Source organism: Bradyrhizobium jicamae, assembly GCF_018130215.1.
In the GTDB taxonomy this organism is placed as follows: Bacteria; Pseudomonadota; Alphaproteobacteria; order Rhizobiales; family Xanthobacteraceae; genus Bradyrhizobium; species Bradyrhizobium jicamae_A.
The window spans coordinates 55949-113619 of the sequence record NZ_JAFCKQ010000011.1; the positions used below are offsets into that span (position 1 = coordinate 55949).

General features: G+C 65.0%; 49 protein-coding genes (2 of these 49 running past the window's edge). 25 read left to right on the forward strand and 24 right to left on the reverse strand.

All coding sequences use genetic code 11. The annotated features are described in order from the left end of the window. From JQ586_RS15155 to JQ586_RS15185, 7 genes are all read right to left on the reverse strand, one after another. Positions 1–1249, reverse strand: partial view of a PQQ-dependent sugar dehydrogenase gene (locus tag JQ586_RS15155; RefSeq protein ID WP_409410990.1) — the 5' portion only. It extends 92 nt beyond the left edge of the window; 1249 of the gene's 1341 nt are visible here — the first part of the coding sequence; it begins with the start codon at positions 1247–1249; its stop codon lies beyond the left edge, outside the window. A 73-nt stretch (positions 1250–1322) separates the two neighbouring features. Next, positions 1323–2936 (reverse strand): DHA2 family efflux MFS transporter permease subunit, encoded by a 1614-nt coding sequence (locus JQ586_RS15160; RefSeq protein ID WP_212395384.1) that lies wholly within the window; start codon positions 2934–2936, stop codon positions 1323–1325. Further along, the gene (locus JQ586_RS15165; protein WP_212395385.1) at positions 2933–4081 is read right to left on the reverse strand and encodes an HlyD family secretion protein; all 1149 of its coding nucleotides are present in this window, start codon (positions 4079–4081) and stop codon (positions 2933–2935) included. Before JQ586_RS15165 ends, JQ586_RS15160 begins: the two co-directional genes overlap by 4 nt. Before the next feature lie 85 nt (positions 4082–4166). Continuing rightward, complete coding sequence (locus JQ586_RS15170) at positions 4167–5657, reverse strand: sensor histidine kinase (protein WP_212395471.1); 1491 nt, start codon at positions 5655–5657, stop codon at positions 4167–4169. 16 nt (positions 5658–5673) lie between these two features. Further along, positions 5674–11952, reverse strand: coding sequence for a HAMP domain-containing protein (locus JQ586_RS15175; protein WP_212395386.1), 6279 nt, complete (start codon positions 11950–11952; stop codon positions 5674–5676). A 182-nt stretch (positions 11953–12134) separates the two neighbouring features. Then, positions 12135–12446, reverse strand: coding sequence for a hypothetical protein (locus tag JQ586_RS15180; RefSeq protein WP_249147621.1), 312 nt, complete (start codon positions 12444–12446; stop codon positions 12135–12137). 43 nt (positions 12447–12489) lie between these two features. Next, positions 12490–12810 (reverse strand): hypothetical protein, encoded by a 321-nt coding sequence (locus JQ586_RS15185; protein ID WP_212395387.1) that lies wholly within the window; start codon positions 12808–12810, stop codon positions 12490–12492. A gap of 61 nt (positions 12811–12871) precedes the next feature. Between JQ586_RS15185 and JQ586_RS15190 the strand changes: the two genes are divergently transcribed. Continuing rightward, a complete protein-coding gene (locus JQ586_RS15190) occupies positions 12872–13072 on the forward strand; it encodes a DUF3072 domain-containing protein (protein WP_249147622.1) in 201 nt (66 codons plus the stop codon). Between the two features lie 115 nt (positions 13073–13187). Beyond that, the gene (locus JQ586_RS15195) at positions 13188–13442 is read left to right on the forward strand and encodes a hypothetical protein (RefSeq protein ID WP_212395388.1); all 255 of its coding nucleotides are present in this window, start codon (positions 13188–13190) and stop codon (positions 13440–13442) included. Positions 13443–13613: 171 nt separating this feature from the next. On the opposite strand, the gene JQ586_RS15200 is transcribed toward JQ586_RS15195, so the two are convergent. Then, positions 13614–13871: a hypothetical protein gene (locus JQ586_RS15200; RefSeq protein WP_212395389.1), complete on the reverse strand. Its 258-nt coding sequence runs from the start codon at positions 13869–13871 to the stop codon at positions 13614–13616. A gap of 108 nt (positions 13872–13979) precedes the next feature. Between JQ586_RS15200 and JQ586_RS15205 the strand changes: the two genes are divergently transcribed. Next, the gene (locus JQ586_RS15205) at positions 13980–16052 is read left to right on the forward strand and encodes an ATP-dependent helicase (protein ID WP_212395390.1); all 2073 of its coding nucleotides are present in this window, start codon (positions 13980–13982) and stop codon (positions 16050–16052) included. 150 nt (positions 16053–16202) lie between these two features. Here JQ586_RS15205 and JQ586_RS15210 read toward each other — a convergent pair whose 3' ends face one another. Further along, positions 16203–16934 carry an adenylate/guanylate cyclase domain-containing protein gene (locus tag JQ586_RS15210; RefSeq protein WP_212395391.1) on the reverse strand — a complete coding sequence of 244 codons (732 nt, stop codon included), beginning with the start codon at positions 16932–16934 and terminating at the stop codon, positions 16203–16205. Between the two features lie 86 nt (positions 16935–17020). Then, on the reverse strand, positions 17021–17266 hold the full coding sequence (locus tag JQ586_RS15215; protein WP_212395392.1) for a PilZ domain-containing protein: 246 nt from the start codon (positions 17264–17266) through the stop codon (positions 17021–17023). A gap of 261 nt (positions 17267–17527) precedes the next feature. Between JQ586_RS15215 and JQ586_RS15220 the strand changes: the two genes are divergently transcribed. Then, on the forward strand, positions 17528–18934 hold the full coding sequence (locus JQ586_RS15220) for an MFS transporter (protein ID WP_212395393.1): 1407 nt from the start codon (positions 17528–17530) through the stop codon (positions 18932–18934). A 311-nt stretch (positions 18935–19245) separates the two neighbouring features. Here JQ586_RS15220 and JQ586_RS15225 read toward each other — a convergent pair whose 3' ends face one another. Next, positions 19246–20073 carry a Spy/CpxP family protein refolding chaperone gene (locus tag JQ586_RS15225; protein WP_212395394.1) on the reverse strand — a complete coding sequence of 276 codons (828 nt, stop codon included), beginning with the start codon at positions 20071–20073 and terminating at the stop codon, positions 19246–19248. Positions 20074–20501: 428 nt separating this feature from the next. Between JQ586_RS15225 and JQ586_RS15230 the strand changes: the two genes are divergently transcribed. The 9 genes from JQ586_RS15230 to JQ586_RS15270 all read left to right on the forward strand — a co-directional run bounded on the left by JQ586_RS15230 (position 20502) and on the right by JQ586_RS15270 (position 29904). Next, the gene (locus JQ586_RS15230; protein ID WP_212395395.1) at positions 20502–21842 is read left to right on the forward strand and encodes an ABC transporter substrate-binding protein; all 1341 of its coding nucleotides are present in this window, start codon (positions 20502–20504) and stop codon (positions 21840–21842) included. 122 nt (positions 21843–21964) lie between these two features. Beyond that, entirely contained in the window at positions 21965–22903 is a 939-nt protein-coding gene (locus JQ586_RS15235; RefSeq protein ID WP_212395396.1) for a carbohydrate ABC transporter permease, read from the forward strand. Beyond that, on the forward strand, positions 22903–23814 hold the full coding sequence (locus JQ586_RS15240; protein ID WP_212395397.1) for a carbohydrate ABC transporter permease: 912 nt from the start codon (positions 22903–22905) through the stop codon (positions 23812–23814). Before JQ586_RS15235 ends, JQ586_RS15240 begins: the two co-directional genes overlap by 1 nt. A 19-nt stretch (positions 23815–23833) precedes the next feature. Beyond that, complete coding sequence (locus JQ586_RS15245) at positions 23834–24934, forward strand: ABC transporter ATP-binding protein (protein ID WP_212395398.1); 1101 nt, start codon at positions 23834–23836, stop codon at positions 24932–24934. Positions 24935–24963: 29 nt separating this feature from the next. Continuing rightward, complete coding sequence (locus JQ586_RS15250) at positions 24964–25953, forward strand: hydroxyacid dehydrogenase (RefSeq protein ID WP_212395399.1); 990 nt, start codon at positions 24964–24966, stop codon at positions 25951–25953. 67 nt (positions 25954–26020) lie between these two features. Then, on the forward strand, positions 26021–27445 hold the full coding sequence (locus JQ586_RS15255; protein WP_212395400.1) for an amidase: 1425 nt from the start codon (positions 26021–26023) through the stop codon (positions 27443–27445). 78 nt (positions 27446–27523) lie between these two features. After that, positions 27524–28000, forward strand: a complete 477-nt coding sequence (locus JQ586_RS15260) for a hypothetical protein (protein ID WP_212395401.1) — start codon at positions 27524–27526, stop codon at positions 27998–28000. Between the two features lie 73 nt (positions 28001–28073). Then, the gene (locus JQ586_RS15265) at positions 28074–28868 is read left to right on the forward strand and encodes a transporter substrate-binding domain-containing protein (RefSeq protein ID WP_212395402.1); all 795 of its coding nucleotides are present in this window, start codon (positions 28074–28076) and stop codon (positions 28866–28868) included. 187 nt (positions 28869–29055) lie between these two features. After that, entirely contained in the window at positions 29056–29904 is an 849-nt protein-coding gene (locus JQ586_RS15270) for a DUF2147 domain-containing protein (protein ID WP_212395403.1), read from the forward strand. 131 nt (positions 29905–30035) lie between these two features. On the opposite strand, the gene JQ586_RS15275 is transcribed toward JQ586_RS15270, so the two are convergent. Beyond that, positions 30036–30440 (reverse strand): cupin domain-containing protein, encoded by a 405-nt coding sequence (locus tag JQ586_RS15275; RefSeq protein ID WP_212395404.1) that lies wholly within the window; start codon positions 30438–30440, stop codon positions 30036–30038. 23 nt (positions 30441–30463) lie between these two features. Then, positions 30464–31162, reverse strand: coding sequence for a ribonuclease activity regulator RraA (locus tag JQ586_RS15280; protein WP_212395405.1), 699 nt, complete (start codon positions 31160–31162; stop codon positions 30464–30466). A 211-nt stretch (positions 31163–31373) separates the two neighbouring features. Between JQ586_RS15280 and pxpB the strand changes: the two genes are divergently transcribed. The 4 genes from pxpB (at position 31374) to JQ586_RS15300 (ending at position 34492) form a co-directional block, all read left to right on the forward strand. After that, positions 31374–32105 (forward strand): 5-oxoprolinase subunit PxpB, encoded by a 732-nt coding sequence (gene pxpB / locus JQ586_RS15285; protein WP_212395474.1) that lies wholly within the window; start codon positions 31374–31376, stop codon positions 32103–32105. Beyond that, positions 32102–33136, forward strand: coding sequence for a biotin-dependent carboxyltransferase family protein (locus JQ586_RS15290; RefSeq protein ID WP_212395406.1), 1035 nt, complete (start codon positions 32102–32104; stop codon positions 33134–33136). The genes pxpB and JQ586_RS15290 overlap by 4 nt, the downstream gene beginning before the upstream one ends. Before the next feature lie 26 nt (positions 33137–33162). Then, entirely contained in the window at positions 33163–33933 is a 771-nt protein-coding gene (locus tag JQ586_RS15295; RefSeq protein WP_212395407.1) for a LamB/YcsF family protein, read from the forward strand. A 145-nt stretch (positions 33934–34078) separates the two neighbouring features. Further along, positions 34079–34492 (forward strand): hypothetical protein, encoded by a 414-nt coding sequence (locus JQ586_RS15300; RefSeq protein WP_212395408.1) that lies wholly within the window; start codon positions 34079–34081, stop codon positions 34490–34492. Positions 34493–34569: 77 nt separating this feature from the next. Here the strand turns inward: JQ586_RS15300 and JQ586_RS15305 are convergent, their stop codons facing one another. The 3 genes from JQ586_RS15305 to JQ586_RS15315 all read right to left on the reverse strand — a co-directional run bounded on the left by JQ586_RS15305 (position 34570) and on the right by JQ586_RS15315 (position 36665). Next, positions 34570–34722: a hypothetical protein gene (locus tag JQ586_RS15305; protein ID WP_212395409.1), complete on the reverse strand. Its 153-nt coding sequence runs from the start codon at positions 34720–34722 to the stop codon at positions 34570–34572. 198 nt (positions 34723–34920) lie between these two features. Beyond that, the gene (locus tag JQ586_RS15310; RefSeq protein ID WP_212395410.1) at positions 34921–36078 is read right to left on the reverse strand and encodes a CmpA/NrtA family ABC transporter substrate-binding protein; all 1158 of its coding nucleotides are present in this window, start codon (positions 36076–36078) and stop codon (positions 34921–34923) included. Beyond that, on the reverse strand, positions 36075–36665 hold the full coding sequence (locus JQ586_RS15315; protein WP_212395411.1) for an ANTAR domain-containing response regulator: 591 nt from the start codon (positions 36663–36665) through the stop codon (positions 36075–36077). The genes JQ586_RS15310 and JQ586_RS15315 overlap by 4 nt, the downstream gene beginning before the upstream one ends. A 217-nt stretch (positions 36666–36882) precedes the next feature. Here JQ586_RS15315 and rimO point away from each other — a divergent pair, with 217 nt between their 5' ends. Further along, positions 36883–38208: a 30S ribosomal protein S12 methylthiotransferase RimO gene (gene rimO / locus JQ586_RS15320; protein WP_212395412.1), complete on the forward strand. Its 1326-nt coding sequence runs from the start codon at positions 36883–36885 to the stop codon at positions 38206–38208. On the opposite strand, the gene JQ586_RS15325 is transcribed toward rimO, so the two are convergent. After that, complete coding sequence (locus JQ586_RS15325) at positions 38205–38495, reverse strand: hypothetical protein (protein WP_212395413.1); 291 nt, start codon at positions 38493–38495, stop codon at positions 38205–38207. The genes rimO and JQ586_RS15325 overlap by 4 nt on opposite strands. 314 nt (positions 38496–38809) lie before the next feature. On the opposite strand from JQ586_RS15325, the gene JQ586_RS15330 reads away from it, so the two are divergent. Beyond that, a complete protein-coding gene (locus JQ586_RS15330; RefSeq protein ID WP_212395414.1) occupies positions 38810–40006 on the forward strand; it encodes an acetylornithine transaminase in 1197 nt (398 codons plus the stop codon). Positions 40007–40125: 119 nt separating this feature from the next. On the opposite strand, the gene JQ586_RS15335 is transcribed toward JQ586_RS15330, so the two are convergent. The 3 genes from JQ586_RS15335 to pcsA all read right to left on the reverse strand — a co-directional run bounded on the left by JQ586_RS15335 (position 40126) and on the right by pcsA (position 42636). Continuing rightward, positions 40126–41100: a quinone oxidoreductase gene (locus tag JQ586_RS15335; protein ID WP_212395415.1), complete on the reverse strand. Its 975-nt coding sequence runs from the start codon at positions 41098–41100 to the stop codon at positions 40126–40128. Between the two features lie 85 nt (positions 41101–41185). Next, the gene (locus JQ586_RS15340; protein WP_212395416.1) at positions 41186–41911 is read right to left on the reverse strand and encodes a TerC family protein; all 726 of its coding nucleotides are present in this window, start codon (positions 41909–41911) and stop codon (positions 41186–41188) included. Then, positions 41908–42636 carry a phosphatidylcholine synthase gene (pcsA, locus tag JQ586_RS15345; protein ID WP_212395417.1) on the reverse strand — a complete coding sequence of 243 codons (729 nt, stop codon included), beginning with the start codon at positions 42634–42636 and terminating at the stop codon, positions 41908–41910. The genes JQ586_RS15340 and pcsA overlap by 4 nt, the downstream gene beginning before the upstream one ends. Before the next feature lie 116 nt (positions 42637–42752). On the opposite strand from pcsA, the gene JQ586_RS15350 reads away from it, so the two are divergent. Together JQ586_RS15350 and hspQ are read left to right on the forward strand one after the other, a co-directional pair. Continuing rightward, positions 42753–43952, forward strand: coding sequence for a UbiH/UbiF family hydroxylase (locus JQ586_RS15350; RefSeq protein ID WP_249147625.1), 1200 nt, complete (start codon positions 42753–42755; stop codon positions 43950–43952). Between the two features lie 382 nt (positions 43953–44334). Next, the gene (gene hspQ / locus JQ586_RS15355) at positions 44335–44667 is read left to right on the forward strand and encodes a heat shock protein HspQ (RefSeq protein WP_212395418.1); all 333 of its coding nucleotides are present in this window, start codon (positions 44335–44337) and stop codon (positions 44665–44667) included. A gap of 52 nt (positions 44668–44719) precedes the next feature. Here hspQ and JQ586_RS15360 read toward each other — a convergent pair whose 3' ends face one another. Both JQ586_RS15360 and JQ586_RS15365 read right to left on the reverse strand, forming a co-directional pair. Further along, positions 44720–45994, reverse strand: a complete 1275-nt coding sequence (locus JQ586_RS15360; RefSeq protein WP_212395419.1) for an MFS transporter — start codon at positions 45992–45994, stop codon at positions 44720–44722. A 422-nt stretch (positions 45995–46416) separates the two neighbouring features. Beyond that, positions 46417–47244: an invasion associated locus B family protein gene (locus JQ586_RS15365; RefSeq protein ID WP_212395420.1), complete on the reverse strand. Its 828-nt coding sequence runs from the start codon at positions 47242–47244 to the stop codon at positions 46417–46419. Between the two features lie 324 nt (positions 47245–47568). On the opposite strand from JQ586_RS15365, the gene JQ586_RS15370 reads away from it, so the two are divergent. The 3 genes from JQ586_RS15370 (at position 47569) to JQ586_RS15380 (ending at position 52257) form a co-directional block, all read left to right on the forward strand. Further along, positions 47569–49356 carry an extracellular solute-binding protein gene (locus tag JQ586_RS15370; protein WP_212395476.1) on the forward strand — a complete coding sequence of 596 codons (1788 nt, stop codon included), beginning with the start codon at positions 47569–47571 and terminating at the stop codon, positions 49354–49356. A gap of 75 nt (positions 49357–49431) precedes the next feature. Then, entirely contained in the window at positions 49432–50943 is a 1512-nt protein-coding gene (locus JQ586_RS15375; protein WP_212395421.1) for an AMP-binding protein, read from the forward strand. An 87-nt stretch (positions 50944–51030) separates the two neighbouring features. After that, positions 51031–52257 carry a GGDEF domain-containing protein gene (locus JQ586_RS15380; protein WP_212395422.1) on the forward strand — a complete coding sequence of 409 codons (1227 nt, stop codon included), beginning with the start codon at positions 51031–51033 and terminating at the stop codon, positions 52255–52257. A gap of 19 nt (positions 52258–52276) precedes the next feature. Here the strand turns inward: JQ586_RS15380 and mfd are convergent, their stop codons facing one another. Both mfd and JQ586_RS15390 read right to left on the reverse strand, forming a co-directional pair. Continuing rightward, positions 52277–55798 (reverse strand): transcription-repair coupling factor, encoded by a 3522-nt coding sequence (gene mfd / locus JQ586_RS15385; RefSeq protein WP_212395423.1) that lies wholly within the window; start codon positions 55796–55798, stop codon positions 52277–52279. Then, the gene (locus tag JQ586_RS15390; RefSeq protein WP_212395477.1) at positions 55795–56082 is read right to left on the reverse strand and encodes a succinate dehydrogenase assembly factor 2; all 288 of its coding nucleotides are present in this window, start codon (positions 56080–56082) and stop codon (positions 55795–55797) included. The genes mfd and JQ586_RS15390 overlap by 4 nt, the downstream gene beginning before the upstream one ends. Positions 56083–56283: 201 nt before the next feature. Between JQ586_RS15390 and recG the strand changes: the two genes are divergently transcribed. Continuing rightward, positions 56284–57671, forward strand: partial view of an ATP-dependent DNA helicase RecG gene (gene recG, locus JQ586_RS15395; RefSeq protein ID WP_212395424.1) — the 5' portion only. Its footprint extends 721 nt past the window's final position; 1388 of the gene's 2109 nt are visible here — the first part of the coding sequence; its start codon is at positions 56284–56286; its stop codon lies off the right edge, out of view.

The window sequence follows — 57671 nt, forward strand, 5'->3', positions numbered from 1 at the left end:
CCCAGACCTCGTTGTCGCTGACCACGAAACCCGTGACGAAATCCTGATATTCACCGGTTGGCACGCCGCCCTTCAGGCGGATGCGAATGACCTTGTAGCCGGTCCGCCTGGACCGATTCCATGAGCCATGCTCGGCGGCAAAAACATCACCGCGATAGTCGGGTGGAAATTTGCTCCCGGTGTAGAAGGCAAGGCCCAGCGAGGCCGAATGCGCCTGCAGAAGGACATCCGGGATCGTCACCCTGTTCCTGAGGTCGGGGCGTTCGCGGAGATGCGCCGGATCCTCGTTCGCTCCGATGTAGTACCACGGCCATCCGTAGAAGGCGCCTTCGCGGACCCGGGTGACATAGTCGGGCACGAGGTCGTCGCCGCGTCCGTCGCGCTCATTGGTCGAGCACCACGGCGTGCCACTTTCCGGCTGGATCGCCAGCCCCACGCAGTTACGGATTCCGGTGGCGAACAGCGCTTGATTCCTGCCGTCGGGATCGAAGGCGAGCACGGCGGCGCGATTGGTCTCAGCTCCCCAGGCGGCGCCGAGCGCGTGGCCTCGGCTCCAGGCTTCGATGCCTTCGGCCGGCCGGCCGAGCCCCTCGCCCGCATTGCCGGCGGAGCCGACCGAGACCAGCATCCGCTTGTTGTCAGGCGTGAACACGATATCGCGCGTGGAATGGCCATAGCCGTGCGGAAGACTGGCGACGATCACCTCCGGCTTGCCGGACGCCTTGAGGTCGCCGTTGTGATAGGCGAAGCGAACCACGCTATCCGTGTTGCCGACATACAGCCATTGGGGATTGTCTCCGCTCGGGTAGAACGCGATGCCGAACGGCCTGTTCAGGCCGCTGGCATAGACTTCGTTGGTTGCCGGTTTCTTGGCGCCGTCGGCGCTCCGCAGAATGCGGATGCGGCCGGGGCCGGTTTCGGCGACGAAGATGTCACCGTTGGGTGCGGTCCGCAGGGTCCGCGGGCCACTCAGTCCGTCGGTGAACAACTCGGCCTTGAATCCGGGAGGCACCTGCGGCACTGCAGACGCAGGTCTCGGCACGATGCGGGGCGCATTGCTTCTCGAGGCCGTCGCGCCAGGGTCTGGCAGGTCCTGCGGCGTGATCAGCCTGATCGTCCCGGGCTTGTCACGCTCCCAGTCGCCGAATGCCTCCGTGCCCTTGAGCACCGGCTCTGCGCTTGATCGCGCCACGGTCAACACGCCGGCGGCAGTGACGACAATGATTAGGCGGGCGAATCTCATTGGCATCACATTCCTCGCGTGATCGGCATGGTCGTCAATAGCGCAGAATGGCCGCCGGCTCCGTTCACAATGGCGCGCATCAATGGCCTTTCGGAGGTGCCGCCAGGTCGATGGGCTTGATGATCAATGCGAGCGGGATCATGACGAGACCGATGATCGACAGAATCCAGAACACGTCGATATAGGCGAGGAAATCGACCTGGCTCTGCAACGTCTGCCCGACCCAGGCGATCGCCTGGGACGCGGCATCGGATGCGTTCGAGCCCTGGGCCTGGAAATAACGCGTCATGGCATCAATGGTTTGCTGGTAACCGATGCCGGATGGGACGGCGTGCTCGATCAACCGGCTCTGATGGAACTGCTGGCGCTGGGCGAGCATGGTTTGCGCCAGCGCAACACCTATCGAACCTCCGACGTTGCGCGCGACATTGATCAGCGCTGACGCCTGGTTGGTCTTGCCCGGCGGCACGCCGTCATACGAGGCGGTCGTGACGGGGAGGAACAGGAAGGGAAGTGCGACGGCCAGGAAAATCCGCGCCAGCGCGGCGTAGCCATAGGTGATGTCGGGCGTCAGGCCCGTCAGATGCCACATCGAGAGGGCGGTGACGCAGGCGCCAAATGCGATCAGATATTTCGGCTGGACACGACCGATGAGGTTTCCGACCACCGGCATCAAAAGCAGTGTGACGACCCCGGCGGGAGACAGCGCGAGGCCCGCAAGCAGCGCAGTATAGCCCAACTCGGTCTGGAGTAGTTGCGGCAGCAGCTGTGTCGTCGAGATCAGGACGGCGCCGGTGCACAGCATCACCAGAAAGCAGGCGCCGAACTGGCGGCGCCCCAGGAGGCGCAGATCGACGATCGGATCGTTCCGCATCAATTCCCAGGGGACCAACGCAAGCAGGCAGAATGCGGAAACCAGCGCGAAACCAGCGATCATGTTGGACCCGAACCAGTCGTTGCGCTGTCCCTCATCCAGCACGAATTCGAGCGAGCCGAGCCCGATCGCAACCAGCATGAAGCCGATATAGTCGACCCGAATCCCGTCCTTGAGCAGTTCTTCCCGCTCCTGCTCCGCACCGGACGGCTCCTTGACCAGCGTGCCGACCAGGAAGAGCGAGAGCAATCCCATCGGCACGTTGATGAGAAAGATCCAGTGCCAGGAATAGGTGTCGGTAATCCAGCCCCCGAGCGTCGGACCGATCACCGGCGCTACCACCACGGCGACGCCGTAGATTGCGAATGCCTGTCCACGCCTGGCCGGCGGAAAAGAGTCGGCCAGGATCGCCTGCTCGCTCGTCGCCATCCCGCCTCCGCCGAGGCCCTGGATGATGCGGAAAAGAACGAGCGTCTCGAGGCTCCAGGCAATGCCGCACAACAGCGAGGCGAACGCGAACGTCCCCACGCAGATCATGTAAAAACGCTTGCGGCCGATCACCGTCGACAGCCAGCCCGAGATCGAGAGCACGATCGCGTTGGCGACCAGATAGCTGGTGACGATGTAGGTGCTTTCGTCGATGCCGACGGCGAGGCCACCAGCGATATGGCGCAAGGCCACATTGGCGATCGTGGTGTCGAGCACCTCCATGAAGGTGGCGATCGAGACGACGAACGCGATCAGGTAGGGATTGTGTCCGCCGGCCGCCGAACGTTCGGGCGACCAGGCTGTGCCCGCGCCTTCTGCGATGTCGCTCATCGCACCCTGGTCCAGGGTACGACCGACATGCCGGGCCCGACCGTCAGGTCACTCGGCCAGTTGTCGACCACGATCTTCACGGGAACGCGCTGCACCACCTTGACGTAATTGCCGGTGGCGTTCTCGGCCGGCAACAGGCTGAACGCCGTGCCGGAGCCCGGCTGCACCGAAGCGACGTGACCGGTCAGCTTGCGGCCGGGATAGGCGTCGATCCTGATCTCGACGGACTGGCCCGGATGCATGTCCGTCAGCTGCGTCTCCTTGTAGTTCGCGGTGATCCAGACCTCGTCAGGTACGAACATCATCAGGCTCTGGCCCGGGGTGACGAACGTGCCGACCGCCCCGCTGAGCTTGACGACACGTCCGGATTGGGCCGCCACGACATCGGTGTATCCAAGATTAAGCTTGGCCTGATCGAGCTGGGCCTGGGCCTGCTGAAGCGATGCCCGACTGCTCTTGAGCTGGGCCTGGAGCGTCTTGACGCCGAGCTCGGCGGCGGTCACCGCCGTCCTGGCCCGGCTGGTATTGGCCTGCTGGGCGTCGCGATCGGACCGGGTCTGTTGCTGCCGCTGCACGGTGCCCGCCCCTTTATCGACCAGGTCCTGCGCGCGGTCTGCCTCCTGCTGGGAGAATTGCAGTTGCGCTTCGGCCTGCTGCAACTGTGCCCTGGACTCCTTGATCTGCTCCTGCTGGCTGTCGATCTGCGCCTCGACATTGGCGATATTGGCCTCGGCGACGGCCACCTGCGCCGCGGCCTGATCGACGGCGATCTTGTAGTCGCGCTGGTCGATTTTCGCGAGCAACTGGCCGGCGTTCACATGCTGGTTGTCCGTCACCGGGACCTGGACGACATAACCGCCGACCTTGGATGCGACCGAGAAGCTGCGCGCTGCGACGAAAGCGTCATCAGTCGACTCGTAGTGCCGAATGTCGAGCCAGTAGGCCACGCCGCCGATCAATGCGATCAGCAGCAGGCAGGCGCCCGCCGTCGCAAGTATCCAGTGCTCGCGAAGACGCTCGCGCATCGACGCAGCCGGAACACCCGGTGGTTTCGATGCGCCGGATGCGGACTGCTGTTCGGGACTGCGCGTGGGCTGCCGCGGCTCATCAGCGGACGGCCCGCGCTCACTGGTTTGGGCATCCAAGGCAAGACCTCAAGCTCAGGAGACGGCAGCGATCGACCCCGGTTAACCGCAAGGTCGAGCGCTTGGTTCCTGCCTGGCGAGGATGCTATAGCGCCCTGGAACTCAGCGCATGCTGACGTTCCGACGCCGCCAGATCCCGATAGGTTGCCGTCTCGATCCCGGGCTTGAGTGGAACGGTCAGGCGGCAGATCAGTCCTTCGGACCGCCAGTCGAAATCGGCCTGCCCGCCAAGCTGGGTCTCGATGCTGGCGATGACGCTTCGCGTGCCGAACCCCTTTTGCTTCGGCTTGGTCACTTTGGGGCCGCCGGATTCGACCCAGGCCAGAATCAGCGTTTCGTCCTGCACTTCCCAGGTGATCGCGAGTCGGCCAGACAACGTCGACAGGCTGCCATATTTGGCCGAGTTTGTGACTAGCTCGTGCAGCGCCAACGCCAGCGTTTGCGCGGTCGCTGGCTGCAATTGCACCTCAGCACCCTCGATCTGGATCTGTCCTGCCTCCGAATAGGGTGCGATTTCCTCGGTCACCAGCCGCCGGATTTCGGCGCCCTGCCAGCTCGACAGCGACAGCACGGTATGCACGCGGGCGAGCGCCGTGATGCGCCCTTCGACCGCGCGCACATAGGCGTTCATGTTCTGCGCGCGCGTCAACCGCACGATCGATTGTGCCAATGCCAGCGCGTTCTTGGCGCGATGGTCGACTTCCCGAGTCAGCAGGCTCTGGCGCTCCTCGGCGCGCTTACGATCGGTGATGTCGACGGTGACGCCGCTCACCCGCACTACCCGGCCGTTCCTGTCACTGGTCGCCGCAGCGGTGCCGACGCACCAGCGGACCTCACCGTCCGGCCGCATCACCCGGAATTCGGCTTCGTAGGACGTGCGGCCGTTGCCGAAGCCGGCCCAGGCGTGCCGCAATTCGTCCACGTCCTCGGGATGGAACAGCGCCTCGATGTTCGCCGACGTCAACTCGAAGGACTCCGGGTCGACACCGAAGATCTTGTACTGTCCCTCGTCCCACATCCAGTCGCCGTTGATCCAATCCAAGTCCCACGATCCCATCTTGCCCGCCGCGATCGCCATGCTGCGGCGCTGCTCGCTCTCGACGAGGCGAGCGGTCGACTGCTCGAGCTCGGCGGTGCGCGCACGCACCCGATCCTCGAGCTCGGCATTGAGGCGTTCGAGCTGGCGCGTCTTGCGGTAGAGTTCGGCGAACACCCGGATCTTCGCGCGCAACACCTCGGGCACCACGGGCACCGGCACATAGTCGACGGCGCCCATCTCGTAGCCTCGCAGCCGGTCGATGTCACTGACCTGGATCGCCGAGATGAAGATCATCGCGGTCTTCTGGAAGCGCGGATGCTCGCGGATCATCGCCGCGAGCTCGAAACCGTCGAGCTCGGGCATGCACACATCGACCAGGATGACCGCGACTTCATTCTTGAGCAGGAATTCCAGCGCCTCACGGCCGGACGATGCGGCAACGAGGTTCTCGCCGAGCTCCTTCAGGATGACCTCGTAGGCCAGCAGCTTCGCCGGTTGATCATCGACCAGAAGAATGTTGATCTTTTCGTGGTCCATCATGTTCGATCGCCGATCAGCGGTGCAGCCACATGCGGATGGCGAGCAGCAGTTGCTCTGTGTTGACGGGTTTGGCCAGGTAATCCGAGGCACCTGCCTCGAGGCATTTCTCGCGGTCGCCTTTCATCGCTTTCGCCGTCAGCGCAATGATCGGCAGTCGCGCAAACGCGGAATTCTGCCTGATCGCGCCGATGGTCTGGTAGCCGTCCATCTGCGGCATCATGATGTCCATCAGGACGATCGCGATCTTCGGGTTGGACTCGACCAGCGAGATCGCCTCGTGGCCGGTTGTCGCAGTCAGCACCTTCATGCCGCGCCGCTCCAGCACGCTGGACAGCGCGAAGATGTTGCGGGCGTCGTCGTCGACCAGAAGCGCGGTCTTGCCAATCAGGTCCTCGTCGGAACTATTGAGCTTCTCCAGCATCCTCTGTTTTTCGGCCGGCAATTCCGTGATGACACGGTGCAGGAACAGTGACGTTTCATCGAGCAGCCGTTCCGGCGATTCCACACCCTTGACCACAATGCTTCGCGCCATGGTGTGGAGTTCCGCGTCTTCCTCCGCCGAAAGTTCCCGGCCCGTGAACACCACCACGGGAACATTGGAGAGCGTGTCGTCCTTGCGGATATGGTCGAGCACCTCGAAACCGCTCATGTCGGGCAATCGCAGGTCGAGCACGACACAATCGCAAGGCGCTGCGCGCAGGGTCGACAGCGCCCCAGCGCCGGTGTCGCTGGTAACGATCTCGATGTCCTCGTGTCCGAGCAGTTCCCTGATGCTGAGCTGCTCGGCCGCATTGTCCTCGACGATCAGAAGCCGCTTGCGGCGCGGCCTGGCGTATTCCCTGATCTGCGTCAACGCTGCGCTGACGCCTTCGGTGGTCGTCGGCTTGTTGACGAAGGAGAAGGCGCCGCGCGCGAGCGCATGTTGCCGGTCTTCGTCGAGGGTAATGATCTGGACCGGGATGTGGCGGGTCAGTGGATTGTGCTTGAGCTGGCTCAACACGGTCCAGCCGAGCATGTCGGGCAGGAACACGTCGAGCGAGACCGCACTCGGCTGGAATTGCTTGGCAAGGTCGAGCGCCTCGGTGCCACGGCTGGCGACCAGGACCTTGAAGCCCTTGTCACGCGCCAGATCGATCAGCACCCGCGCATAGTGCGGATCGTCCTCGACGATCAAAAGGATCGTGTCGCCGGGTTCGAGATCGAGCCGGTCGTCGGCAAGCTGCTCGATCGCGCGCTCCTGTGTCGACGACGCCTGCAGCGCAGGGACTGGCGCCTGCGACAGCGGCGCCGGCGGACGCGGCGAAACCGGGCCGGAATATTTCAGCGGCAGATAAAGCGTGAAGGTCGAGCCCTTGCCCGGGGCACTGCGCAGATGAATCTCGCCGCCGAGCAGGCCCGCGAGCTCGCGGCTGATGGCAAGGCCGAGACCGGTGCCGCCGTATTTCCGGCTGGTGCCGGCATCGGCCTGCTGGAACGCCTCGAAGATCAGCTTCTGCTTGTCCTGGGGAATGCCGATACCGGTATCGGACACCTCGAATGCGACGACGGCGGGCGCGGCGTTGAGGATCGGGTGCTCTGCGCTCCAGCCGCCGAGCGCGGCCGAGACCGTGAGCTGCACACCGCCCTCGGCGGTGAATTTGAACGCGTTCGACAGCAGGTTTTTCAGCACCTGCTGCAGCCGCTTGGAGTCGGTGACCATGCTGCGCGCGAGGTTGCCGTCGACGTCGATCGCGAAGGACAGATGGCGGTTCTCCGCTTCGTGGCGGAACGGACGTCCGACGGTTTCGAGCAGGCTCGAGGTCAGGATCTCCTCCGCCTCGACCGTGACCGTGCCGGACTCGATCTTGGACAGGTCGAGGATATCGCTGATCAGATTGAGCAGGTCGGTGCCGGCACCATGGATGGTGCGGGCGAACTCGACCTGCTTGGCCGTCAGGTTGCCGTCCGGATTTTCCGTGAGCTGCTGGCCGAGGATCAGGATCGAGTTCAGCGGCGTCCGCAGCTCGTGCGACATGTTGGCGAGGAATTCGGACTTGTACTTCGAGGTCAGCGACAGCTCGGTCGCCTTCTCCTCGAGCGCGCGCCGCGCCTGCTCGATTTCCTGGTTCTTGCGCTCGACGTCGACATTGCGCTCGGCAAGCTGCTGGGCCTTCTGCTCGAGCTGGTCGTTGGTCTGCTGCAACTCCTTCTGCTGGGTCTGAAGCTCGCCCGCGAGCTGTTGCGACTGCTTGAGCAGAGCCTCGGTCTGCATCGTCGCCTCGATGCTGTTGAGCACGATGCCGATGCTGTCGGTAAGCTGTTCGAGGAAGGTGATCTGCGACGTCGTGAAGGATGCGATCGTCGACAGCTCGATCACGGCCTTGACCTGGGTCTCGAACAGCACCGGGAACACGACGAGGTTCTTCGGCATGATCCGCATCAGCGCCGAATTGACCGGTACCGCATCGCCGGGAATGTCCGAGACGAAGCGCTGACGCTTGTCGAGCGCACATTGGCCGATCAGCCCCTCGCCGAACTGGACGATCTGCGGGTGCGGGTGGCTGCTGTCATTGGCGTAGGCCGACAGCAGGCGCAGTTGCGGGCTCTCCGGATTGTCGACCTGGTAGATCACCCCCATATGCGCGTTGATCAGCGGCGCGAGCTCGGTCAGCAGCAGCCGGCCGACGGTAGCGAGGTCGCGCTGGCCCTGCAGCATGTTGGTGAAACGCGCCAGATTGGTCTTCAGCCAGTCCTGCTCGGTGTTCCGCTCCGTGGTGAGACGGAGGTTGCCGATCATGGTGTTGATGTTGTCCTTCAACTCGGCGACCTCGCCGCGGACGTCGACCTGGATCGAGCGCGTCAGGTCACCCTTCGTCACGGCGGTCGCAACTTCGGCGATGGCACGGACCTGAGAGGTCAGGTTGGCGGCGAGCAGGTTGACGTTGCCGGTCAGGTCCTTCCACGTGCCGGCCGCGCCGGGCACATTGGCCTGGCCGCCGAGCCGGCCCTCGACGCCGACCTCGCGCGCCACGCTCGTCACCTGGTCGGCGAAGGTCGCAAGCGTCTCGGTCATGTTGTTGATGGTATCGGCGAGCGCGGCCACCTCGCCCTTCGACTTCACCGTGAGATTTTGCTTCAGGTCGCCGTCGGCGACCGCGGTCACCACCTTGACGATACCGCGCACCTGCTCGGTCAGGTTCGCCGCCATGACGTTGACGGTGTCGGTGAGGTCCTTCCAGGTGCCGGCCACGCCGGGCACCTCGGCCTGGCCGCCGAGCTTGCCCTCGGTGCCGACCTCGCGCGCCACGCGCGTCACCTCGCCGGCGAAGGCATTGAGCTGGTCGACCATGGTGTTGATGGTGTTCTTCAGCTCGAGAATTTCGCCCTTCACGTCGACCGTGATCTTGCGTGACAGGTCGCCGCGCGCCACGGCCGTGGTCACCTCGGCGATGTTGCGGACCTGCGTGGTCAGGTTGGCGGCGAGCAGGTTGACGTTGTCGGTGAGGTCCTTCCAGGTGCCGCCGACGCCGGGCACCACGGCCTGACCGCCGAGCCGGCCTTCGGTGCCGACCTCGCGCGCCACGCGCGTCACCTCGGCGGCGAACGAGCGCAACTGCTCGACCATCGTGTTCAATGTGTCCTTGAGCAGCAGTATCTCGCCGCGGACGTCGACCGTGATCTTCTTCGACAGATCGCCGCCGGCGATTGCGGTTGCGACCTCGGCGATGTTGCGGACCTGCGCCGTCAGGTTCGAAGCCATGAAGTTGACGTTGTCGGTCAGGTCCTTCCAGGTGCCGGCGACGCCGGGCACCTCGGCCTGGCCGCCGAGCTTGCCCTCGGTGCCGACCTCGCGCGCCACGCGCGTCACCTCGCCGGCAAAGGCGTTGAGCTGGTCGACCATCGTGTTGATGGTGTTCTTGAGCTCGAGGATTTCGCCCTTCACGTCGACCGTGATCTTGCGCGACAGGTCGCCGCGCGCCACGGCCGTGGTCACCTCGGCGATGTTGCGGACCTGAGCCGTGAGGTTGCCGGCCATCGAGTTGACGCTGTCGGTCAGGTCCTTCCAGGTGCCGGCGACGCCGGGCACGTTGGCCTGGCCGCCCAGCCGCCCCTCGGTGCCGACCTCGCGGGCCACACGCGTCACCTCGCCCGCGAAGCGGTTGAGCTGGTCGACCATCGTGTTCAGCGTTTCCTTCAGCTGAAGGATTTCGCCGCGGACGTCGACGGTGATCTTGCGCGACAGGTCGCCGCCGGCGATCGCGGTCGCCACCTCGGCGATGTTGCGGACCTGAGCCGTGAGGTTGCCGGCCATCGAGTTGACGCTGTCGGTCAGGTCTTTCCAGGTACCGGCGACGCCCGTGACCTGGGCCTGGCCGCCGAGCTTGCCGTCGGTGCCGACCTCGCGCGCCACGCGCGTCACCTCACCGGCGAAGGCGTTGAGCTGGTCCACCATGGTGTTGAGCGTCTCCTTGAGCTGAAGGATTTCGCCCGAGACGTTCACCGTGATCTTCTTCGACAGGTCGCCCTTGGCGACCGCGGTTGCGACCTCCGCGATGTTGCGGACCTGGCCGGTCAGGTTCGAGGCCATTGAATTGACGCTGTCTGTGAGGTCCTTCCAGGTGCCGGCGACGCCGCGCACCTGGGCCTGGCCACCGAGCTTGCCTTCGGTGCCGACCTCGCGCGCCACGCGCGTCACCTCGCCGGCAAAGGCGTTAAGCTGGTCCACCATGGTGTTGATGGTGTCCTTGAGCTCCAGGATTTCGCCGCGCACGTCGACCGTGATCTTCTTCGACAGGTCGCCGCCGGCGACCGCTGTCGTCACCTCGGCGATGTTGCGGACCTGCGCGGTCAGGTTCGAGGCCATCGAGTTGACGCTCTCGGTGAGGTCCTTCCAGGTGCCGGCCACGCCGGTGACCTGCGCCTGGCCGCCGAGTTTGCCGTCGGTGCCGACCTCGCGCGCCACGCGGGTCACTTCCGACGCGAAGGCGTTGAGCTGGTCGACCATCGTGTTGAGCGTTTCCTTCAGCTGAAGGATTTCGCCCGACACGTTCACCGTGATCTTCTTCGAGAGATCGCCGCCCGCAATCGCGGTTGCGACGTCGGCGATGTTGCGGACCTGTGCGGTCAGGTTCGACGCCATGAAGTTGACGTTGTCAGTGAGATCCTTCCAGGTACCGGCGACGCCGGGCACCTGGGCCTGGCCGCCGAGCTTGCCGTCGGTGCCGACCTCGCGCGCCACGCGCGTCACTTCCGAGGCGAACGAGTTGAGCTGGTCCACCATGGTGTTGATGGTGTCCTTGAGCTCCAGGATTTCGCCGCGCACGTCGACGGTGATCTTGCGCGACAGGTCGCCGCGCGCCACCGCGGTGGTGACGTTGGCGATATTGCGCACCTGGGCAGTCAGGTTGCCGCACATCGCATTCACCGAGTCGGTGAGATCCTTCCAGGTGCCGGCAACGCCGGGGACGATCGCCTGGCCGCCAAGCTTGCCGTCGGTGCCGACCTCACGCGCCACGCGCGTCACCTCCGAGGCGAACGAGCGCAGCTGATCGACCATCGTGTTGATGGCCTCCTTCAGCTGCAGGATCTCGCCGCGGACGTCGACCGTGATCTTCTTGGAAAGGTCGCCATTGGCGACCGCGATCGTCACTTCGGCGATGTTGCGGACCTGGCCGGTGAGGTTGTTGGCCATCGAGTTGACGCTCTCGGTCAGGTCCTTCCAGACGCCGGTCACCTCCGGCACCTGAGCCTGTCCGCCGAGCTTGCCTTCGGTGCCGACCTCGCGTGCCACGCGCGTCACTTCCGAGGTGAACACCGAGAGCTGCTTGATCATCGTGTTGACGATGTTCGCCGATTGCAGGAATTCGCCGCGCAGTGGCCGCCCCTCGACGTCGAGTTGCACCGTCTGCAGCAGGTCGCCCTGTGCCACTGCCGCCACCGCGCGGGTGACCTCGCGGGTCGGCCACAGCAGATCGTCGATCAGCGTATTGATCGAACTCTCCATGTCGGCCCAGGAGCCGCTGGCGAGCCCGAAATTGACGCGCTGGCGGGTCTGTCCCTCGCGACCGACGACCTGGCCGACGCGCGCGAGTTGCTGCGACATCCGCTCATTGGCGGCGGCGATCTCGTTGAAGGCGTCGGCGATCTTGCCCTCGATTCCGAGATAGTCGCCACGCATGCGCACCGAAAAATCGCCGGCGCGCATCGCCTGCAGCGATTGCAGCAGATCCTGCGATGAATCGACTTTTCCGTTTGGTGGTTTGGCGCGGCGACCGTCGGTGCGGGAACGTGATGCGGAACCGAGATCGGTCATCGAATTACCCCTGCGCACCGGACGCGCGCATCAAGACTCGCGCAAGCCAGCGAAACCATAAGAATGACTGCCCGTGATCTAATCAAGCCAGAAAACAGTGATGACTCATCTCGGTAGACAGATCTTAATCGCGGACGAAAAATAAAGTTCCGAGCAAGCGGAACTTTCTGCCGGAGTCTTGCTCAGCGGCTACCCGGCCATGTTCGTCGGATCAAACAGACCCGCTCGATCCTGCTGCATTGCCCGCAGCGGTACTGAAGGATGTCCCTGCCCTGACTGTCGGGAGAGCAGCTCTCAAGCCGCATGGTTTTGTCGCAGCTGATGCAGGAGATCAGCGTCAGGAGCGGGCTGCGATCGTCATTCATCGATTCCCGCTGTGGTGCGGTCGGATCGGCGATCATTGCGATGGAGGCGGTCATGGCATTGAGATGTCTCACCATGAGAAAATGCCGATCCGCGCCCCGGGTTCCAGCCAGGAACCAGTCCGACGTCAATCATATCGCTTCGAGCGACCCGTCGCTGCATTGGCCCGCGTGGTCAGACCTTGGCGTTGCCGTGTCCGGTCCGCGGCTTGCCACCAACCGGCTTGGCCTTCATCGGGAGACGCGCCCCCTGAGGAGTGGGGTCCTGGCTTCGGGTCAACCGCTCGCGCACCGTCGGCAACCGGTCCCCGCCGCCTGAGGCCTTCCAGCGGGCGATCAAGTCGGCGACCTCGGCCCGCATGGCCAGCAGCCGACAGGACGCCTGGGTGCAGTCGAGGTCACGGTTGACCTGATCCCGGATCGCCGCCTCGACCAAGGTCATTTCAGCTCGCAACGTGCTGATCTTACGTCGAATTTCGTTGATCTTGTTGTCCATGGCTTGTTAGAACAAAAATAGAACATATTGTCAAGGCAACATTCGGCTAATGAGGTGACAGATGAGCATGGCAGCGGTGAAATTCGGTGGGATCGCCGAGCGGATCGGGGTGCAAATGACCCGGGGCCAGGCCGCCCGGCTGCGGAGCCTTGCCGAGGAGGCCTATCAGCCAAAGCAGTACGCGCGCGACCTGACCTTCGAGGAAGCGGAGCGGCGGATTAGCGCCCTGAAAGCGGAGATCGCCCTCGCCGACTCCTTCTGAAGCAGCCTTACTTCTGAAGCAGCCTTGGCCGCACGGGCCGACGACCATTAACACTTGATATAACCGACGCAGCTAAGTCTGCTCGCGTCGGAAACGTCTGCCCGGAGTGTCTCAAGTGCTGGAGCTGGAGAAGCGATCGCCGCTCGCCTTCTCGATCGTGCTGAAGAACGGGCGGAGGCTTGAGACCGTCGGCGACGCCGCCGACTATTTGTCGACGCTGAGCGCGGACCAGCGCGAGCGCTCGCATTGGCGGACAGCGATCATGATGTTCAACAACGCGATGCGGGAAGCGCGCTACCTGAAGATCGCAACCATGAACCTGCGATCGGCCCTGCTTTATGATCGGCTGCTCGACGACAGCAGCCTGTGAGTGTTGTGCCGATGCTACAGCCGAATCGGCCGCGCTTCCGTAAATGCCGTCCTCGTCATGGCCGCAAACAAGGTAACGGCGGTACACACCATGGCTTGAGCCGATCGTGCTTCAGCCGCCATCTCGGGCCGCCTCGGAGGGCCAAGGCGGCCCACTTCTTTTTGCGAAGCTTCAGACCAGTTTTGCCCGCACGAACAGCGTGCGTAACGCATTCGTCGCCTGCACCGTCAGGATGGCATTGCCTGCCGCCCTCTCCAGCGCGGTGACGGCATCATCGTGCAGCGAGCGGAATTCCATCCATTCGATGGCACTCACGCTGGTGATGAAGCGGTAGGCCTGCCCTACGGTCGCAAGCGTCACCGTCTCGCCGTTCAGCCGCACCTTGAACGTCGCCTTCAACGGCGTGTCGGAACTGGATACGTCACCCATAGCGCGGTTGTGCTCCGCGCCACGCTAATGTCAATCTAATTTCTCGGCCCCGCGACGGCGCCGATCCCAAGCGTCACGATGTCTGTTAGCGTCAGCTGGGGGTGATTCGTGCCTGCACTTGCCAACACAGCCTATCTGGATGCGCTCAATCCCGAGCAGCGCCGCGCGGTCGAGCATGGCGTCGGGACCGATGGCACGATTGGCGCGCCGCTGCTGGTGATCGCCGGCGCGGGTTCGGGCAAGACCAACACCCTCGCCCATCGCGTCGCGCACCTGATCGTGAGCGGCGCCGATCCGCGCCGCATTCTCCTGATGACCTTTTCGCGCCGCGCCGCGTCCGAAATGGCCGCTCGCGTCGAGCGCATCGCGCGGCGCGTGCTCGGCGACAACAAGGCCGGCGTGATGACGGACGCGCTGAGCTGGGCCGGCACGTTCCACGGCATCGGCGCGCGACTGCTCCGCGAATTCTCCGAGCGGATCGGGCTCGATCCCGCCTTCACGATCCACGACCGCGAGGATTCCTCCGACTTGATGAACCTCGTTCGGCATGATCTCGGTCTGTCGCGGACCGAAAGCCGGTTTCCGACCAAGGGCACCTGCCTTTCGATCTACTCGCGCTGTGTCAACGCCGAGTTGCCGATCGAAACGGCGCTGGGCCAGTCCTTCCCGTGGTGCGCGGGCTGGGCCGCCGAGCTGAAGCAACTGTTCGCGGCCTATGTCGAGTCCAAGCAGCAGCAGAACGTGCTCGACTATGACGACCTCCTGCTCTACTGGGCCCAAATGGTCACCGACGCTGCGCTGGCCGGGGAGATCGGCGGCCGCTTCGACCACGTGATGGTTGACGAATATCAGGACACCAACCGCCTGCAATCCTCGATCCTGCTGGGCCTCAAGCCGGCGGGCCACGGGCTGACCGTGGTGGGCGACGATGCCCAGTCGATCTATTCCTTTCGCGCCGCCACCGTGCGCAACATCCTCGATTTTCCCGAACAGTTCAGCCCGGTGGCCGAGATCATCACGCTCGACCGCAACTATCGCTCGACCCAGCCGATCCTCTCGGCCGCCAACGGCGTCATCTCGCTCGCCAAGGAACGCTTCACCAAGAATCTGTGGACCGACCGCACCTCGACGCGCAAGCCGCAACTCGTAGCCATTCGCGACGAGGCCGATCAGGCCCGCTACGTCGTCGAGCAGGTGCTGGCGACCCGCGAGGAAGGCGCGCTGCTGAAGCACCAGGCCGTGCTGTTTCGTACCTCCTCGCACAGCGGACCGCTGGAGGTCGAACTGACCCGCCGCAACATCCCGTTCGTGAAATTCGGCGGCCTGAAATTCCTCGACGCGGCGCATGTCAAGGACATGCTGGCGCTGCTCCGTTTCGCCGCCAATCCGCGCGACCGCGTCGCCGGCTTTCGTGTCCTGCATCTGCTCCCGGGGGTCGGACCGGCCTCGGCGCAGCGCGTGCTCGACTGCATGGCGGAGGCGGCTGATCCCATTTCAGTGCTTGCCTCGCTTCCCTCGCCGCCTCGGGCCGGCGAGGATTGGCGTCTGTTCGTCGAGACGATCGAGAACCTCCGCTTCTCCGAATGGCCCGTCGATCTCGAACGCGCACGGTTGTGGTATGAGCCTCATCTCGACCGCATCCATGAAGACAGCGAGGTCCGCCGCGCCGACCTGATCCAGCTCGAGCAGATCGCCGCCGGCTATCCTTCGCGCGAGCGTTTCCTGACCGAACTCACGCTCGATCCGCCTGACGCAACCAGCGACCAGGCCGGCGTGCCGCTACGCGACGAGGACTACCTGATCCTCTCGACAATCCACTCCGCCAAAGGCCAGGAGTGGAAGTCGGTGTATGTACTCAACGTGGTCGACGGCTGCATGCCGTCCGATCTTGGCGCCGGCACGTCAGCTGAGCTAGAAGAAGAGCGCCGCCTGCTTTATGTCGCGATGACGCGTGCCAAGGACGATCTGCATCTGCTCGTGCCCCAACGCTTCTTCGTCCACGGCCAGGCCGCCAAGGGCGATCGACACATGTACGCCTCACGGACCAGGTTCATCCCCGAAAAGCTGCTGCCGATGTTCGAGCGCTCCACCTGGCCTCGGGCGCCTGCCGCGGAACCGGGTTCCGCGAACCGCGCGCCACAGGTCGACATCCGCGCCAGGATGCGCGGCATGTGGCGGTGACCGGGAACCTGAAAGCTTTTCAGCAGGCCCGGAACGAACCCGCGCCCGCGGCGTTGAAGCGCTGTTCGTAATCGGCAAACGACCATCCCGACGGCTTCGGTGCGCAGTCCTGAGGACGCGCCGGAGCCGTCATTTTTGCGTCGCGTCAATTCAGGCCGTGTACAGCCGCACCGGCTGGTCAAACCCCTTCAGCGCATAGTCGACCCCGTCCGACATCACCGTGTCGTGGGATCGATCCCGCACGGCCGACGTCACGAGGATCTCGCCCGCCTTCGCGGCCGCCTGTGCGCGCGCGGCACGATTGACCACGGTGCCGACTGCAGTCAGGTCCCGATGGGTGCGGCCAAACTCACCGAAATTGGTGTCGCCGCTGTCGATCCCGATCCCGATGCCGATCTCGACGTCACCAGCACCGATGCTGCGTGCCAGTTCGTCGCGCCGGTGGGCAAAACTCTGCTGGATTTGGCGCGCGGCCATCAGCGCCTGCGCAGCGTGATCCTGTCGCCGCACCGGAAAATTGAAGATCGCCAGGACGGCGTCGCCAATCGTCTTGTTCAGGATGCCGTCGTAGCGCCAGATCGCTGCGGCGCAATCGTCGTAGAACGCGTCCAGCAGCAGCGACAGGCCGTCCTGCGCGATAGTCTGGGTCAGCGCGGTATAGCCGCGCAGGTCGGCGAACATGATGGTCGCGTCGACGGTCACGGCGCGCGCCTTCATGACCTTCGAGAAAGCCATCTCGCAGATCGTGCAGGTATTCGGATTCATCCGGCTAGGCTTGATGCCGAACAGGCGGAACGGCGCCGAGAGTGGCCCGCGCAACGGGATCGGCATGTGCAGATTTTGCCAGCAGCCGAGACAGATCGTGGCGGGCTCGGAGGTCATTGCTGCACCACCTGTTGTTCCGGCAGCGAAATCGCATTCATCCTAGCACCATTACAGGCATGGGGGCGGATTTCCAGTGGCCGGCGTCAGGTGACGAAGCTGAGGCCGAGCCGGTTCTTCTTGGCCCAGATCACCCGGCACTCGTAGACCTCTGAGGAGTCGTTTGCCATCACCAGGCGGAAGCGATCCGGGACGAAAGCCGGATTCTCGATATCGATGGCCGCCCCTTCCTGCGAGATATTGACGATCGTGCAATGCATCACCGATCCGCCTGACGACACATAGGCAGGCTCGTTGACCTCTGTGCGAGGATGCTTTCGCTTCTCATCCATCAAGTTTGGCCCCGGATCTCTGTACGCAGGCTTGGCGTTTGCGGCCCCGCGAGTCAACGCCGGTAGCCTACGGTATCGGGCTTTCACACCGCGATTTGTGCGCAGCGGTAGCAAGCCTCGGCATCGGCTGCGCGCAGACGAGCCCCGCGCAGGTCCAGACTTGTCGTTCGCGGCGCCGGCAGGCTAGCCTCCTGTCATTGGCGGTGCGGCGGCGCGACGCCCGTTCCCAACACCAATGAACAGGCGCCAGGGGGAGACGCCATGTTCGAGATTCTCGATCGTCGAACCAGCCTGACCGGCAACCAGGTCAAGATTCTTGCCGCCGCCATCATCGGCGATGCGCTGGAGTTCTTCGACTACTTCCTGATCGGCTTTGTGCTCGCGTTCCTGATCGGACCCTGGAAGCTCACCTTCGGCCAGTCCGCGACCGTGCTGATGAGCTCGGGCATCGGCGCCATCCTCGGTGCCTATCTCTGGGGCTGGCTAGCAGATCGGATCGGACGCCGCATCGTCTTCATCGGCACGGTGCTGAACTTCTCGATCGCTACCGGCCTGCTCTATTTCACCCCTGACAATGGCTGGGTCTATCTGACTGTCCTGCGCTTCTTCGTCGGCACGGGGGTCGGCGGCCTGTATTGCGTTGACCTGCCGCTGGTGCAGGAGTTCATGCCCTCGCACAAGCGCGGCTGGGTCGGCGGGCTCGTCACCTGCGTGATCCCGCTCGGCGTCGGGCTTGGCGCCGTGCTGGGTGGCACGATGGGCACCGACCAATGGCGGCTGCTGTTCGCGATCGGCGTGTTGCCGTCGCTGCTGGTGCTGCTGGTTCGGCTTTGGGTGCCGGAGTCGCCGCGCTGGCTGTGCCGGCAGGGACGCTATGACGAGGCGCGCAAGTCGCTCGCCTGGGCGCTGCAGGTGCCGCCGTCGGAGCTGCCATTGCCGACTGCCGCCGACGCCGGTCCCGTCGTCACGACGAACTGGCTCGACCTGTTCAAATATCCACGCAGCCTGATCGTCTCCTGGCTCGGCAATGCCGGCGCCCAGACCGGGGTCTACGGCATCACGCTGTGGGCGCCCGCACTGTTCGTGCTGCTGCTGAAGGTGACGCCGCAGGAGGCCGCAAGGATGATGATCCTGCTCAGCATCTCCGGTTTCATCGGCCGCGTCTCATTCTCCTATTTCTCGGAGCTGCTCGGACGGCGGATCGCCGGCGGCCTGCTGGGCTTTGGCGCCGGGGCGCTGACCATCATCGCCGGTTACCACTACGACTCGACCATGTTCGGCATGTCGGCATTCTGGCTGCTGCTCGCCGCGGCGTTCTTCTTTGCCGACGGCGGCTTTGCGATCGTCGGCCCCTACGCGGCCGAGGTCTGGCCGTCGCATCTGCGTACCACGGGCATGGGCTCCGCCTATGGCTTTGGCGGGATCGGCAAGATCATCGGGCCGGTGGGGCTCGCCTTGATCGTCGGCTCGAACAACTACCTCAAACCGGATGTGCCGTTGACCCAGATCCCGACCGCCTTCGTCTATCTCGGCTGCTGGTTCCTGATGGCGGGCGCGGTCTACTGCTTCCTTGGAATCGAGACCCGCGGCAAGTCGATCGAGCAGATCGACCGGGAGCTGAATGCGTCCGCCGGCGTCGCGACCTCCGCGCCGGTTCGGCAAGCCTAGAGAAAGCCGGCATGAGCCTTGAGCGCATCGTCACTCCGTTCGTGACAAGGCCCCGACTCGGCCATCACTCGGGCGTGATCCGGTCCGTTTTAATTCAACATTGAATGACGAGGTTGTCGTGCCGCACCGCTGCGGCAGAATAGCCGGGTGCTGCGCCTTTAACCTACCCCAGGGCTTGGCAGCCCGGCTATTCGTCCCCACGCCGAGCGTTCTCCAGCGAAGCGGGCGCCGGCTCGCGTCAATGAGACGCGCAAAAACGGCAACTCGAGCCCCGCTCCAGTTGGAGCGGAACTGTTTGCGTCAACCACCGCTCAATCGAGCCCGCGCTCGTGGCTCAGACGGACCATTTCATTGATGAAGATTTGTTTCTGCTTGTCGTCGAGGCTCGCATAGAGCGGCTCGGCCGCGTCGGCGACGTTGCGTTGATCGACGGCACGGTCGTTGAGGAATTGGGCCTCGTTGCGCATCTGCTCGATGATGTCGTCGGGCGGATCGCGCTGGGCGCGCGCGATCCGCAGGTTGAGACGGTCGGCGCCGTTGTGGCCGAGATAGTGCATCGCGCTGTTGAATCCGGACCATTGCTTCTCCTGCTCGGGCGTCAGGTCCAGCTCCTTCTTGATCCGGTCGATATCGGCGTCGCTGTTGGCGACGATCTGCTCGGCCGTGAGCTGCGGAGCACCGTCCTGGGTCAGAACGGCCGGCTGCTTGGCGCCCTTGTCCTTGGCAGCATCCTTGGCTGCATCCATGGCAGCATCCTTGGGAGCATCCTTCGAAGCCTGCTTGGAAGCCTCCCTGGAAGCCTTGGCCGACTTGGCGGCTTTGGCGCCCGTCTTGTCAGCCGGCGCGGCCGGCTGGGACGGCCCGCTCTTGCCGTTCGCGGCAGTCGCGTTGGAATTGTTCGAATTGCCGGTCAAAACGCCGGTGACCCCCGTCACCATTCCGACCACGCCGCCGATGGCGCCACCCAATACGCCGCCGACCGGCCCGGCCGCCTTGTTGCCCTCCCGAGCGCCCTTCTCGACACCCTGGGCGATTTGGGCCTCGACGAGACGAGGCGCTGCAAGCAGCACCAGGGCCGCTACCCCCAGCGCGACGCATGTTTTCCATCGCGCACGCAGCTTCACTACCGGGCTGGGCATTCTCGGATCTCCGTGAGTGTTTGAGGGCTGGTTGAGTCCATGCGGGGCAAAGTGCAAGATCGACGAATCCGGATTCTACCGTTGCTGACTTCCCCAAGTCCATTGGCAGGGTATCGTAACGGCGAGCGTTCGAGCCACCTGACCGGCCCGGAACCTGCGGACTCAATCCCGTCCTGCGCGCAACATCGTTCAGACCATCGTGCGGCGCAGCATGACCGCAAGCGAAGCTGCGAAGCGCGTGCTGCCTGAGATTTGACCACAACGTTAGTACTACGCGCGCGAGGACTCTGGTTTCTCGACAGCGGCCGGCAATTCTGTTCTGATTGGAAGCAGTGAAATCTCACGACGTCGCGCAACACGCGACGCACAAGGCATAATAACGAGATTTCCAAAGTCTTTTGTCCGTCGGCTCACCAGGGAGGGCACGCATGTCACGGAAGAAGCTTTCACGCCGGCAATTCGTTGCTGCAACTGCGCTGTCATCGGCCGCGCTCATCACGGCGCCTTATGTCCGCGGCGCTTATGCTGCCGGAAAGCTTTCGATCGGCTTCTGGGATCATTGGGTTCCCGGCGCGAACGACACGTCGAAGGCCGTGGTCATGGAATGGGCCGAGAAGGAAAAGGTCGACGTCCAGATCGACTACATCACGAGTCAGGGCGACAAAAACCTCGTCACCATTGCCGCCGAGGCCCAGGCCAAGACCGGCCACGACCTCTTTTCGATGCCGACCTGGTGGCCGCACGCCAATTCCGAGCAGCTTGAACCGCTCAACGACGTGATGGAGCCGCTGATCAAGCAGAACGGCGAGGTGAACGGCACGGTCAAATACCTCGGCCAGCTCGACGGCAAATGGCTCGCCGTTCCGAACTGTCTCGGCAGCCAGATCAAGGGCCCCTGCTCCCGCATTGATCTGATGAAGCAGTACGCCAACATCGACGTGCAGGAGATGTATCCCGCCGGCGGCCCGCCGAAGGCCGACAACTGGACGCTGGACACCTTCCTGAAGGCGGCCGAAGCCTGCCACAAGGGTGGCTTCCCGTTCGGCATCGGGCTCGGGCTGACCAGCGACAATGTTGACACCGCAGGCGCGATCTTCCAGTCGTTCGGGGCCCAGTTGGTCGATGCCAAGGGCGACATCAGCGTCAAGACCGACGCGGTTCGCCAGGCGCTCGAATTCTACAAGAAGCTGATCGCCTTCCTGCCGCCCGACGTTGCGGCATGGGACGACGCTTCCAACAACAAATGGCTGGTATCCGGCAAGGGTGCGATGATCATGAACCCGCCGAGCGCCTGGGCCGTCGCCAAGCGCGACGCGCCCCAGATTGCCGCGCAATGCTGGACTCACGGCTTCCCGGCCGGCCCTAAGGGCCGCTTCGCGCCATACCTGCCCTATTTCCTGACACTCTGGAGCTTCTCCAAGAACAAGGAGGCGGCCAAGAGCCTGCTGACCTACATTTCGCAGCCGGCGCAGATCGAGCGGCTGGTCAATGCCAGCGGCGGCTACGACCTTCCGGCGTTTGCGAACCTGACAACGTTGAAAGTTTGGCAGGAGCAGGAGCCGCCGAAGGGCACGCTCTACCACTATCCGAATCCCTACAATCACCAGACGCTGTCGATCGCTGCATCCCCGGCGCCGCCGAAAATCGCCCAGCAGATCTATTTCCAGGCCACACTGACCAAGATGTGCCTGAAGTACTATCAGGGTGAGACCATGGAGAACACGCTCGCCTGGGCTGAGGGCGAGTGCGAAGGCTTCATGCGAAGCTGACGAAACCCGGCCCGTGGCGCGGACGCCTAGTACGGACTGCCGCGCGGCGGCTTTGCCTTCGCGTTCCGGCCGCAACCGTTGCGGCCGGCCCATTCAACCAACCCGCGCGAGGAACCTGCGTCATGGTTGATGTCACGCTCCAGCCGAACCGCGTTGGGACAACGCATGCCGCACGCAGGCGAAACGGTCTGCGCAACGCGTTGGGACGCAAGTCGACCGTCGCGTTCCTGATGGCGCTGCCCCTGATCATTCTGATCGGCGTCCTCGTCGTTTATCCCGCCTTCTACGCGCTGCACCTCGCAACCCTGAACAAGTCGATGTCGAAGTTCGTCGGCTTCGGCAATTTCGAGTTCCTGTTCAAGCGCGAGATCTTCTGGATGGTGGTCAGGCAGTCCTGCCTGTTCGCGATCTCGGCCGTCATCTTCAAGGCGCTGATCGGCTTCATCGTTGCGCATTTCGTGCACAACGTGCCGGCCAAGAAGCAGCGCAAATGGCGCGGCATGCTGCTGGTGCCTTGGGTGATCCCGCCAGCGATGAGCACGCTCGCCTGGCTGTGGCTGTTCGACCCGTCCTACAGCGCCTTCAACTACACGCTTGGCCTGTTCGGGATCGGACCGATTTCCTGGCTCGGCGAAATCGGCTGGGCGCGTTTCTCGGTCATTCTCGTCAACGTCTGGTACGGCGCGCCGTTCTTCATGATCATGTATCTGGCGGCGCTGAAATCGGTCCCCGAGCAGCTTTATGAGGCCGCCGCCATCGATGGCGCCAACTGGTGGCAGCGGATCTGGTACGTGACCCTGCCGATGATGCGCAACATCATCGCGATCACCACGCTGTTCTCGCTGATCGTCACCTTCGCCAATTTCGACATCACGCGTATCCTGACCAACGGCGGCCCGCTCGATCACACGCACCTGTTCGCCACCTGGGCGTTCAGGGTTGGCATCGAGAGCAGCGACATTCCGCTCGGTGCCAGCGTCTCGCTGTTCATGTTCCCGATCCTCGCGATCGCCGCGGTCTTCATTCTGCGCGATATCTCCAAACGGGGGAACGAAGCCTGATGAGCACGGTGGCGATCGACAAGGCGGGACCAACGCGCAAGATCAAGTACCGCAGCATGAGCCGCGACCGCACCTGGGCGCTGCGCTGGTCCTATTTCTTCCTGGTGCTGTTTGCGATCTTCTCTCTGACGCCGCCGATCTACATGCTGATCACCTCGCTGAAGAGCAGCGCCGAGATCTCGGCGGCGACCAACCCGTGGTGGGTGTTTCATCCGACGCTGTCGAACTACGCCGAGCTTCTGACATCGAACCAGTTCCTCCGCTTCTTCTGGAATTCGGCCTGGATTTCGATCATCGTGGTGACCATCACGATGCTGATCAGCGTGCCGGCGGCATTCGCGCTGGCACGGATGAAGTTCTGGGGCTCGGCGACGCTGGCGACCGGCGTGTTCCTGACCTATCTGATTCCGGACACGCTGCTGTTCATCCCGCTGTTCAAGATGTTCGCCCTGTTCGGCGACTGGACCGGCATCCAGCTCATCAACCGCTGGTACGTGCTGCTGTTCATCTATCCGACGCTGACCGTGCCGTTCTGCACCTGGATCATGATCGGCTACTTCGCCTCGATCCCGAAGGAACTCGACGAGGCCGCGATCATCGACGGGGCTAGCTGGTTCCAGACGCTGACCCGGATCTTCATTCCGGTCGCGCTGCCGGGCCTGATCGCCGCGACGATCTTCGCCTTCACCGTCTCCTGGGCACAGTATCTCTATCCCCTGGTGTTCACGACCTCGACCGATCAGCTCGTGCTGCCGGTCGGCATCACCACGACCCTGATCAAGGGCGACGTGTTCAACTGGGGCCAGATCATGACCGGCGCCCTGCTCGGCGCTGCGCCGCCGCTGATCATCTACGCCTTCCTGATGGACTACTACATTGCCGGCCTGACCGCCGGTGCGACAAAGGGTTGAACGCGACAAGGTAGGATTCATGGCTGACGTTACGTTGCGCAAGGTGGTGAAGCGTTACGACGACGTCGAGGCGGTGCGCGGCATCGATCTCGATATCGCCGATCATGAGTTCGTGGTGCTGGTCGGGCCAAGCGGCTGCGGCAAGTCGACGACCCTGCGGATGATTGCCGGGCTCGAGGACATTTCCGACGGCGACATCATGATCGGCGGCGACGTCGTCAACGATGTGCCGCCGAAGGACCGCGACATCGCGATGGTGTTCCAGAACTATGCGCTCTACCCGCATATGACCGTCGCCGAGAACATGTCATTCGGGCTGCGGCTAAAGCACTATCCGAAGGCCGAGATCAAGAGCCGGGTTGCCGAAGCCGCGCGCATGCTCGACATCACCGACCTCGTCGACCGCAAGCCGAAGCAGCTCTCCGGCGGCCAGCGCCAGCGCGTCGCGATGGGGCGCGCCATCGTACGCAATCCGAAGGTGTTCCTGTTCGACGAGCCGCTCTCGAACCTCGACGCCAAGCTGCGCGTGCAGATGCGGATAGAGATCAAGAAGGTGCACCAGAAGGTCCGCACCACGACCGTCTACGTCACCCATGACCAGGTCGAGGCGATGACCCTGGCCGATCGAGTGGTGGTGATGAACCACGGCAGGATCGAGCAGATCGGTACACCGAACGAGCTCTACCACAACCCGGCGACCCGGTTCGTCGCGAGCTTCATTGGTTCGCCCGCGATGAATTTTGCCCCTTGCCGTCTTGAGGATGTCGCGGGCCGGCTGCATGTGCGGCTGACCGACCGCCTCGCCTTCCCGCTGCCGCCACAACGTGCCGCGCGCTACCAGGCCATCCAGCGCACCGACAAGCTTCTGCTCGGCATCCGGCCCGAACATGTCGCCGACGCGAGGCCTCATGCCGATCCCGGCGTCGAGCCGTTCGATGCAATGCTCGACGTCACCGAACCGATGGGGATGGAGACGCTGGTCTATTTCACGCTCGAGGGCACGCAGGTCTGCGGCCGGGTCACCCCGAATGCCGGCGCGAAGGATGGCAGCCCGCTCCGAATGGCTGTGGACCTCAACAATATGCATTTGCTAAACGAGGTGACCGGCGCCGTCCTTTGACGGCGTACAAGAAACCTCAAGGGCAGGAAATGGCTACCAACAAGAAGAAGATTTTCATCACCCAGACGTTTTCGGCGGGTGCACGGGCATTGCTGAGTGAGCGGGATGATGTCGAGCTCGTCGAATTTCCCAACCTGATCTCGGCCAAGGATTTTCAGGTCATGCTGGAGCAGCATGCGCCGGTCCATGGCGTAGCCCTCGGCGCGACGAAGTTCGGCGAGCCGGAGCTCGAGGCCTCCAAGGGCATGGAGGTGGTGACCCGGATCGGCGTCGGCTACGACGCGGTCGACGTACCCGCGCTCTCCCGCCGCAAGGTGCCGCTGATGGTCGCAGGCACCGCGAACTCCCCGTCGGTCGCCGAGCAGGCTCTGTTCATGATGCTGACGCTCGCCAAGCGGGCGCAGGAGATGCATGCCGTGGTGAAGGACGGCACCTGGGCGGGCCGCCTCGGCGTGCTGCCGTACGATCTCTACGGCAAGACCGCGCTGATCGTCGGCTTCGGCCGCATCGGTACCCGCACCGCCAAACGCTGCCTGGCGATGGAAATGAATGTGCTGGTTTACGATCCCTACAAGCCCGCCGGCGAAATCACCGCCGCCGGCTGCGAAGCGGTGCCCGACCTCGACGCGGCATTGCCGCGCGCCGATTTCGTCACCATCCATTGCCCGAAGACAACAGAGACCGTCGGCTTGTTCAACGCCGCGCGGCTCAGGCACATGAAGCCGACCGCCTACCTCATCAACACGGCCCGCGGCGGCATCGTCGATGAGAAGGCGCTGCACGATGCGCTGGTGTCGGGCAAGCTCGCAGGCGCCGGCCTCGACGTGTTCGAGGTCGAGCCGCCGCCGGTCGGCCAGCCCCTTCACAGCCTGCCGAACGTGATCATGGCGCCGCACGTCGCCGGCGTCACCGTCGAGGCGGTCGACCGCATGAGCGAGCAGACCGCCCGGAATATCCTGAGCGTGCTGGACGGCAATCCGTTGCGCCAGAACGTGATCAACCAGGACGTCCTCGGCTGAGCGTTCAGCCTCGTTTATTCGCGCCGGACTCGATCCGTGCGTCGGTCCGGCGATGCGGAGCATGCAAATGGCTTTCAAGGAATTCGGTAATCATGACGCGGTTGGCCTCGCCGAACTCGTTCGCGAGAAGGAGGTGACGGCGAAGGAGTTGCTCGATGAAGCGATCGCCCGCACGGCTAAGGTCGACCCGCAGATCAACGCGATCGTCGTCAAGCATTACGACTATGCCGAGCAGCAAATCGCCAGGGGCCTGCCCGACGGTCCCTTCACCGGCGTGCCGTTCCTGTTGAAGGACCTCGACCTGCTCGAGGGCACCCGCACCACGTCGGGTGCAAGCCTGCTGAAGGATTTCGTCGCCGATCATAACGGCACGCTGACGCAGCGCTTCCTCGATGCCGGCGTCACCATCTTCGGCAAGAGTTCGAGCCCCGAGTTCGGCCTGATGCCGACGACCGAGTCCCGCCTGTTCGGCCCGACCCGCAATCCCTGGAACACGAACCATTCGTCGGGCGGCTCGTCCGGCGGCGCGGGTGCGGCGGTTGCCGCGCGCATCCTCCCCGTGGCGCATGCCAGCGACGGCGGCGGCTCGATCCGGATCCCGGCGTCCGCCTCCGGCGTGTTCGGCATGAAACCGACCCGGGCGCGCAACCCGCTCGGCCCCGATCGCGGCGAAGGCTGGGGCGGCTTTTCCGTCGGTCACGTGCTCAGCATCAGCGTACGCGACAGCGCGGTCATGATGGACGCGATTCACGGGCCCGAAGCATCAAGCCCCTATGTCGCACCGCCTCCGGAACGGCCGTTCTCGCAGGAAGTCGGCCGCGATCCCGGTCGGCTGCGCATCAGCTTCACCGACAAGTCGCCCTATGGCGATGCCATCGATCACGAGATCGCGGAAGCGGTGCGCGACACTGCCAAGCTGCTCGCAGGTCTCGGCCATCATGTTGAGGAACGCGCCCCGCCGCTTGCCGCGGACCCGGCCCAGGTGATGACGACGATCGTCGGCGGCAACACTGCGCTGACGGTGCGAATGCTGGAGCAGCGTGCCGGCCGCCCGCTGACGTCGGGCGATCTCGAGCGCCTGACCCTCGCCAGTGCGGAGAACTCGCGCAAGTTGACGCCGGCGGACTATGTCGGCGCGCAACTCGCCGCGTTCCAGATATCCCACGCGCTCGCGACCTTCTTCGAAGGCTGCGACATCTTCCTCAGCCCGACGCTGTGCGCGCCGCCCGTCCGCATCGGGGAGTTGAACTCGATGTCCGAGGATCTCAGCCACATCGCGCCGACCCTGCGCCGCTACATGCCGGGCACCTCGATGTTCAACATGTCCGGCCAGCCGGCGATGTCGGTGCCGCTGGCCTGGAACAAGGCCGGACTGCCGCTCGGCATGATGTTTGCGGCCAGGCTCGGTGAGGAAGGATGCCTGTTCCGCCTTGCCGGCCAGCTCGAACAGGTCCGCCCGTGGCGCGACAAGCGCCCGCCGGTTTGCGCATAGGCTGACAAACCCCTGCCGTATCAGTTACATAGGGGACTCGCCGACACCGTTGGAGGCGTCTTGTCTGGAGACCATACTGTGAGCCAAAGCGACCCGACCGACAACGCGCTCGCCGCGATCGCGAGCATTCTCGACCAGACGACCACGCCGCCCGAGCCGGCCAGGGTGCCTGCCGTGGCGGAAGACCCTCCGGCCGCCGTAGCACTGCCACCGCCTCTCCCGGATGAGACCGAATCGAAAGAGAGCGAACCGGAGTCGATCGAATCGATCCGGCCGATCGAGGCCAACGGCTACACCAAGGTCGGTCCCGGTCCGATGGCCGCGCTGCGCTTCCGCTGGACAGTGCGCGAGGAGGACGGCCGTTTTTTCGTCGACGAGACCGTCGGCGAAGGCTCACCCCCGCTCGTCAACGGTCCGATGGACCGCGGTGCCGCGATCAAGTTCGTCGACGATCGCGAGGCCGCAGCGCAAGAGCGTTTCAAGCACTTCAGGAACGAGATGATCAATCGCAGGGTGATCGCCGATTACGCGCCCAGGCACAGCGACGAAGGCTAGGCTCGCGGCGTGCCGGGGAAGTCGTGGGCGGTCGCGACGCAACGACACGTCATCGGAATTGACGGAGAGGAAGATGCTTCGTGTGCTCGCAGGTCTCGCCCTGTCATTGCTCCTGTCCTCGTCGCTGGCACCAGGAGCAAGGGCCCAGGAGACCCAGGCCCCGTCACGTCTCGATGAGATCGTCAAGCGCGGCACGCTGCGCGTCGGCATGACCGGCGACTACCTGCCCTTCACCTCGCTCGACAAGGAGACAAGGACGTTCCGTGGTTTCGATGTCGACATGGCGCAGGCGCTCGGCAAGGCGCTGGGCGTCAAGGTGGAGTTCGTGCCGACCTCCTGGCCGCAGATGATGAAGGATTTCGAGGCCGACGATTTCGACATCGCGATGGGCGGCGTCTCGGTGACCTTCGACCGGCAGAAGAAAGGCCTGTTCTCGACCCCGATCATGCGCGAGGGCAAGACACCGATCGCGCGCTGCGCCGACAAGGACAAGTTCGACACCCTCGCCGAGATCGACAGACCCGGCATCCGCGTCATCGTCAATCCTGGCGGCACCAATGAGCGCTTCGCGCGCGCCAATGTGAAAAGCGCCGAGATCCGCGTCTTCAACGACAACACGAAAATCTTCGACGAGATTGCCAAAGGCGATGCCGACCTGATGATGACCGACGCGTCCGAGACGCGCTACCAGCAGAAGCTGCATCCGGGCGTGCTGTGCGCGGTGCATCCTGACAAGCCGTTCGACTTCTCGGAAAAGGCCTACTGGATGCAGCGCGACGTCGCGTTGAAGGCATTCGTCGATCAATGGCTGCACATTGCAACTGAAGACGGCAGCTTCGGGAAGATCTATGCCGCGTGGTTTGAGTAGGCTGGGCCGGATGCGCGATCGCTGCGGTGAAAATTGACCGCCCGTCCTGCGAAATCTAGACTGCGACCCCTTTATTGAACCAAAGCCGCTTGCATACGACTTATGATTTGAAAGTGACCCGGGTCACGTTCGCCGCGTCAGCCGCCGGATAGTTTCGGGGACGGGATTCCCTGCACTGGAGGTCGAGATGAAGAAGCTCCTGGCGATCGCCACGCTTTTGCTCGCGAGCACGGCCGCTGCACAGGCGCAATACAGCTTCGAATATGGCGGGCGCACGATCCGGATCGACCCCGATCGAGGAACGGTCTCGATCCCCGGCGTCTACGACAACACCGGCCACCGCAGCCGGCGCGCCAAGGGCGAGGACGCCGAAAGGAAGAAGAAGCCGGCCACGGCGCAGGAAGCCAAGACCGATCCGCAAGCCGCTCCGGCCAGCCCACCGCCCGCGGCGGCCGCGCCCCCGGCACCGGCGCCCGTTGACCAGTCTGCCGCCACGACAACACCGCCTCCGCAGGCAGCATCTCCGCCTTCGCCTGCCGCCGCGGCAAGCGAACCGGCAGGCACGACCGTCGCCGTGGCACCATCCGAACCGGCGATGGCCGCACCTCCACCCCCTGCTCCACCGCCCGCGCAACAGGAGGCCGCGCCGCCGCCCGCTGTGGCGCCGACCGTCGCTGCCATTCCGCCGGCACCCGCTCCTGCCGTTCCGAAGCCCGCCACGAGCGGCGCGCCGGCTGCGAATTCACCGCTCGGCGTCTGGCTGACGGAAGAGAAGGAAGGCAAGGTCCGTATCGAGCAATGCGGCACCAATCTCTGCGGCTACGCGGTCGACAAGAAGTCGAACGAGAACGGCGAGCAGGTCCTGATCAACATGAAGCCCGGCAAGGACAAGTGGAGCGGCCGGATCCTCGATCCGAACACCGGCAGCACCTACGATTCCACGATTGCCCTGAAAGGCTCCGACATACTTCGTGTGCAGGGTTGCGCGTTCGGCGGCATGTTCTGCGGCGGCCAGACCTGGACGCGGGTCAATTGACTAATCAACCCCTCGCGGCAGAACAAAAGCCCCGCGCCAGCGGGGGCTCATCCGGCTCCGGCACTTGACGCGCTGCGCTGTGCTCGGGCACCTGGACGGCGCAGCGCATCTGAGCGCTGCGCCCGGCAGGTCTAGCCGACCTTGCCGTTGTATTCCTCGTCGGTGACGTGCTCCATCCAGCTCGAGAACACGCCGTCGAGTGCTTCCTGCATGGCGATGTGGGTCATGCTGTTGCCGGGCGACGCGCCATGCCAATGCTTCTCGTTCGGCGAAATCCAGACGACGTCGCCGGGACGAATCTCCCTGATCGGGCCGCCCTTGGCCTGCACCCGGCCGATGCCCGAGATCACGTACAGCGTCTGGCCGAGCGGATGGGTGTGCCAGGCGGTGCGCGCGCCGGGCTCGAACGAGACGCGCGAGCAATTCAGCCGGGCCGGCGCCGGCGCCATGTTGATCGGGTCCTGCAGCACCGTGCCGGTAAAGTTCTCCTTCGGCGCGCGGCGGGTCGGCCGCGAGCCGGCAACGTGGATATCCATGGAGTTACCTCGCTCTCTTCAAGTTATTTCTTGCTTGCTGCGTAGCGCGCCTTGGTCTCGGCATTCATCGGATAGAGGCCGGGCAGTTGGGCGCCATTGTTTACCTCGTTGACGATCCAGGCTTCCATCCGTTCCTGCTCCGGCCCTTCGGCGAGGACGTGGTCGACAAAGGCCTGCGGGATCAGCACCGCACCATCCTGGTCGGCCACCACGACGTCGTTCGGGAACACGGCGACGCCGCCGCAGCCGATCGGCTCGCCCCAGCCGACGAAGGTCAGGCCCGCGACCGACGGCGGCGCGGCGTAGCCGTCGCACCAGACCGGCAGGCCGGTGCCGAGCACGCCCTCGAGATCGCGCACCACGCCGTCGGTGATCAGCGCCGTCACGCCGCGCTTGACCATGCGTGCGCAGAGGATGTCGCCGAAGATGCCGGCATCGGTTATGCCCATCGCATCGACCACGGCGATGCAGCCATGCGGCATTGCCTCGATCGCGGTGCGGGTCGAGATCGGTGACGACCATGATTCCGGCGTCGCCAGGTCCTCGCGCGCCGGCACGAAGCGCAGCGTGAAGGCCGGTCCGACCAGCCGCTTCTGCCCTGGCTTCAGCGGCTTGGTCCCGCGCATCCAGACGTTACGCAGCCCCTTCTTGAGCAGGACCGTGGTGATGGTGGCGGTGGACACGTGCGACAGCGTCGCGATCGCTTCGGCAGACAGGGACATCTCGAAAGTGTGCTCCGGTGGGAGAGAAGACGGGCCGCATCTTGCGGGGCAGAGCCATTGCGTCAAGGGCTCGAAGAGAATTCTCCGATCACCTTATCTTATCGCCAGCATGCCGATTAATTTATTGAAGTTGCTGCGTCATTTTGCACGAAGCGAATTCCACTCGGCGTCAAAACACGCTAGCTTGATGCGCGAAGAGTTAGCCCAAGACATGCCTGAAACCTTGATCCCTCCCCGCCTTTTGCCGAGTGGCGACAGCGCCATCACGGTGGAGTTCAGCCGCAACATCGACGATGCCGCCAACCGGCGGGTGCTGGCGCTCGACCGCATCATCACCGCTGAGCCGATCGGCGGCATCACCGAGACGGTGCCGACCTATCGTTCGCTGCTGGTGCATTACGATCCGGTCGAAATCAGCTTCGATCAGCTCGGCGAGCAATTGCTCGCGCGCGCGGCCCGGGCGCTGCCGACGACCGGCAAGACGCGGCGCTGGCGCATTCCCGTCGCCTATGGCGGCGAGCACGGCATCGATCTCGAGGAAGTCGCAAAGACGCTTCAGACCACACCTGAGGAGATCATCGCGCGCCACGTGGCCGGCGATTATCGCGTCGCCATGATCGGCTTCACGCCGGGCTGGTCCTATCTCAGCGGCCTGGAGAAGTTCCTGCACATGCCGCGGCGGCAGGATCCGCGCCTGCTGACCCCGGCCGGCACCATCTCGATCGGCGGTGTGCAAACCGGCGTGCAGTGCCTTGCCGGCCCCAGCGGCTGGCATCTGCTTGGCCGGACTGCCGTGCGGACCTACCAGCTGCATCGTGACCCGACCTTCCTGCTCGAGCCGGGTGACGCCATCAGCTTCACGGCGGTCGACGCCAAGACCTTTGCCGAGCAGGACCGCGCCGCCGAGGCCGGTGAATTCGTGGCGGAGCTGGTGACCGCATGAGCAAGCTCGTCGTCACCTCGATCGGCCCGGCGAGCTCGGTGCAGGACGGCGGGCGCCCGGGCTCGCAACGCTATGGCCTGACGCCGAGCGGAGCGATGGACCGGCTGGCGCTGGCTGCGGCCAATACGCTCGTCGGCAATGACCCGTTCGCCGCAGCGGTCGAGATCGGCCCGTTCGGCGCCACCTTCACGGCGCGCGGCGGCGCTGTGCGGGTGGGACTTTCCGGCGCACCTCGCAATGCCGACATCGGCGGGCGGGCTGTCGCCTTCGACAGTTCGGCAACGCTCGCTGAAGGCGAAACTCTCAATCTCGGCTTCGCCCGCGGCGGCTCGTTCAGCTATCTCGCCATCGAACATGGCATCGAAGGCGAGCCGATGTTCGGCAGTCTTGCGGTCAATGCCCGCGCCGGCCTCGGCAGTCCCTACCCGCGGCCGCTGCAGAGCGGCGACGAGCTGGAGACCAGGCCCGCCAGCGGGGCCGCAGAGCGCCGGATCGATCTTCCTGTGATGGCCGACGCGCCCATCCGCGTCGTGTTCGGTCCGCAGGACGACGAATTCGCCGAGGAGAGCAAGCGGCTGTTCCTCGACAGCGAGTGGAAGATCTCCGCCACCAGCGACCGCATGGGCTTTCGGCTCGAAGGTCCGGTCATAAGGCATCTGCACGGCCACAACATCGTGTCCGACGGCACGGTGAACGGCAGCATCCAGGTGCCGGGCGTCGGCCAACCGATCGTGCTGATGCCGGACCGCGGCACCAGCGGCGGTTACCCCAAGATCGCAACCGTGATCACGGCGGATTTCGGCCGCTTCGCCCAGATGTCCGCCGGCCGTCCCTTCCGCTTCGAGGCCGTCACCATGGCGGAGGCGCAAGCGGAGGCAAGGGCGTTCCGCGACCTGGTGCGTTCCCTGCCGGACCGGATGCGCGGCATGGAGGATTTCGGCCTCAACGTCGAGGCGCTGCAGGATGCTAACGTCGCGGGTCAGGCCGTCAGCGCCGTCGACGCCGAGACCTGGCAGGCCGCCGTACCCTAGATCAAAAAAACGAAGGATCGATCGTCATGACCTCAATCATCGACCTCAATTGCGATCTCGGCGAAAGTTTCGGCCCCTGGGAGATGGGCAATGATGCCGCGATGATCGAACTCGCAACCTCGGTCAATGTCGCCTGCGGTTTCCATGCCGGCGATGCCGACATCATGCGCCACACCGTCGAACTGGCGAAGGCGCGCGGCGTCAGCGTCGGCGCCCATCCGGGCTATCGCGATCTGCACGGGTTCGGCCGCCGCCCGGTGCCCGGATTGAAATCGTCGGAGATCGAGAACCTCGTCGCCTACCAGATCGGCGCGTTGCAGGCGATCGCGACCGCGGCCGGACACAAGGTGACGCATGTGAAGGCGCATGGCGCGCTCTCCAACGTCGCCTGCGAGGACGACATGACCGCGAAAGCGATCGCCAGTGCCATCAAGGCGGTCGATCCGGGCCTGGTCTTCGTGGTGCTCGCGAATTCGAAACTCGTCCGTGCCGGTGAAGCCGCCAACCTGAGAATGGCGCATGAAGTGTTTGCCGACCGCGCCTACGAAGACGACGGCAACCTGGTGTCGCGCAAGAAGCCGGGGGCCGTGCTGCATGACCCCAAGGCGATCGCCGACCGCGTGGTGCGGATGGTGCAGGACGGCGGTGTCGTGTCGGTCAGCGGCAAGGTGATCAAGATGCAGACCGATACCGTCTGCATACACGGCGACACGCGCGGCGCCGTCGAGATCGCGCGCGGTGTGCGCGAGGCATTGAACGCTGCCGGTATCAAGGTGGCGCCATTCAAGACGCACTGAGCTGCGCGACATACCGGGCTAAAAGGCCGGCGCTGCCGGCCTTTTAGATTCCGTTAAGAGTCTTCCTCAACCCAAATTTGCCGATTGCTTGATAGGTCCAGCTTACGAGCCTTCTCGTTGCTCTCAGGACATTGGGTACCAAAGCATGTTCCGCACCAGTCTCTCGATCACGATTGCCGCGGTTGCCACGGCCGCCTTCACCAGCGCAGCGTCTGCCGGCTGCTACAGCTGCTACACGCCGCCTCCCCAGCCCTGCACCACCTGCTATCAGGTGCAGACGGTGCCGCCGCAATACCGTACCGTGCAGGAAACCGTGATGGTGGCGCCGGGCCGCGTCGTCGCGCATCACACGCCGGCGCAGTATCGCACCGTGATGGTGCCGAGGACCGTGATGGTCGCGCCCGCCAGCGTCGACTATGAGCGCATCCCGCCGCAATACGCGACGCAGGAGCACGTCCAGATGGTCTCGCCGGGCTATTCGTATTACGCGCCGGTCCAGCACACCTGCAACACCTGCGGCGGCGGGGGCTATGGATACGGTTACGGTTACGGCTACTGATCGCCGCGAAGCCTGCCGGCGCAAAACAAAAGCCGCCGCCTGGGATCCCAGGCAGCGGCTTTCTCATGTCTCGTAGGTCAGAACGGGTGAACGGACAGCGTGCCGAACACGATCGCCGCGATCACCACGAAGGCGCTGTACAGCGCCGCTGTCTGCAGTCCGACACTGGTCTTTCGTGAAAGGTTCCGCGCGTAAAGATGCAGGCGGGCTTCCGCCGATAGCTCGCGCATGGTCGATCTCCAACGCCCCATTTCCATTGATATGGAATAACGTTCGCGGATGGATTCAAGCGGGCCGAGAAAATAGCGATACCGCCGTCTCCAAAGCGAAGGTTCCGAGTGAAAAATTCTTCGCGGTCGATTCACGCGAGAATTATTTTCGGCCGTATTCGACGCGTCGGGAACCCAAAAGCGCGTTGCGCCGCAGTGCTATGGCTGCCAGCGCCCGATCCTGAACGCCGCCAGATGCCCAAGGACATCGTTGGGATCGAACGGCGGGCCGGCAAAGGCACCGACCGCGCTCGCCACAGTGGCCGAGGGCCCGGCCGCGGCGTCATAGAGGTCGGGCCGGAACACCGCCATCGCCGCCTTCAGCGCGTCCGGCCTGTACGGCGTCTGTCCCCAGCGCACCATCTGCGCATAGAGCCAGGCCGCCTGCACCGGGTCCGGTCGCGCCGCACCCTCGCGCCCGACCAGGAGGTAGCGGCGGCTGTCGCGCATCGTGCCGTCGGACGAGATCTTCAGGCGGCCGTCGAGCGTTCGCTGGATGACGCTCGCGTCGACCCCGATCCGCTCGGGCTCCGCCAGAATGCGCGTCACTTCGGGTCGGTTTGCCGGCTCCTCGATGAACTCGGCGGCGCGCAGATGCGCACGCACCAGCGCCGTGACTACGTCGGGGTGCTTCTCGGACCAGTTCTGGCGCACCGCGAGCACCTTCTCGACCGCGCTGAGCAGGATGTCGGCGACGAAATGCAGGATGTGGCCGATGCCGAGATCGACTGCGATCGAATTCCAGGGCGCTCCGACGCAGAATGCGTCGATATGTCCGTTGGCGAGGCTGTCCACCATGTAGGGCGGCGGCAGCACCACGAGCTGTACGTCCTCGTCCGGATCGACGCCGCCCGCGGCCATCCAGAACCGCAATTGATAATTGTGGGTCGAGAACGGGAACGTCATGCCGAAGGTCAGCGGGTCCGCCCCGCTCCTTTTCCGCTTCGCCACCACCCGGGCGAGCGCGCGCGCGGTGGCAAGCGGCTCGAAGCGGTCGCCGTCGATCTCCTCCATCAGGGCCGCATACAGCGCCGGCGACACGGTGATGGCGTTGCCATTGAGCCCGAGATTGAAGGGGGCCGCGATCGGTACCCTGACGTGACCGAGCCCGAGGCTCGAGGCGATCGCAACCGGCGCCAGCAGATGCGCCGCGTCGAACAGCCCGATATTGAGCTTGTCGCGCACGTTCGACCACGACACCTCCCGCACCAGGGTGACGTCGAGGCCCTCAGTGGCGGCGAACCCCTTGTCGACCGCAACGATCAGCGCGGCTGCGTCGACGAGCGGGATGAAGCCGATGCGCAATGGTGTGGTCATTTGAGCAGCTCCGACGCCGTCAGGATCGATTGCGCGATCTCGCCGATCTTCTTCTTCTCGCGCATCGCAGTCGAACGCATCAGCACATAGGCCTCCTCCTCGGTCAGCCCCTTCATCTTCATCAGGATGCCCTTGGCGCGGTCGATCACCTTGCGCTCCTCCAGCGCATGCTTGGTGCGGTCCAGCTCATCCTGCAACTTTGCGAAGGCATTGAAGCGGGAGACGCAGAGGTCGAGGATCGGCTTGATCCGCTCCTTCTTCAGGCCGTCGACGATGTAGGCGGAGACGCCCGCTTCCACCGACGCCTGGATCGAGGCGGCATCGCTCTGGTCGACGAACATCGCGATTGGCCGGCGAACGGCGCGGCTGACCTGGAACATCTGTTCCAGGACGTCGCGGCTCGGGTTCTCGAGGTCGATGACGATGATGTCGGGGTCAACGGCATAGATGCGGCTCAAGAGGCTCTGCATCTCGCTGATACGCACGACGCCGGTATACCCCGCCTCGCGCAGCCCCTCCTCCAGGATGGCTGCACGGATCGGACTCTCGTCGACAATGACGATTTTCGGAGACGATTCTGCGCTCATCAACTACCGAGCATGATGCGATCCGATTGGATCGTATCATGCTCTCACCCTCCTGTTTGGACGCGTTTTCTCAACGCGAACCGCATCCACTTCGCTTGAAAACGCTCTCGCAAGACCCGGCAGGAACCATCCATAACACGCCAATTGGTCCCGGAAAGGGTTGTAATTTTCAGCAATTGGGACTAGCTCCTGCCCATTCATCAGGCAGATCAGAGATATGCAACAGGCCGCCGCGCCGAAAGTGAGCTTTGTGTCCTTGGGGTGCCCCAAGGCGCTGGTCGATTCCGAGCGCATCATCACGAGGCTGCGCGCCGAAGGCTACGAGCTCGCCCGCAAGCATGACGGCGCCGATATCGTGATCGTCAATACCTGCGGCTTCCTCGACAGCGCAAAGCAGGAATCGCTGTCGGCGATCGGCGAGGCCATGGCCGAGAACGGCAAGGTCATCGTCACCGGCTGCATGGGTGCCGAGCCCGAGCAGATCGAGACCGCCTACCCCGGCGTGCTCTCGATCACGGGACCGCAGCAATATGAGAGCGTGCTGGAGGCCGTGCACCGCGCGCTGCCGCCGGCACACAATCCGCACCTCGATCTGGTGCCGCCGCAGGGCGTCAAGCTGACGCCGCGGCACTACGCTTATTTGAAGATCTCCGAAGGCTGCAACAACCGCTGCAGCTTCTGCATCATCCCGAAGCTGCGCGGCGATCTGGTGTCGCGGCCTGCGAACGACGTGCTGCGCGAGGCCGAGCGGCTGGTGAAGGCCGGCGTCAAGGAGCTGCTCGTCATCTCGCAGGATACTTCGGCCTATGGCGTCGACCTGAAATATGCCGAGAGCCCGTGGCAGGACCGCGCCGTGCGCGCGAAGTTTTTTGACCTCGCGAAGGAACTCGGCGAGCTCGGCGCCTGGGTGCGCCTGCAATATGTCTATCCATACCCGCATGTCGACGAGGTCATTGGGCTGATGACCGAGGGCAAGGTGCTGCCCTATCTCGACATCCCGTTCCAGCATGCGAGCCCGGACGTGCTGCGCGCGATGAAGCGCCCGGCCGCGCAGGAGAAGACGCTGGCGCGGATCCAGGCCTGGCGTACGCAGTGTCTGGAGCTGACACTGCGTTCAACCTTCATCGTCGGCTTCCCCGGCGAGACCGATTCCGATTTCGCCTGTCTGCTCGACTGGCTCGAGGAAGCCCAGATCGATCGCCTGGGCTGCTTCAAATACGAGCCGGTGGCCGGAGCCGCCTCCAACGCGATCGGCAATGCGGTGCCCGACGAGATCAAGCAGGAGCGGTGGAACGCGCTGATGGCGCGCCAGCAGAAGATCTCGGCAAAGCGCCTGAAGCGCAAGGTCGGCACCCGTCAGCAGGTGATCATCGACGAGGTCGGCCCGACGGTCGCCAAGGGTCGGTCAAAGGCAGACGCCCCCGACATCGACGGTGCGGTCTATCTCTCCAGCCGCCGCCCGCTGAAGGTGGGCGAGATCGTCACCGCGAAGATCGAGCGCTCCGACCAATACGACCTGCACGGAAGCGTCGCGGGGTTCTAGGGCCGCGGCGCCGCGAGCGCCGGGTCCAGCGTGCGGATCACGCGATGGATGCGAACCGAGCCCTCGATACCGGCATTGCGCACATAGGCTTCGATCACCTCTTCATTCTCGACCACGACGAGCCCGAACAGTTTGCGATCGTCGGTTGCGTAGGTGCAGATCCAGTGCATCTTGCCCTGCGTCGCGATGATCGCGTCCAGAGCAATCCGCGCGTGCCGTGCCGCGTGCGCGTCGTCGGTCACGTCGAAGTTTGCGGGAATATCTCTTTCGATCAGAAGCTTGATCACGGCCTGACCTCCGGCATAACCGGACCAGCCTAGCATCCTCCGGACGTCGTTCAGAGCTGCCGCTGACGTCACCTCCCGCTTGACACCATCGGCCATTCGGCTGTATGGGCCTGCGCCATGAAGCTGAACCGGACCAACCGCCGCGCCATCTGCCGTCGTCGTAGCAACGACGATGATGGGTCGCGCCGTGTCCGACGCCAGCGCTGATTAACTAGATCAGCCCAGGTTTTCGAGAAGGCCGCGCCCCAAAGCGCGGCCTTCTTGCTTTTCGGCCTGCCCTTTCCCGACCACCACCACCTCCAGAGGAGATCGACATGACCAACGCCACCCATCCGTTCGACGCGCTGATGGACATCACTGCCCGTCCCGAGGTCGTGTTCGTGCGCGGCGCCGGGTCCTACCTCTGGGACGACAACCGCAACCGCTATCTCGATTTCGTGCAGGGCTGGGCCGTCAATCCGCTCGGCCACTCGCCGGCCGTGGTGGCCGAGGCATTGGCCGCGCAGGCCAAGCGGCTGCTGACGCCGAGCCCGGCGTTCTACAACGGCCCGAGCCTCAAACTGGCAAAGGCGCTGGTCGAGCAGAGTTGCTTCGACCAGGTATTCTTCGCCAATTCCGGCGCCGAGGCCAATGAAGGCGCGATCAAACTCGCGCGCAAATACGGCGCGAAATACAAGAACGGCGCGCACGAGATCATCACCTTCGAGGGTGGCTTCCACGGTCGCACGCTCGCGACCATGTCGGCCTCGGGCAAGAAGGCGTTCGAGCCGCTGTTCGAGCCGAAGGTGCCGGGCTTCCGCAAAGCGCGGCTGAACGACATCGAGTCGGTCAGGAAACTGATCTCGCCGTCGACGGTCGCCGTGATGCTGGAGCCGATCCAGGGCGAAGCCGGCGTGTGGCCTGCCACTGACGCGTTCATGCAGGAGTTGCGCGCGCTGACGCAGCAGCGCGGCCTGCTCCTGATCGTCGACGAGATCCAGACCGGCATCGGGCGGACCGGCAAGCTGTTCGCCTACCAGCATGCCGGGATCGCGCCCGACATCATGACGCTCGGCAAGGGCATCGGCGGCGGCGTGCCGCTCGCCGCGCTGCTCGCGACCGGGCATGCCTCGTGCTTCGATCACGGCGACCAGGGCGGCACGTTCAACGGCAATCCATTGATGTGCGCTGCGGGCATCGCGGTGCTCGAACAGGTCGGGCAACCCGATTTCCTGAAATCGGTTGTCGATTCCGGTCTGTTCCTGGAGAGCGAATTGCAGCGGCTGTCTGCGCGGCATGGGCTCGGTGACATCAGGGGCCGCGGCTTGTTGCTCGCGCTCGATCTCAAGATGCCGATTGGCGCCGCGGTCGTGGCCCAGGCGTTCGCGGCCGGCGTGCTGATCAACGCACCGCAGCCAGACACGCTGCGTTTCATGCCGGCGCTCAACGTCTCGCGCGAGGAGATCTCGGCGATGATCGATTGTCTCGATGCGGTGCTGGCGAAGGTCGGCGCGGCGAGACGGGTAGCGTGACAATAGCCACCCGTCGTTCCGGGGCGATGCGCAGCATCGAACCCGGAATCTCGAGGTTCCCCGGCGCGCAATTGCGCGCCTGAGGTTCACGCTTCGCGTGCCCCGAAACGGCGATCGGCTTACGGCCGCAGGATCGCCGCGCCCGTAGTGGCGCGGCTCTCCAGGTCGATATGCGCCCTCGCCGCGTCCTTCAGCGCATAAGCGTGGTTGATCGGCACGTGCAGCTTGCCGTTGATCACGGCGGCGAACAGCGTGTCGGCGCCCTCCAGCAACTCCTTGCGGGTGCCGACATAGTCGTTGAGCTTCGGCCGCGTCGCGAACAGAGAGCCGTGGTTGTTGAGCTCGGCGAGCGGGAACGGCGGTACCGGGCCGGAGGCATTGCCGAACGAAACGAATAGCCCGCGCGGCCTGAGGCACGCCAGCGATCCCGGGAACGTGGTCTTGCCGACGCCGTCATAGACGACGTCACACAGCGCACCGCGGCTGATCTGCTTGACGCGCTCGACGAAATTTTCCTCGTTGTAGAGGATGACGTGGTCGCAGCCGTTTGCGAGCGCGAGATCGGCCTTCGCCTTCGAGCCGACGGTACCGATGACGTGCGCGCCCAGAGCCCGCGCCCATTGGCAGGCGAGCAGGCCGATGCCGCCGGCGGCGGCGTGGATCAGCACGCGATGGCCTGGCTCGACCTTGAAAGTCTTGTGCAGCAGATACCAGACCGTCAGCCCCTTGAGCATCAGCACGGCGCCCTGCTCATAGGTGATATGGTCGGGCAGCTTGACAAGCTTCTCGGCAGGGATGACGCGCTCGGAGGCGTAACCGCCGAGGTTGTAGTAGTAGGCGACGCGGTCGCCGGGATGGAAATTGGTCACCCCCGCGCCGACCGCCAAAACCTCGCCGGCGGCCTCGTTGCCGGCGATGAACGGCAGGCCGGGCGCCTTGTAGAGGCCGGTGCGGAAATAGACGTCGATGAAGTTCAGGCCGATGGCGTGCTGGCGGATGCGCACCTCGCCCGCGCCGGGAGCTCCAACCTCGATGTCCTCATAGGTCAGGACTTCCGGACCCCCCACCTTGTGCACGCGCACAGCCTTGGTCATGTCGGTCGCTCCCCTCGGAGATTGTGGCTCGCGGGAAGCGAATGCCATCGGGGCCGCCTTGTCAACAGAGCGGCCCGGAACCGCGCTATCCGGCAGGCTTCCTGCGGTTGCGTTTGGCCAGCACGTTGAACATCTCGACGGCGGCCGAGAACGCAATGGCGAAATAGATGTAGCCGCGCGGGATGTGGAAGCTGAAGCCGTCGGCCACCAGTGCTACGCCGATCAAGACCAGGAACGCCAGTGCCAGCATCTTGGTGGTGGGATGCTCAGCGACGAAGCGCGCCACCGGCCCCGACGAAACGTACATCACGACGCAGGCGATCACGACCGCCGTGACCATGACCTCGATCTGCTGCGCCATGCCGATCGCGGTGATGATCGAGTCGAGCGAGAACACGACGTCGATGACGATGATCTGGACGATCACCCAGAAGAATGCGCGTGGGTTCGGCCTGGCCTCCTCGTCGGCCTCGCGCGCCTCGACCTCGCTGTGGATCTCATGCGTTGCCTTCGCGATCAGGAACAAGCCACCGCCGATCAGGATCAGGTCGCGCCAGGACAGCGCGGCGCTCATGATCGATATCACCGGCTGCGTCAGTCCGATCAGCCACATCAGGATGCTGAGCAGCAGGATGCGGAACAGCAGCGCAAGCAGCAGGCCGATCTGGCGTGCGCGCCTGGCCTGCGCGGGAGGAATCCGGGACACCAGCACCGAAAGAAAGATGACGTTGTCGATGCCGAGCACGATCTCGAGGGCCGTGAGGGTCAGCAGCGCCGCCCAGGCCTCCGGGCTCGCGATCAAGTCCATCATGCCCTGAGTGCTTTCATCCTGCGGATCACCGTATCGCTGCCGACGATGTAGGCCGCGATGGCGCAGAGCCCGAAGGTCACGGGCGCGCTGACCACGAAGTCGCACGCCAGGGCGTAGGCGGCAAGCGCGGCCCAGGCGGCAAGAAGCCACAGCGTCAGCCACCGCAATCGCACGACGCGGAACGGATGCAGTACGTGAAACGGCGCAAAGGTCAGCGCGATCAGGGCCGCGACCACCAGGGTCGACATGACAGGCGGCAGATGCAGCAGGAACAGATAGAACGCCGCTGCATTCCACAGCGCCGGAAAGCCGCGGAAATGGTTGTCGTCCGCCTTCATCCGCCGGTCGGCGAAATACAGCGCGCTCGACACCACGATGCCTATGCCGAGGATGGGAGCGGCCAGCGGCAGCAGCAGGCCGCTCGCGGTGATCGCATAGGCCGGCACGAACACATAGGTGACGAAATCGACCACGAGGTCGAGCACCTCGCCGGACCAGTTCGGCTGCAGGCGCACCACGTCGAGCCGGCGCGCCAGCGGCCCGTCGATCCCGTCGATGACGAGCGCGACGCCGAGCCAGCCGAACATGCTGGCCCAGTGCTCGCGCACCGCCTCCAGCATGGCCAGCAGCGCAATCCCCGCCCCCAGCGCCGTGAAGACATGAACGGAAAATGCGGCAGTCCGCATCCGTTCCGGCAGGGAATCCGGCTCACTGGTATGGTCCATTTATCGCAGTGCTATCAGGAATCGGCCCACTTTGCATATGCACTCTTGCGACGATCCGTCGCGCAATTCCCTGGAAACCTGTGACGATTGGCGGCGGCTTGAAAATCGAGCCAACAATGTCAATTGTCCCTGCTATGGACACCTCGCAGGTTTATGACGTTCTTGTAATCGGGGGCGGCCCCGCCGGGCTCACCGCTGCAATCGCGCTGGCCGACGCAGGCGCGAAAGCGGCGCTGCTGGCGCGCCGGGCGCCCTATGCCGACAACCGCACCACCGCGCTGCTCGGCGCCTCGACCGAGCTGCTGGAACGACTCGACGTCTGGCGGCGCTGCAGCGACAGCGCGGCGGCGCTTCAGACCATGCGGCTCGTCGACGACACCGGCCGGCTGATCCGCGCGCCGGAGGTACGCTTCTCGTCCGGTGAGATCGGTCGCGAGCAGTTCGGCTTCAACATCGACAACCGCTCGCTGGTGGCCGCACTCGAGGCACGCGCCGGCGAATTGCCCGGCTTGATGCGGCTCGACGACGAGGCCGCATCGATCAATCCGGATGAAGCCGCGGTCGCGGTCCAGACGCGCCAGGGGCAGTTGATCTCGACCCGGCTCGCGGTCGGTGCGGACGGACGCAATTCGCTGTCCCGCGACGCTGCCGGGATCGACGTGGTCAGCCGGGAACTTGGGCAGTCCGCCCTGACCTTCAACATCGCGCATAGCCGGCCGCACCGGAACATCTCGACCGAATTCCATACCGAGCACGGCCCCTGCGTGTTCGTGCCGCTGAGCGGCAACCGCAGCAGTGTGGTCTGGGTCTCGGCGCCCAAGGAGGCCGAGCGGCTGATGGCGCTCGGCGACGACGAACTGTCGGCTGCGGCCGAGGCTCAGTCCCATTCCATCCTCGGCCGCATCACTGTCGAGCCCGGCCGGCACCTGTTTCCGCTCGCCATCGAGCGGCCCCGGCAGTTCGCAAGGCATCGCATCGCGCTTGTGGGAGAGGCAGCGCATGTGCTGCCGCCGATCGGCGCGCAAGGCCTGAACATGGGGCTGCGCGACGCTGCAGATATCGCCGAGATCGTCGGCCAGGCGCTCGGGCGCGGCGAGGATCCAGGCGCGCCGCATGTGCTGTCGCGCTACCAGGCGGCGCGCCGCCCCGACGTCGCCAGCCGGACCTGGGCGATCGACATCGCCAACCGTTCGCTGCTCAGCGACTTCGTCGGTGTACAGACCATGCGCGCCGCGAGCCTGCACCTGCTCGGCGCGATCGGCCCGCTGCGCCGGCTCGCGATGCGCGAGGGCCTGGCGCCGACGTGGCGGCGCTGATCAGAACAATGTACCGGTCATCGCGAGCCCGAACGCGCGCCGGTGACAGGCTCTGCGCGCCGAAGCGTGGAATCGCTTCGACGGCGGATCGGCGAACTCGTCTTGGACATACTCTGGAACCGGGCCGCCGGTAACGAGACGTAAAGCAGGAGGAAATTCATCCAACACGCCCGCTCTTGGGCAACTCGCTGGCCTCGCCGCAGGCAACCGACAGGCATCAGACGGAAATAGGGCAGCGCCGGATTGAGGATACCGATTGTTCTGAAAGTGCTTTCTCGGCTGTATTCCGATGCGGTTTGGCGGCGCTGGAGGCGGTAAACGGAGGGTTAATTCACCGCCCCGCCCCTAGCATCGGCCACAATGATGGTCTATCGAACGAGGCATGATCAAAGCGCGCACCGCCAAGTTTCAGATCGGGCAGATCGTCCGCCACCGGATTTTTTCCTTCCGGGGCGTGATCTTCGACATCGATCCGGAATTCAACAACACCGAGGAGTGGTGGCTCTCGATCCCCGAGGACGTCCGTCCGCACAAGGATCAGCCGTTCTATCACCTGCTCGCCGAGAATTCGGAGACGGAGTACGTCGCCTATGTCTCGGAACAGAATCTGCTGCCTGACGACTCCGGCGAGCCGATCCGCCATTCGCAAGTCGCCGAGATCTTCATCAAGGACAAGTCGGGCGGCTATCGCCCGCGCAATCCGTCGCTGAACTGACGAACCCCTCTCCGCCGCGTCACGTCGCGCCATCACGGTCGCGGCTGCTTGCTCACACTCCCTCGCGCGCCGCTAACGCCGCTGCGATTGCCCAGACCGCAAAGCCCGTCAGCGCCAGTCCGGCGCCGACGAGGCCGGTGGACGTCCAGCCGTAGCCAGCCGCAACGGCCATGCCGCCGAGCCAGGGGCCGAGCGCGTTGGCGATGTTGAAGGCGGAATGATTGAGCGCGGCGGCAAGGGTTTGCGCCTCGCCCGCCACGTCCATCAGCCGGGTCTGCAACACCGTGGCGAGCGCCCCACCCAGCCCGATCAGCAGCACGTCGGCGCAAAGCGTCCAGACATTCGCCGCTGCCAGCGGATATAGCGCCAGCGTCGCCGCCGACCACAGCAGCAGGCCGCCGGCGGTCGCCATCAGCGCGCGGTCCGCAAAGCGCGGCACGATGATGTTGCCGGCCGTGAGCCCCGCTCCGAACACGCAGAGTGCGACCGGCACCAGTGCCGGCGACACATGCGTCACCGCCAGCATGGTCGAGGCCAGATAGGTGTAGACCGAGAACAGCCCGCCAAAGCCCACGGCGCCGATCGCAAGCGTCAGCCAGACATGCTTGCGTCCGAGGGCGGAGAGTTCGCGCAGCGGGCTCGCGCCTGATGTGACCGCATCACGCGGAGCGAACATCGCAACGAGGATTGCCGTCAGCAGCCCGAGGCCGGCGACGATCGCAAACGCCCAGCGCCAGCCGATCGCCTGGCCCACCCCGTTGGCAAGCGGCACGCCGATCGTCGTCGCGATCGTCAGGCCGAGCAGCACGCGGCCCACGGCGCCGGTCCGCTTGTTCGTCGGGACGAGCGAAGCAGCGACCAGCATCGCAACTCCGAAATACGCGCCGTGCGGCAGTCCCGCGAGGAAGCGCAGCACCAGCATGGTGTGATAGTCGGGCGCAAGGCCCGACAGACCATTCATCAGTGCGAAGAAGGCCATCAGTGCGATCAGCAACGTCCGCCGCGCGACTCGCGCCGCGAGCACCGCGATCACAGGCGCGCCGACGACAACGCCAAGCGCGTAGGCGCTGATGGCATGGCCGGCTGCGGGCTCGCTGATGCCGAGATCGCGTGCGAAGAACGGCAGCAGGCTCATGGTTGCGAATTCGGTGATGCCGATCGCGAAACCGCCCATCGCCAGCGCGAAATGCACGATGCCCGGATGGAACACCCTGGCGGCGTTGTCCTGCCTGACGCGGCCGGCATCGACGGGCGACGGGCGGCGCGCCGGCTGGTCCAACGGACGGGGCTCGCGTTCTCGCCGCTGGGTGTTGAGACGTTGGGACATTGAACGACTTCCATGGCTGCGATTGCTTGCGATCCGGGGAGGTCGCGTCGCGCCATCATTCTCCGCAACAAGCGGCCAGGGTTCGCAAAACGCGCACGCGTCTGCACATCGAAGGCGCGTGTTTCGCGCTTCGTCTGGCCTCCCGTGCTGGTTCTTGATTATGCGTCGACGCTGGGGCCGCCCGGATCAGGCAACGGCGATGCGCGAGCGCGATCGAACCGTGCCTTGCGCGAACGTTCGCACAGGATGTGCGCGATCACCAGCGCAGCAAATCGTTGGCAGCCAGACGCCATCGCATGGCATTGCGGCAGCCATCGCGCAGTATTGATTTGCCACACATTTGACGCGTTATGATTCGTCCGAACAAAAACAAGCGAGGCGCCCTTTCGGGCGCCTCTCTTTTTGCATTTGTCGATCCGCGCCTACTTCGAGGCGGGGTTGGCCGGAGCCGGCGCCGCGCCGCCCCCAGCGCTCTCGAGCTTCTTGCGCTGTTCCTCGGCCCGCTTCTGCAGTTCTTCCTGCAGCTTCTTCTGGGTTTCCTCGAACTGCTTCGGATCGGTCGGCGGGCCGTCATAGGCCTTGGCGAATTCGCCGGTCAGCGGCAGCGGCAGGGTCAGTGGCGCGCCGTTCGAGTTGATCGCCTGGACCACGAGGTTCGCGCCCTTCTTCAGGTTGGCGATCATTTCCGGGGTCGCTTCATAGTCGGACATGCAGCCGTTCTGGAAGCAGATCACGTAAGGCGCCTGCTGCGGCGGGTTGTTGTCGATGATGATGCGGGTGCCGTGCACGAGTTGCATGCCGAGCGGCAAGGTCACGCGCAGGATCTTCTTCGGCTCGCCTTCCGGCTCGATGATGACGGCGGCGATGACCGGCTGGCCGGACTCGATGCGGCCGTCCTTGCCGGTGAAGCAGACCTGCTTGGCGTTGGCGTCCTGGCCCTTCAGGCAGAACTTGGTCCAGGGGGCGTAGATGAGCTGAATCTGCTGATCCTGGGCCGGCTGCTGCGGCGCGCCGGCCGGCGGCGCAGCCTGGGACTGCTGCGGGGCGGGCGCAGCGGGCGCCGGCGCGGCCGCCTTCGGGGCGGCCTTCGGAGCCGCCTTGGGCGCAGCCTTCGGCGCCGCGGGTGCCGGCGCGGGCTGCTGGGCCTTCGCGGCAGGAACCAGGAGCGCTGCGGACAGGGCCGTTGCCGCCATCAGGGCGACAATTCGCCCACGCGACCGGACCGGGGCGGCCAGGATACGGAAATTCATTGCGGAAAACCCTTTCTGAACGGCAGCGCCCGAAACCGCTGCAGGCGCCGACACATAGCCGCGAAACACAGCTGCTCGCGCGGCTGTCTCCTCGTCAATTGAGGCGGATACGTGACAGGCGTGCCGCCGGTTCAATTGCACGCCTTCAATACATTGGCGCGCGGAAAGATCAATGCCGACAAACGGATTTGCGGGGATGTCACGGCGAGTTGCAGCAGCCTGTGGTAAAGCTCCCGCGTGACGTCTTGCGAATCAAATCCGGCGCCTCACGCCACCGCTTCCGGGCGCATCGGACGGCTTGGCCTCGCCTGCCTTTCGATCGTCATGGCGCTCGGGACCACGGGCCAGACCCCGGCGAGCGCCGCCGAGAGCTATGCGATCGCCATGCATGGCGCACCGGCGCTGCCGCCGGATTTCACCCACATGCCCTACGCCAATCCCGACGCCCCAAAGGGCGGCCGCCTGGTGATGAGTCCCCGGGATGGCACCTTCGACAGCCTCAATCCGCTGATCGTCAGGGGGCTCGCCGTGCAACAGCTCAAGGGCTACGCCTATGAGCGCGGCTATGTCTATGAAAGCCTGTTGGCGCGGAACAATGACGAGCCGTTCACTCTCTACGGCCTGCTTGCCCGCAGCGTCGAGACCGACGACGCCAGGAGCTACGTCACCTTCCACATCGATCCGCGCGCGAGGTTTTCCGACGGCCAGAAAGTGACAGCCGATGACGTGCTGTTCTCTCTGGCGTTGCTGCGCGACCACGGCCGGCCATCGCATCACCAATATTACTCCAAGGTTGCCAAGGCCGAGGCCCTGGACCCGCTCACGGTGCGGTTCGACTTTGGCGGCGTCGCCGATCGCGAACTGCCACTGATCCTCGGCCTGATGCCGATCCTGCCGCGGCATGCCACCGATCCCGCGACGTTCGAGGCGACGACGCTGGCTCCGCCGATCGGATCCGGCCCGTACCGCGTGGCCGACGTGAAGCCCGGCGCCAGCGTGACCTTCACGCGCAATCCCGATTATTGGGGGCGCGACCTGCCCGTGAACCGCGGCCTCTGGAATTTCGATGAGATCAGGCTTGATTACTACCGCGACGCCAATGGTCAGTTCGAGGCGTTCAAGCGCCGCCTGTATGACTTCAGGCCTGAGCACGAACCGCTGCGGTGGCACGATGGCTACGACTTCCCGGCCGCACGCAACGGCGACGTGATCCGCGACACGATCAAGATCGGAATTCCCTACCCTTCCGAATTCCTTGTGTTCAACACCAGGCGGCCGGCGTTCGCCGACGTCAGGGTGCGCCAGGCGCTGACGATGCTGTTCGATTTCGAATGGATCAACCGCAACTATTACTACGGGCTCTACACGCGCTCCGGAGGCTATTTTGCGGGATCGGAATTGTCGGCCTACGGGCGTCCCCCCGACGATCGGGAGCGCGAGCTGCTCAAACCCTATCTGTCACATCTTGATCCCGACATCGTTGAAGGCCGCTACCGCCTCCCCGTCACCGACGGGTCGGGACGCGACCGCGACGTGCTGCGCAAGGCGCTCGCGCTGCTGTCCGAGGCCGGCTATGAGCCCGACGGCACGGTCCTGCGCCAGCGCACGACGGGAACGCCGTTGCGATTCGAGATCCTGTTGACCAGCCGCGAACATGAACGCATTGCGCTGGCCTACCAGCGCGACCTGAAACGGGTCGGCATCGATGCTGCGGTGCGGGTGGTCGACGCCGTGCAGTTCGAGCAGCGCAGGCTCGCCTATGACTTCGACATGATCCCGAATCGCTGGGACCAGTCGCTTTCGCCTGGTAACGAGCAGTCGTTCTACTGGGGCAGCAAGGCCGCCGACGTCCCGGGAACAAGGAACTACATGGGCGCCAGGGACCCGGCTATCGACGCCATGATCGAGGCGCTGCTATCGGCGCGGGAGCGGCCGGCCTTCGTCTCGGCGGTGCGGGCGCTGGACAGGACGCTGATGTCGGGGTTTTACGCTATCCCCCTCTTTAACGCCGGAGAACAATGGATCGCGCGCTGGAATCGGATAGAAACGCCATCGACCACGGCCTTGTCGGGCTACCTGCCGGAGACCTGGTGGCAGAAGCCCGGCCCTTGAGCCGCCGACGTGACACGACCCGTATTGACGCAGCCGAAACTGACGCACCGAAACTGACGCACCGAAACTGACCCTGTGACCCAGCCGACCGCTTCACCAACGCTCGATACACTGTTCAGGCGCACGCTGGCACGGCAGCCCGATGCGCTGGCGCTGATCGACCCGCTGAACAAGCCGCGCATCACCGGACAGGCCCGCAGGCGCCTGACCTACGCCCAGGCCGATCGCGCGATCTCGGCGATTGCGGCCCATTTCATCGAAAGCGGATTGCCGGCCAATTCGGTGATCGCCGTGCAGCTGCCGGCGACCGTCGAGTTCGTGCTGACGGTGCTCGCCGCGCATCGCGCCGGGCTGGTGGTGGCGCCGCTGCCGCTGCTCTGGCGACACGCCGAGCTGACGGTCGCGCTCAACCGCACCGCAGCGCGGGCGATCGTCACCTGCGGCAAGATCGACGGGATACCCTATGCCGACTTCGCGATGAACGCGGCGGCGGAGGTCTTCTCGATCCGCCATGTCTGCGGTTTCGGCACCGAATTGCCCGAGGGCATGGCCTCGCTCGACCAGGCGATCTTCCAGGACTCGCGAACGTCGCGCTCGGTACTGCAGGACGGCCGCAAGGCGGCACTGATCTCCTTCGACGTCACCAGCGAGGGCCTGCGCCCGGTGCCTCGTGCGCATTTCAGCCTGATCGCCGGCGGGCTCGCGATGTCGATGGAGAGCGACCTGCCGCAGGGCGCCAACATCATGTCGGCTTTCGCTCCGATGTCGTTTGCCGGTCTCTGCGCATCGCTGGTGAGCTGGGTGCTGACCGGCGGCGCGCTGGTGCTGCATCACCCGTTCGATGAGGACGTACTCGAGACCCAGGTCAACGAGCATTCCTGCGAGGTGCTGATCGCACCGGCGCCGCTCGCGCTTCGCCTCGGCGAGCACGGGCTGTCGGAGCGGATGCCGAGCCTGCGCAACGTCATCGGCCTCTGGCGTGCGCCCGAGCAGGTCGCCTCCAGCGCCGCCTGGACGGCGCAGCGGGCGAGCCTGACCGACGTCTATCTGTTCGGCGAAGCCGGGCACTTCTCGGCCCGCCGCACCTCCGAGGACGGCTCACCCGCACTGATCAAGGTGGGCCCGCATGGCGCGCCGCGCGACGTACAGGGCGCGGCGATCGCCGGCGACATCCTGCTGACGCCGAGGGGGACGCTGGGCCTGCGCGGCCCGATGGTTCCCGTCGCGGCCTATGCGCCGCCACCGCCACCTGCCGACATCATGATCGCGCCGCCGCCGCGCGACTATGTCGACACCGAATACGCCGCGCGGGCCGACCGGGCGACCGGCGGCATCAACATCACGGCACCGCCGTCGGGCGTCATGGCCGTAGGCGGCTACCGGTTCCTGGCCCAGGACCTCCAGGAGTGGTCGCGCCGCCTCGGCCAGGGCGCTCTGCTCACGGCATTGCCCGACAGACTCAGCGGCCACCGGCTGGCCGGGCGCGCCCAGGATAATGCTCGGGCACGCGACGCTTTGACCGAACTTGGACTTAACCCCTTGATGGTAGAGGCTTTTCGCGATCGTACGAATGGTGCGCTGACCTAATTCTTACCATCGTGTTGACGCAGCATTAAGCGAGCCGAACTAGCATCGCGGCATTTCGTGATCCGTGCTTCGGTTCTGAGCTCTGCTATGTCCCAACAAGGTCCGGTTCTCATCGTGTCGGCCGCTGCGCGGCCGTCCTTCGCCGGCGTTCTGGACGAGGCAAGGCTGTTTCCGGTGGTTGCGACCGACTGGATGGATGCCGGGCGCGCCATCGAGAAGGTGCAGCCTGCGGCCGTGATCGCGGCGACTGCTGGCGTCGATGCCGCTAGATTGGCTGGTCTGGCGAAGCTCGCTGCCGCTCGCGCACCCTACCTGCCGCTGATTGCGGTCGATCCCGCAGTCACCTTGCCCGGCACAGCGATCCCGCTGTTCCAGCGCCGGGGATTTCCCGATCGGCTGATCGCGCGGCTCAACGCCTCGCTGCGCATCCGCGGCCTGCATGCCACCGTGATGCGGCGCCAGGTGCCGCCGGCACCGATCGCGATGTCGGATATCGATCCCATCGGGGAAGCGACTGCGCTCCTGATCGGCCGCGGCGGCAGCTATCCTGCGCTGTCGGTTGCGCTCGGCGAACGTGCCGGCGTGGTTGGCGCGCTCAGCATCGAAGCCGCCGCAAAGCACCTCAACAACCGCGACATCGACGGCATCGTGCTCGGAGAAGGATTTACACCGCGGGTGATGGATGCGTTCCTGACTGTACTGACCGAGGATGTGCGCTTCCGCACGCTGCCAGTGATCGTTACGTCAGGCGAGGTCACGCCGCGGTATGATTTGGCCAACCTCGAAGTACTTCCCGCAGAGCCGCCGCGGATCGCCGACATCACGCTGCCGCTGATCCGCCAGCACGCGTTCGAGGCGCGGCTCAGCCGTACGCTGCGGGCCATCGATGCCCAAGGCATGATCGACCCCCGCACCGGGCTGCTGACCAAGGCTGCATTCGAACGCGATTTCGCGAGCACCGTGTTCCAGACCGGCGAGCGCGGCGGCGGCCTCTCGGTGGCGCGGTTCGCCTTCGACAACACCCGTCCGCGCGCGCAATTCGACGGCGCGCGGATCATCAGCCGCCTGATGCGGCAGACCGATTTCGGCGCCGTGCTGGCCGACGGATCGATCGTCATCGTGTTCACCGCGACCGACCTGCGCAACGCGCATGCGATCACGCGGCGCCTCGCCAGCGTGATGCGCCATACCCAGCACGGACGGCGCGACGTCAAGGCCGAGCCCGCCGTCAACGTCGTGACCCTGCAGCCGAACGATTCCGCGCAATCGCTGCTGGCGCGGCTCTACGCTACGCCGGAGCGCGCGGCGTCGTAGAAGCCGGTTCAGCGTCCGCTCACGCCGCCTTCCTGCTCTCCGCGAGATTGGCGAGCTGCCGCAAGATCTCCGTGGTGCCGGCGAGGCGCTCCTCGGGCGTTTCCCAATCCTGGAAGAACACCACCTTCATGTCCGGCCGCACCTTCGCGGCCTGGCCGTGCTGGCGGATGAACGTCACCAGCCGCTCCGGATGGGCAAAGCTGTTGTCGCGGAAACTGATCACCGCCCCCTTCGGGCCGGCATCGACCTTCTCGACATTGGCTCTGCGACAATACGCCTTGATCGCCGCAACCTTGAACAAATAGCGCACCTCGTCCGGCAGCACGCCGAAGCGGTCCCGCATCTCGGCAGCGAAATTCTCGATCTCCTCGTCGGTTTCGAGATCGGCGAGACGCCGGTACAGCGATAGCCGTACGCTGAGGTCGTTGACGTAGTCCTCGGGGATCAGGACCGGCATTCCGATCGTGATCTGCGGCGACCAGCGGTCGGCGGCTGGTTCGGCGACGCCCGCCTTGAGGTTGACGATCGCCTCCTCCAGCATCGACTGGTACAGCTCGAAGCCGACCTCCTTGATGTGGCCGGACTGCTCCTCTCCGAGCAGGTTGCCGGCGCCACGGATATCAAGGTCGTGGGATGCGAGCTGGAAACCCGCGCCCAGCGTCTCCAGCGATTGCAGCACCTTCAGCCGCCGCTCCGCCTGCGCGGTAATCTTGTGCTGTGCCGGCAGTGTGAACAGCGCATAGGCGCGCAGCTTGGACCGGCCGACGCGGCCGCGGAGCTGGTAGAGCTGGGCCAGGCCGAACATGTCGGCGCGGTGCACGATCAGCGTGTTGGCGTTCGGGATGTCGAGGCCGGACTCGACGATCGTGGTCGACAGCAGGATGTCGTATTTGCCGTCGTAGAACGCCGACATGATGTCCTCGATCACGGTCGGCGGCATCTGGCCGTGGGCCACCGCGACCTTCATCTCCGGCACGTTCTTGTCCAGGAAGTCCTTGACGCCGGCGAGGTCCTCGATCCGCGGAACGACGTAGAACGCCTGCCCGCCGCGATAGCGCTCGCGCAGCAGCGCCTCGCGGATCATCAGGGGATCATGAGGTGCGACAAAGGTGCGGACTGCGAGGCGATCGACCGGAGGCGAGGCGATGATCGAGAGCTCGCGCACGCCGGTCAGGGCCAGTTGCAGCGTCCGCGGGATCGGGGTCGCCGACAGCGTCAGCACGTGGACCTGGGCACGGAGCTGCTTCAGCCGCTCCTTGTGGCTGACGCCGAAATGCTGCTCCTCGTCGACGATCAAGAGGCCGAGATCCCGGAACTTGATGGTCTTGCCGAGCAGCGCATGGGTGCCGACCACGATGTCGACGCTGCCCTCTGTCAGCCCCTTCTTGACCTGGTTCAATTCCTTTGTCGACACAAGCCGCGAGGCCTGCGCGACATTGACCGGGAAGCCCCTGAAGCGTTCGGCGAAGGTGCGCGAGTGCTGCCGCGCCAACAATGTGGTCGGCACCACGACGGCGACCTGCTTGCCTTCCAGCGCAACCGCAAAGGCTGCGCGCAGCGCCACCTCGGTCTTGCCGAAGCCGACGTCGCCGCAGATCAGCCGGTCCATCGGACGGCCGGTCTCGAGATCCTTCAGGGTCGAGGTGATGGCACCGAGCTGGTCCTCGGTCTCCTCATAGGGGAAGCGGGCGCAGAACTCGTCATAGACATGCGGTTGCAGCGGGAATTTCGGCGCCTCGTGCAGATGCCGCTCGGCCGCGATCTTGATCAGCTCGCCTGCGATCTCGCGGATGCGGTTCTTCAGCTTGGCCTTGCGCGCCTGCCAGCCGCCGCCGCCGAGCCTGTCGAGTTCGACATTGGCGCCGTCGGAGCCGTAGCGCGACAGCAGCTCGATGTTCTCGACCGGAAGGAACAGCTTTGTCTCCGCCGCATAATGCAGCTCGAGGCAGTCATGCGGCGCGCCGGAGACGTCCAGCGTCTGCAGCCCGACGAAGCGGCCGATGCCGTGCTCGACATGGACGACGAGATCGCCGGTGGCGAGGCTCGTCACCTCCGAGATGAAATTGTCGAGCTTGCGGCTCGCCTTGCGCGGCCGCACCAGGCGGTCGCCGAGGATGTCCTGCTCGCTGATCACGGCGCATTCGTCGGTCTCGAAGCCGGACTCCATGCCGAGCACGGCCAGCATGGTCTCGTTGCGCGGCGTCGCCTGTACGATCCGCCAGGTGTTGACGCTGGTCGTGTTGAGCAGCTTGTGGTCGCGCAGCATCGCGCCCATGCGGTCGCGCGAGCCTTCGCTCCACAGCGCGATGATGACTTTCTTGCGCTGCGATTGCAGCGCGCCGACATGCGCGACGACGGACTCGAACACGTTGACGTTGCCATCGGCCCGTTCGGGCGCGAAATTGCGGCCCTGCCGCGCACCGGCGTCGAACATGTCGCTCGTGCCCTCCGGCACCGCGAACGGCGTCAGCCGCGCCAGCGGCGCATCGCCGAGCAGTTTTGTCCACTCGGCGTCGGACAGATAAAGCTTGTCTGGCGGCAACGGCTTGTAGATCGCGCCGCCGCCGCCGGGATGCTCCAGCGCATCGCGGCGGGCTTCATAGTAATCCGCAATCTGGCTGAAGCGTTCGCGCGCGGCGTCTTCGGCTTGCGGCTCGATCGCAATTGTCGCGCCGTCGAGATAGTCGAACAGCGTGTCCATCCGCTCCTGGAACAGCGGCAGCCAATGCTCCATGCCGGGATGGCGGCGTCCTTCGGACACCGCTTCATAGAGCTGGTCGTCGCGCTCCGGCGCGCCGAAGGCTGCAACATAGCCCATGCGGAAGCGGCGGATGGTCTCGGTCGTGAGCTGGAATTCCGACACCGGAACCAGATCGAGCCCGCGCATGTCGAGCAGCGTCCGCTGGGTCTCGGCATCGAAGGTGCGGATCGACTCCAGCGCGTCGCCGAAGAAGTCGAACCGCACCGGCTGGTCGAGGCCGGCCGGGAACAGGTCGAGGATGCCGCCGCGCACGGCATATTCGCCGGGCTCGCGCACCGTCGACGAACGCGTGTAGCCGTTGTGCTCGAGCCAGGCCACGACCGAATCCATCGGCACCACATTGCCGGGCGCGACCGACAGCGCTTGCGCCGCGACCAGCTCGCGCGCCGGCACCCGCTGCACCGCCGCGTTCACAGTGGTCAGCACGATCAGCGGCTTGTCACTTCCGGCGAGCCGCGAGAGCTTCGCCAATGCAGTCAGGCGCTGCGCCAGGATGCCGGCGTGCGGTGAGACACGGTCATAGGGCTGGCAGTCCCAGGCCGGCATCTGCATCACGCCGATGTCGGGCGCGAAGAACTCCAACGCGCGGGCGAGCTGCTGCATCCGCGCGCCGTCGCGGCAGACCACGGCGAGGCTCACCGGTGACGGCTTCGGCTTGGCCGCGATCGCGCGCGCCAGGTCCGAGATCACGAGCCCTTCGGCGCCCTCGGCCACATTGGCGATGGTCAACACGCGGCCGGGCGCCAGCATGGCGGCCGGTGATTTCATCGGCTGCTTCATGCGTGATCCGCCGGCCGAAACGCCTTGATGCGGGCAAACAATGCGGTCGCGTATTCGGCCGGCAGCACCCTGTCGCCGGTCAGCGCCGCGTAGAGATCGGGATCGGGCACCTCGATGAGATGCTCGAGCTCGCCGAGTTCCTGATCGGTGAGATCGGCGATCGCAGCGTCAGCGAAGCGGCCGAGGATCAGGTCCATTTCCCGGGTGCCGCGGTGCCAGCAGCGAAACAAAAGCCGCTTGCGGCGGTCGTCGAGCCCGCTGCTCGATCGTGTCGATCCCGTCATGTCCCAAATCCATCCAACGCCGAAAGCCCGGACGTGCCGGGCGGGGTTGATATAGCGATGGCGGCGGCCGATGTCAGCCCTCATCTGCGGCCAATAGGGCATGCCGTCATTGTCGGGCTTGACCCGGCAATCCATCCTCTTTTGAAGATGGATGCGCGGGTCAAGCCCGCGCATGACGTGAGTCGTGGGTAAAGGACACTGATGCGCCCCAGCCTGCTCAATCCGCTGTTTGCCCCGGTCACCACCCTGCCAGGGGTCGGCCCGAAGCAGGACAAGCTGCTGCGCTACCTGCTCAGCCGCGACGAGACCCCGCGGTTGGTCGACCTGCTGTTGCATCTGCCAGCCAGTGTGATCGATCGCCGCGCCCGGCCGAAAATTCGCGACGCATCGGTTGGAACCGTGGTGACGCTGGAGGTCACCGTCGACCGCCATCGACCGCCACCGCCGCGCAATGCGCGCGCGCCCTACCTTGTCTACGCCAGCGACGATACCGGCGACGTGGTGTTGACTTTCTTCCGCGCCAAGCCCGGCTACGTCGAAAAGCTGCTGCCGGTCGGCGAGAAGCGCTACGTCTCCGGCACGCTCCAGACCTATGACGGCATCCCGCAGATCGTGCATCCCGACCGCGTCGTCGACGAGGCCGGCTTTGCAAAACTCTCGGGGATCGATCCGGTCTATCCGCTGACCGAAGGGCTCGCGCTCGGTTCCCTACGCCGTGCGATCGCGCAGGCGCTCACGAAGCTCCCCGATCTGCCCGAATGGATCAGCCCCGAGGTGCTGCGCCGCTGCGACTTCCCGCCGATCCGGGAGGCGCTGACCCGCGTGCATGTGCCGGTCGAGCTGACCGACATCTTGCCCGACGGCCCGTTCTGGTCGCGGCTTGCCTTCGACGAATTGCTTGCGGGCCAGCTGGCGCTGGCGCTGATCCGCGCGACGCTGCGTCGTCCCGCCGGCGTCCGAAACGCCGGCGACGGCCATCTGCGCAAGAGGATCATTGACGCCCTGCCCTATGCGCTGACCAAATCGCAGCGCGAGGCGGTCGCCGCGATCACCGAGGATCTGCGCCAACCGGTGCGCATGCTGCGGCTGGTGCAGGGCGACGTCGGCTCCGGCAAGACGGTCGTCGCGCTGCTCGCAGCTGCCGCGGTCGCCGAGGCCGGCAAGCAGGCCGCGCTGATGGCACCGACCGAGATTCTGGCGCGCCAGCATATCAAGACCATCGCCCCGCTCGCCGAACGCGCGGGTTTGAGGGTTGCCATCCTTACCGGCCGCGAGAAAGGCAAGGAGCGCCGCGAGCTCCTGGCGCGGCTCGAAGCCGGCGAGATCGATCTGCTGGTCGGCACCCATGCGCTGATCCAGGACGACGTGGTCTACAAGGCGCTGGCGCTTGCGGTTGTCGACGAACAGCATCGGTTCGGCGTGCGCGAACGGCTCGCGCTCACCTCGAAGGGCGAAGCCGTCGACGTGCTGGTGCTGAGCGCCACGCCGATCCCGCGCACGCTGGTGCTCACGTATTTTGGCGACATGGACGTCTCGGAGTTGCGCGAGAAACCCGCCGGCCGGCAGCCGATCGACACCCGGGCAGTGCC

Bases quoted from the DNA above. Each gene is read 5' to 3' on its own strand.
- JQ586_RS15160 (WP_212395384.1), bottom strand. From the start codon at position 2,936: ATGAGCGACATCGCAGAAGGCGCGGGCACAGCCTGGTCGCCCGAACGT.
- JQ586_RS15170 (WP_212395471.1), bottom strand. From the start codon at position 5,657: ATGGACCACGAAAAGATCAACATTCTTCTGGTCGATGATCAACCGGCG.
- JQ586_RS15175 (WP_212395386.1), bottom strand. From the start codon at position 11,952: ATGACCGATCTCGGTTCCGCATCACGTTCCCGCACCGACGGTCGCCGC.
- JQ586_RS15185 (WP_212395387.1), bottom strand. From the start codon at position 12,810: ATGGACAACAAGATCAACGAAATTCGACGTAAGATCAGCACGTTGCGA.
- JQ586_RS15190 (WP_249147622.1), top strand. From the start codon at position 12,872: ATGAGCATGGCAGCGGTGAAATTCGGTGGGATCGCCGAGCGGATCGGG.
- JQ586_RS15200 (WP_212395389.1), bottom strand. From the start codon at position 13,871: ATGGGTGACGTATCCAGTTCCGACACGCCGTTGAAGGCGACGTTCAAG.
- JQ586_RS15210 (WP_212395391.1), bottom strand. From the start codon at position 16,934: ATGACCTCCGAGCCCGCCACGATCTGTCTCGGCTGCTGGCAAAATCTG.
- JQ586_RS15215 (WP_212395392.1), bottom strand. From the start codon at position 17,266: ATGGATGAGAAGCGAAAGCATCCTCGCACAGAGGTCAACGAGCCTGCC.
- JQ586_RS15220 (WP_212395393.1), top strand. From the start codon at position 17,528: ATGTTCGAGATTCTCGATCGTCGAACCAGCCTGACCGGCAACCAGGTC.
- JQ586_RS15225 (WP_212395394.1), bottom strand. From the start codon at position 20,073: ATGCCCAGCCCGGTAGTGAAGCTGCGTGCGCGATGGAAAACATGCGTC.
- JQ586_RS15230 (WP_212395395.1), top strand. From the start codon at position 20,502: ATGTCACGGAAGAAGCTTTCACGCCGGCAATTCGTTGCTGCAACTGCG.
- JQ586_RS15235 (WP_212395396.1), top strand. From the start codon at position 21,965: ATGGTTGATGTCACGCTCCAGCCGAACCGCGTTGGGACAACGCATGCC.
- JQ586_RS15240 (WP_212395397.1), top strand. From the start codon at position 22,903: ATGAGCACGGTGGCGATCGACAAGGCGGGACCAACGCGCAAGATCAAG.
- JQ586_RS15245 (WP_212395398.1), top strand. From the start codon at position 23,834: ATGGCTGACGTTACGTTGCGCAAGGTGGTGAAGCGTTACGACGACGTC.
- JQ586_RS15250 (WP_212395399.1), top strand. From the start codon at position 24,964: ATGGCTACCAACAAGAAGAAGATTTTCATCACCCAGACGTTTTCGGCG.
- JQ586_RS15255 (WP_212395400.1), top strand. From the start codon at position 26,021: ATGGCTTTCAAGGAATTCGGTAATCATGACGCGGTTGGCCTCGCCGAA.
- JQ586_RS15265 (WP_212395402.1), top strand. From the start codon at position 28,074: ATGCTTCGTGTGCTCGCAGGTCTCGCCCTGTCATTGCTCCTGTCCTCG.
- JQ586_RS15270 (WP_212395403.1), top strand. From the start codon at position 29,056: ATGAAGAAGCTCCTGGCGATCGCCACGCTTTTGCTCGCGAGCACGGCC.
- JQ586_RS15275 (WP_212395404.1), bottom strand. From the start codon at position 30,440: ATGGATATCCACGTTGCCGGCTCGCGGCCGACCCGCCGCGCGCCGAAG.
- JQ586_RS15280 (WP_212395405.1), bottom strand. From the start codon at position 31,162: ATGTCCCTGTCTGCCGAAGCGATCGCGACGCTGTCGCACGTGTCCACC.
- pxpB (WP_212395474.1), top strand. From the start codon at position 31,374: ATGCCTGAAACCTTGATCCCTCCCCGCCTTTTGCCGAGTGGCGACAGC.
- JQ586_RS15290 (WP_212395406.1), top strand. From the start codon at position 32,102: ATGAGCAAGCTCGTCGTCACCTCGATCGGCCCGGCGAGCTCGGTGCAG.
- JQ586_RS15295 (WP_212395407.1), top strand. From the start codon at position 33,163: ATGACCTCAATCATCGACCTCAATTGCGATCTCGGCGAAAGTTTCGGC.
- JQ586_RS15300 (WP_212395408.1), top strand. From the start codon at position 34,079: ATGTTCCGCACCAGTCTCTCGATCACGATTGCCGCGGTTGCCACGGCC.
- JQ586_RS15305 (WP_212395409.1), bottom strand. From the start codon at position 34,722: ATGCGCGAGCTATCGGCGGAAGCCCGCCTGCATCTTTACGCGCGGAAC.
- JQ586_RS15310 (WP_212395410.1), bottom strand. From the start codon at position 36,078: ATGACCACACCATTGCGCATCGGCTTCATCCCGCTCGTCGACGCAGCC.
- JQ586_RS15315 (WP_212395411.1), bottom strand. From the start codon at position 36,665: ATGAGCGCAGAATCGTCTCCGAAAATCGTCATTGTCGACGAGAGTCCG.
- rimO (WP_212395412.1), top strand. From the start codon at position 36,883: ATGCAACAGGCCGCCGCGCCGAAAGTGAGCTTTGTGTCCTTGGGGTGC.
- JQ586_RS15330 (WP_212395414.1), top strand. From the start codon at position 38,810: ATGACCAACGCCACCCATCCGTTCGACGCGCTGATGGACATCACTGCC.
- JQ586_RS15335 (WP_212395415.1), bottom strand. From the start codon at position 41,100: ATGACCAAGGCTGTGCGCGTGCACAAGGTGGGGGGTCCGGAAGTCCTG.
- JQ586_RS15340 (WP_212395416.1), bottom strand. From the start codon at position 41,911: ATGATGGACTTGATCGCGAGCCCGGAGGCCTGGGCGGCGCTGCTGACC.
- pcsA (WP_212395417.1), bottom strand. From the start codon at position 42,636: ATGGACCATACCAGTGAGCCGGATTCCCTGCCGGAACGGATGCGGACT.
- JQ586_RS15350 (WP_249147625.1), top strand. From the start codon at position 42,753: ATGTCAATTGTCCCTGCTATGGACACCTCGCAGGTTTATGACGTTCTT.
- hspQ (WP_212395418.1), top strand. From the start codon at position 44,335: ATGATCAAAGCGCGCACCGCCAAGTTTCAGATCGGGCAGATCGTCCGC.
- JQ586_RS15360 (WP_212395419.1), bottom strand. From the start codon at position 45,994: ATGTCCCAACGTCTCAACACCCAGCGGCGAGAACGCGAGCCCCGTCCG.
- JQ586_RS15365 (WP_212395420.1), bottom strand. From the start codon at position 47,244: ATGAATTTCCGTATCCTGGCCGCCCCGGTCCGGTCGCGTGGGCGAATT.
- JQ586_RS15370 (WP_212395476.1), top strand. From the start codon at position 47,569: ATGGCGCTCGGGACCACGGGCCAGACCCCGGCGAGCGCCGCCGAGAGC.
- JQ586_RS15380 (WP_212395422.1), top strand. From the start codon at position 51,031: ATGTCCCAACAAGGTCCGGTTCTCATCGTGTCGGCCGCTGCGCGGCCG.
- mfd (WP_212395423.1), bottom strand. From the start codon at position 55,798: ATGAAGCAGCCGATGAAATCACCGGCCGCCATGCTGGCGCCCGGCCGC.
- JQ586_RS15390 (WP_212395477.1), bottom strand. From the start codon at position 56,082: ATGACGGGATCGACACGATCGAGCAGCGGGCTCGACGACCGCCGCAAG.